Annotated in this window: 49 protein-coding genes (1 of these 49 running past the window's edge); 44 read left to right on the top strand and 5 right to left on the bottom strand. The window is 39.3% G+C overall.

Annotated features, from left to right (window positions below; genetic code table 11):
- The 7 genes from metG to rsmA all read left to right on the top strand — a co-directional run.
- Positions 1-706 carry the final stretch of a methionine--tRNA ligase gene (gene metG, locus EO118_RS05595; RefSeq protein WP_127069022.1) on the top strand. 1,244 nt of this gene lie to the left of the window's left edge, so the window shows 706 of its 1,950 coding nt (coding positions 1,245-1,950); its start codon lies off the left edge, out of view; it ends in the stop codon at positions 704-706.
- On the top strand, positions 706-1,473 hold the full coding sequence (locus tag EO118_RS05590) for a TatD family hydrolase (protein ID WP_127069021.1): 768 nt from the start codon (positions 706-708) through the stop codon (positions 1,471-1,473). Before metG ends, EO118_RS05590 begins: the two co-directional genes overlap by 1 nt.
- Positions 1,474-1,542: 69 nt before the next feature.
- The gene (locus EO118_RS05585; protein WP_127069020.1) at positions 1,543-3,105 is read left to right on the top strand and encodes a Ppx/GppA phosphatase family protein; all 1,563 of its coding nucleotides are present in this window, start codon (positions 1,543-1,545) and stop codon (positions 3,103-3,105) included.
- 10 nt (positions 3,106-3,115) lie between these two features.
- A complete protein-coding gene (gene ppk1, locus EO118_RS05580) occupies positions 3,116-5,236 on the top strand; it encodes a polyphosphate kinase 1 (protein WP_127069019.1) in 2,121 nt (706 codons plus the stop codon).
- Positions 5,237-5,864: 628 nt separating this feature from the next.
- On the top strand, positions 5,865-6,515 hold the full coding sequence (locus EO118_RS08635) for a 3D domain-containing protein (protein ID WP_164723859.1): 651 nt from the start codon (positions 5,865-5,867) through the stop codon (positions 6,513-6,515).
- 585 nt (positions 6,516-7,100) lie between these two features.
- Complete coding sequence (gene rnmV / locus EO118_RS05570; RefSeq protein WP_127069018.1) at positions 7,101-7,640, top strand: ribonuclease M5; 540 nt, start codon at positions 7,101-7,103, stop codon at positions 7,638-7,640.
- A gap of 11 nt (positions 7,641-7,651) precedes the next feature.
- A complete protein-coding gene (gene rsmA / locus EO118_RS05565; protein ID WP_127069017.1) occupies positions 7,652-8,515 on the top strand; it encodes a 16S rRNA (adenine(1518)-N(6)/adenine(1519)-N(6))-dimethyltransferase RsmA in 864 nt (287 codons plus the stop codon).
- Positions 8,516-8,708: 193 nt separating this feature from the next.
- Here the strand turns inward: rsmA and EO118_RS05560 are convergent, their stop codons facing one another.
- Positions 8,709-9,953: a sodium/glutamate symporter gene (locus tag EO118_RS05560; protein WP_127069016.1), complete on the bottom strand. Its 1,245-nt coding sequence runs from the start codon at positions 9,951-9,953 to the stop codon at positions 8,709-8,711.
- A 449-nt stretch (positions 9,954-10,402) separates the two neighbouring features.
- Between EO118_RS05560 and EO118_RS05555 the strand changes: the two genes are divergently transcribed.
- On the top strand, positions 10,403-11,239 hold the full coding sequence (locus EO118_RS05555; RefSeq protein ID WP_127069015.1) for a polysaccharide deacetylase family protein: 837 nt from the start codon (positions 10,403-10,405) through the stop codon (positions 11,237-11,239).
- Between the two features lie 238 nt (positions 11,240-11,477).
- On the opposite strand, the gene EO118_RS05550 is transcribed toward EO118_RS05555, so the two are convergent.
- Positions 11,478-13,067: a peptide chain release factor 3 gene (locus EO118_RS05550; RefSeq protein ID WP_127069014.1), complete on the bottom strand. Its 1,590-nt coding sequence runs from the start codon at positions 13,065-13,067 to the stop codon at positions 11,478-11,480.
- A 504-nt stretch (positions 13,068-13,571) separates the two neighbouring features.
- Here EO118_RS05550 and EO118_RS05545 point away from each other — a divergent pair.
- Complete coding sequence (locus EO118_RS05545) at positions 13,572-15,917, top strand: DNA topoisomerase 3 (RefSeq protein WP_127069013.1); 2,346 nt, start codon at positions 13,572-13,574, stop codon at positions 15,915-15,917.
- A gap of 189 nt (positions 15,918-16,106) precedes the next feature.
- Here EO118_RS05545 and EO118_RS05540 read toward each other — a convergent pair whose 3' ends face one another.
- The gene (locus EO118_RS05540) at positions 16,107-17,405 is read right to left on the bottom strand and encodes a DEAD/DEAH box helicase (RefSeq protein ID WP_127069012.1); all 1,299 of its coding nucleotides are present in this window, start codon (positions 17,403-17,405) and stop codon (positions 16,107-16,109) included.
- Between the two features lie 471 nt (positions 17,406-17,876).
- Between EO118_RS05540 and EO118_RS05535 the strand changes: the two genes are divergently transcribed.
- The 14 genes from EO118_RS05535 to EO118_RS05470 all read left to right on the top strand — a co-directional run bounded on the left by EO118_RS05535 (position 17,877) and on the right by EO118_RS05470 (position 34,777).
- Positions 17,877-18,107: a FeoA family protein gene (locus EO118_RS05535; protein WP_127069011.1), complete on the top strand. Its 231-nt coding sequence runs from the start codon at positions 17,877-17,879 to the stop codon at positions 18,105-18,107.
- A 14-nt stretch (positions 18,108-18,121) separates the two neighbouring features.
- Positions 18,122-20,521: a ferrous iron transport protein B gene (gene feoB, locus EO118_RS05530; protein WP_127069010.1), complete on the top strand. Its 2,400-nt coding sequence runs from the start codon at positions 18,122-18,124 to the stop codon at positions 20,519-20,521.
- A gap of 140 nt (positions 20,522-20,661) precedes the next feature.
- Complete coding sequence (locus tag EO118_RS05525) at positions 20,662-20,850, top strand: FeoB-associated Cys-rich membrane protein (protein ID WP_127010884.1); 189 nt, start codon at positions 20,662-20,664, stop codon at positions 20,848-20,850.
- A gap of 126 nt (positions 20,851-20,976) precedes the next feature.
- Positions 20,977-21,237, top strand: a complete 261-nt coding sequence (locus EO118_RS05520) for a DUF6110 family protein (RefSeq protein ID WP_127010883.1) — start codon at positions 20,977-20,979, stop codon at positions 21,235-21,237.
- A gap of 3 nt (positions 21,238-21,240) precedes the next feature.
- A complete protein-coding gene (locus EO118_RS05515) occupies positions 21,241-23,370 on the top strand; it encodes a heavy metal translocating P-type ATPase (protein WP_127069009.1) in 2,130 nt (709 codons plus the stop codon).
- Positions 23,371-23,799: 429 nt separating this feature from the next.
- Complete coding sequence (locus EO118_RS05510; protein WP_126940966.1) at positions 23,800-24,195, top strand: hypothetical protein; 396 nt, start codon at positions 23,800-23,802, stop codon at positions 24,193-24,195.
- A 1-nt stretch (position 24,196) separates the two neighbouring features.
- Positions 24,197-25,042, top strand: coding sequence for a hypothetical protein (locus tag EO118_RS05505; RefSeq protein ID WP_164726252.1), 846 nt, complete (start codon positions 24,197-24,199; stop codon positions 25,040-25,042).
- Between the two features lie 145 nt (positions 25,043-25,187).
- The gene (locus EO118_RS05500) at positions 25,188-25,757 is read left to right on the top strand and encodes a restriction endonuclease subunit S (protein WP_127069007.1); all 570 of its coding nucleotides are present in this window, start codon (positions 25,188-25,190) and stop codon (positions 25,755-25,757) included.
- Positions 25,758-29,009: a type I restriction endonuclease subunit R gene (locus tag EO118_RS05495; RefSeq protein WP_240633522.1), complete on the top strand. Its 3,252-nt coding sequence runs from the start codon at positions 25,758-25,760 to the stop codon at positions 29,007-29,009.
- Positions 29,010-29,023: 14 nt separating this feature from the next.
- A complete protein-coding gene (locus EO118_RS05490) occupies positions 29,024-30,190 on the top strand; it encodes a restriction endonuclease subunit S (RefSeq protein ID WP_127069006.1) in 1,167 nt (388 codons plus the stop codon).
- Positions 30,191-30,347: 157 nt separating this feature from the next.
- Complete coding sequence (locus EO118_RS05485) at positions 30,348-31,949, top strand: type I restriction-modification system subunit M (RefSeq protein ID WP_127069005.1); 1,602 nt, start codon at positions 30,348-30,350, stop codon at positions 31,947-31,949.
- Between the two features lie 278 nt (positions 31,950-32,227).
- Positions 32,228-33,055 carry an Rpn family recombination-promoting nuclease/putative transposase gene (locus EO118_RS05480; protein ID WP_127069004.1) on the top strand — a complete coding sequence of 276 codons (828 nt, stop codon included), beginning with the start codon at positions 32,228-32,230 and terminating at the stop codon, positions 33,053-33,055.
- Between the two features lie 134 nt (positions 33,056-33,189).
- Entirely contained in the window at positions 33,190-33,753 is a 564-nt protein-coding gene (locus EO118_RS05475; protein ID WP_255416587.1) for a restriction endonuclease subunit S, read from the top strand.
- Positions 33,754-33,850: 97 nt separating this feature from the next.
- The gene (locus tag EO118_RS05470) at positions 33,851-34,777 is read left to right on the top strand and encodes a site-specific integrase (RefSeq protein ID WP_127069002.1); all 927 of its coding nucleotides are present in this window, start codon (positions 33,851-33,853) and stop codon (positions 34,775-34,777) included.
- 111 nt (positions 34,778-34,888) lie between these two features.
- Here the strand turns inward: EO118_RS05470 and EO118_RS05465 are convergent, their stop codons facing one another.
- On the bottom strand, positions 34,889-36,061 hold the full coding sequence (locus tag EO118_RS05465; RefSeq protein ID WP_127069001.1) for a class I SAM-dependent methyltransferase: 1,173 nt from the start codon (positions 36,059-36,061) through the stop codon (positions 34,889-34,891).
- Between the two features lie 560 nt (positions 36,062-36,621).
- Here EO118_RS05465 and EO118_RS05460 point away from each other — a divergent pair.
- The 18 genes from EO118_RS05460 (at position 36,622) to EO118_RS05375 (ending at position 53,536) form a co-directional block, all read left to right on the top strand.
- On the top strand, positions 36,622-37,641 hold the full coding sequence (locus EO118_RS05460) for a glycosyltransferase family 9 protein (protein ID WP_127069000.1): 1,020 nt from the start codon (positions 36,622-36,624) through the stop codon (positions 37,639-37,641).
- Positions 37,641-38,684 carry a glycosyltransferase family 9 protein gene (locus tag EO118_RS05455; RefSeq protein ID WP_127069042.1) on the top strand — a complete coding sequence of 348 codons (1,044 nt, stop codon included), beginning with the start codon at positions 37,641-37,643 and terminating at the stop codon, positions 38,682-38,684. The genes EO118_RS05460 and EO118_RS05455 overlap by 1 nt, the downstream gene beginning before the upstream one ends.
- Before the next feature lie 2 nt (positions 38,685-38,686).
- Positions 38,687-39,598 (top strand): 3'-5' exonuclease, encoded by a 912-nt coding sequence (locus EO118_RS05450; protein ID WP_127068999.1) that lies wholly within the window; start codon positions 38,687-38,689, stop codon positions 39,596-39,598.
- A gap of 31 nt (positions 39,599-39,629) precedes the next feature.
- Positions 39,630-41,015 (top strand): aminopeptidase, encoded by a 1,386-nt coding sequence (locus tag EO118_RS05445; RefSeq protein WP_127068998.1) that lies wholly within the window; start codon positions 39,630-39,632, stop codon positions 41,013-41,015.
- A gap of 4 nt (positions 41,016-41,019) precedes the next feature.
- A complete protein-coding gene (locus EO118_RS05440; protein ID WP_127068997.1) occupies positions 41,020-41,400 on the top strand; it encodes a hypothetical protein in 381 nt (126 codons plus the stop codon).
- A 13-nt stretch (positions 41,401-41,413) separates the two neighbouring features.
- Positions 41,414-41,782, top strand: a complete 369-nt coding sequence (locus tag EO118_RS05435; protein WP_126938202.1) for an arsenate reductase family protein — start codon at positions 41,414-41,416, stop codon at positions 41,780-41,782.
- 107 nt (positions 41,783-41,889) lie between these two features.
- Positions 41,890-42,348 carry a ribosome maturation factor RimP gene (rimP, locus tag EO118_RS05430; RefSeq protein WP_127068996.1) on the top strand — a complete coding sequence of 153 codons (459 nt, stop codon included), beginning with the start codon at positions 41,890-41,892 and terminating at the stop codon, positions 42,346-42,348.
- Positions 42,349-42,360: 12 nt separating this feature from the next.
- The gene (nusA, locus tag EO118_RS05425) at positions 42,361-43,458 is read left to right on the top strand and encodes a transcription termination factor NusA (RefSeq protein WP_127068995.1); all 1,098 of its coding nucleotides are present in this window, start codon (positions 42,361-42,363) and stop codon (positions 43,456-43,458) included.
- Position 43,459: 1 nt separating this feature from the next.
- Positions 43,460-43,726, top strand: coding sequence for an RNase P modulator RnpM (gene rnpM, locus EO118_RS05420; RefSeq protein WP_038145077.1), 267 nt, complete (start codon positions 43,460-43,462; stop codon positions 43,724-43,726).
- Positions 43,719-44,030: a ribosomal L7Ae/L30e/S12e/Gadd45 family protein gene (locus tag EO118_RS05415; protein ID WP_127068994.1), complete on the top strand. Its 312-nt coding sequence runs from the start codon at positions 43,719-43,721 to the stop codon at positions 44,028-44,030. Before rnpM ends, EO118_RS05415 begins: the two co-directional genes overlap by 8 nt.
- A gap of 13 nt (positions 44,031-44,043) precedes the next feature.
- On the top strand, positions 44,044-46,674 hold the full coding sequence (infB, locus tag EO118_RS05410) for a translation initiation factor IF-2 (RefSeq protein WP_127068993.1): 2,631 nt from the start codon (positions 44,044-44,046) through the stop codon (positions 46,672-46,674).
- Positions 46,675-46,683: 9 nt separating this feature from the next.
- Positions 46,684-47,034, top strand: coding sequence for a 30S ribosome-binding factor RbfA (gene rbfA, locus EO118_RS05405; protein WP_127068992.1), 351 nt, complete (start codon positions 46,684-46,686; stop codon positions 47,032-47,034).
- Positions 47,034-47,975, top strand: a complete 942-nt coding sequence (locus tag EO118_RS05400) for a bifunctional oligoribonuclease/PAP phosphatase NrnA (protein WP_127068991.1) — start codon at positions 47,034-47,036, stop codon at positions 47,973-47,975. The genes rbfA and EO118_RS05400 overlap by 1 nt, the downstream gene beginning before the upstream one ends.
- On the top strand, positions 47,975-48,874 hold the full coding sequence (gene truB, locus EO118_RS05395; protein ID WP_127068990.1) for a tRNA pseudouridine(55) synthase TruB: 900 nt from the start codon (positions 47,975-47,977) through the stop codon (positions 48,872-48,874). Before EO118_RS05400 ends, truB begins: the two co-directional genes overlap by 1 nt.
- 144 nt (positions 48,875-49,018) lie before the next feature.
- Positions 49,019-49,960, top strand: a complete 942-nt coding sequence (locus EO118_RS05390) for a bifunctional riboflavin kinase/FAD synthetase (RefSeq protein ID WP_127068989.1) — start codon at positions 49,019-49,021, stop codon at positions 49,958-49,960.
- Positions 49,961-49,971: 11 nt separating this feature from the next.
- A complete protein-coding gene (locus EO118_RS05385; RefSeq protein ID WP_127068988.1) occupies positions 49,972-50,739 on the top strand; it encodes a shikimate kinase in 768 nt (255 codons plus the stop codon).
- Complete coding sequence (locus EO118_RS05380; protein WP_127068987.1) at positions 50,736-52,883, top strand: ATP-dependent RecD-like DNA helicase; 2,148 nt, start codon at positions 50,736-50,738, stop codon at positions 52,881-52,883. Before EO118_RS05385 ends, EO118_RS05380 begins: the two co-directional genes overlap by 4 nt.
- A gap of 176 nt (positions 52,884-53,059) precedes the next feature.
- Positions 53,060-53,536, top strand: coding sequence for a ComF family protein (locus EO118_RS05375; protein WP_127068986.1), 477 nt, complete (start codon positions 53,060-53,062; stop codon positions 53,534-53,536).
- A 3-nt stretch (positions 53,537-53,539) separates the two neighbouring features.
- Here EO118_RS05375 and EO118_RS05370 read toward each other — a convergent pair whose 3' ends face one another.
- Positions 53,540-54,142, bottom strand: a complete 603-nt coding sequence (locus tag EO118_RS05370; RefSeq protein ID WP_127068985.1) for an HD-GYP domain-containing protein — start codon at positions 54,140-54,142, stop codon at positions 53,540-53,542.
- Positions 54,143-54,882: 740 nt separating this feature from the next.
- Here EO118_RS05370 and EO118_RS05365 point away from each other — a divergent pair.
- From EO118_RS05365 to EO118_RS05355, 3 genes are all read left to right on the top strand, one after another.
- A complete protein-coding gene (locus EO118_RS05365) occupies positions 54,883-55,698 on the top strand; it encodes a basic amino acid ABC transporter substrate-binding protein (protein ID WP_370447250.1) in 816 nt (271 codons plus the stop codon).
- A 64-nt stretch (positions 55,699-55,762) separates the two neighbouring features.
- Positions 55,763-56,446, top strand: a complete 684-nt coding sequence (locus EO118_RS05360; RefSeq protein WP_009372151.1) for an amino acid ABC transporter permease — start codon at positions 55,763-55,765, stop codon at positions 56,444-56,446.
- Positions 56,443-57,165 (top strand): amino acid ABC transporter ATP-binding protein, encoded by a 723-nt coding sequence (locus EO118_RS05355; protein WP_127068983.1) that lies wholly within the window; start codon positions 56,443-56,445, stop codon positions 57,163-57,165. The genes EO118_RS05360 and EO118_RS05355 overlap by 4 nt, the downstream gene beginning before the upstream one ends.
- The last annotated feature ends 506 nt before the right edge of the window (positions 57,166-57,671 follow it).

The raw sequence follows: 57,671 nt of genomic DNA, 5'->3' as shown, positions 1-57,671 counted from the left end.
TTTCATCGGTCGTACGAACAAATACATTGATGAAACTATGCCTTGGGTACTGGCAAAAGGTGCTAATGAAGGCGACAAAGAGCGCTTGGAAGCTGTTATGTATCATTTGGCAGAATCTTTGCGTATCATCGCTGTCTTAGTGGACCCAGTGATTCCAACAGGAGCTCCTAAAATTTGGGAACAACTTGGCTTACAAGGGTTTGCACAAGCTATGCTAGATGATGTACGCACATTTGGTGCTCTTCCTACAGGTACAAAAGTGGTGAAAGGAGATCCAATCTACCCACGCTTTGAAATTCCTGAAATGGTAGAGGTAGCACCAGAAGCTATTGAAGAAACCACTGAGGAAACTGTCGATACTAGCAATATTCCTCCAATCAAAGATGCCATCGAATACGACGATTTTGCGAAATTAGATTTACGGGTAGCGAAAGTGTTAACTTGTGAAGCGGTGAAAAAATCTAAAAAATTGTTGCTATTCACCTTAGATTTAGGTATTGAAACACGTACGGTAGTGAGCGGTATCTCCCAATTTTACAAACCAGAAGAATTAATTGGCAAAAAAGTGATTTATTTGGCGAACTTAGCACCGAAGAAAATCATGGGCCATATGTCAGAAGGTATGATTTTGTCAGCATCTAATGAAGAGGATCAATTAGAAGTAACGAATATTGAATCCTTAACTCCAGGAAGTGTGGTGAGATAATGCGATTGTTCGATACACATGCGCATATCAATGATGAACGATTTGATAATGATCGGGAACAGATGATACAAGACTGTTTTGATCAAGGTGTAGAGTATATTATGTGCCCTGCCGTTGACCGCAAAACGGCAGAATCTGCCATTGCCTTGGCTGAACAGTATGACCGTGTCTATGCCGCTGTAGGGGTACATCCACACGAATCTAAAGATGCCACAGAAGAAGATTATGAATGGTTCAAACAAATGGCATCCCATCCTAAAGTTAAAGCCATTGGTGAAATCGGTTTAGATTATTACTATGATTTTTCTGATCGAGATGTGCAGGCAGAGTCTTTCAAACGTCAACTAGCCATTGCAAGAGAAGTGGATTTACCAATTATTATCCACGATCGCGATGCACATGGAGCCATTCGAGATATGTTAGTAGAACATGGAAAAGGCAATTATGGGGTCTTCCATTGTTTCTCTACAAGCTTAGACATGGCAAAAGAATTTATTAAAATGGGCTATTACATATCTTTCGCAGGACCGGTAGTATTCCCCAAATCTACGAATCTAAAAGAAGTAGCAAAGCACATTCCCTTGGATCGTTTGCTTATCGAAACAGATTCTCCCTATTTGACTCCCCCTCCATTTAGAGGTCGTCGTAATGACCCATCCAAAACTCAATTTGTGGCACAGGAAATTGCCCAATTGCGCGGTATGGATGTAGAAGAACTAGCTGCCATTGCTTTAGAGAATGGCAAACGTTGTTTTGGTATTGAGTAATATAGAACTAGAAAGGCACTTTCACAGTAGCATATACGGAAAGTGCCTTTCTGTGCACACAGGAGACCTATGAAACGAGTAGCATTAATAGATTTAGGATCAAACTCAGTACGGTTTGTTATTTCAGAGATTACCGAATCCGGCAGTTATCGTTTGATATATCAACAGAAGGAGTCGATTCGCCTTAGCGAGGGGATGTGGACCCACCAAATGTTGACGAAACCCGCTATGGAACGAGCCATTAAAACATTAAAAGCCCTATCTCATATGGCGAAAGCTATGGGTGTCACAGAGATTCAAGGTATTGCTACAGCAGCCGTACGATTGGCTAGTAATGGTAATAGTTTTATTCGTCGTGTCTATGCTGAGACGGGGATTCCTTTACGTCCTATTAGTGGTGAGGAAGAGGCGTACTTAGGATTTTTAGGGGTTGTGAATACCATAGGACTCGATAATTTTATCGTCTTTGACCTTGGTGGGGCGAGCATTGAGATTAGCTTAATTGAAAATAGACAATTAAAAAAATCTGTCAGCCTTCCTATGGGGGCGCTTGTCATGACAGGACAATTTCAGTCGAAGCACGAGTTTACGAAAGCAGAGTATACTAGTATGATTTCTCATATTCAGGATGTCTTACATCGTGAAGCATGGCTTAGAAATGTGAAACTACCACTTATAGGAATTGGAGGGACCGCACGGAATATTGCCAAGATGGACCAACGTGAGAAAAACTATCCCATCCCTAAATTACACAATTATAAGGTAAAAAAAGCGACCATGGAGGCTTTGTTTCAACGGGTGAAAGAAACGCCATGGGAAGAACGGAAAAAGATTTCTGGATTATCTTCTGAGCGAGCTGATATTATCGTGGCAGGTATGGCTATCATTATGGAACTGATGGAGTATACAAAGGCATCGTCCATGATTGTCAGTGGTTGTGGCTTGCGAGAAGGATTGTTCTTTCAATACTATGGGTCCCACTATTCGGGAGAGATGTATAGCCTACCATGTCTTCAAAAAAATGGTGTTGTAGATGATATTGTGACCCACTCCACTTTGAATGTATTGCGTTCTTTCACTCCGCACGATGTGGACCATTCCCTATACATTGCGAAGCTGTCGAAACTAATTTATAAACAATGGAAAGAATTAATGCCAGAAGGGGAACGTCTGAAACTACTATTGAAAGTAGCCTCATTGCTGCATGATTTAGGAAAACAAATTAACTATTATAGCCATGCAAGGCATAGTGCGTATATGATTATTAATAGTAATCTATATGGATTATCCCATAGAGAGCAGTTGTTAAGCGCGTTTATTGCATCCTATTCCCATGGAGCAAACAGCAAATTTATCAAGCAGTCTCCCTATCTGTCCCTACTAAAAGAAGGAGATCGGGAATTGATACAAAAATTGTCATTTCCTTTAGCTTTAGCAGAAGCCTTGGAAGAAACCCATGAACGGACGGTCCGTTCTATCCAAAGTTATATTACAGATAAACAAATCGATATGCGTGTAGAAGTGCAAGAGTTGAGTCACATTCCTATGATGGAGATAGCCATCGAAAAATTAAAGAAACAGTGTAAAAAAGAATTTAAACGTGAACTAGTGATACATTGGAATGTCCGTTAGGAGTGATACTATGAAAGACTTTGACAATCCTAAGTATTATTTTAATCGTGAATTATCATGGCTGAAATTTAATCAGCGAGTCCTACAAGAGTCTATCGACAGAAGCAATCCACTTATGGAAAAATTACGATTTTTAACCATAGGAAGCTCTAATTTAGATGAATTTTTTATGATTCGCGTATCTGGATTACGCCATCAAGAGCAGAGTGGAATCATTAAATACGATGCAGCTCATATGGATGCAAAAGCGCAACTAAAAGCGATAAGTGAGGCTACAAGAAAATTAGTGTCTTTGCAATATATGTACTTTCATGATATTTTAAAACGATTACAAAAAGAAGGATTACATTTCGTCAAAGTAAAAGATTTAAAAGAAAGTGAACTGCGTTGGTTATACCAATATTTTCGCACTCATATATTTCCCGTCGTTACGCCACTAGCAGTGGATGCGAGCCATCCCTTCCCATTTTTGGTGAATAAAACATTAAACTCGGTGGTGAAAATACATCCCATCCATGATAAAGAACAAGAAAAAATGGCTATATTACCGATTCCTTCTGTATTGAATCGGATTATTGAAGTACCGAATGATGTACATCGTCACTTTGTTATGTTAGAAGATGTTATCAACTATTATTGTGAAGACTTTTTTGTAGGTCATCATATCGATTCCTTTACTACCTTCCGTGTCACACGGGATGCCGATTTAGATATTGAAGAAGAAGCGACGGATTTACTTCGGGAGATTGAAAAATCTCTTCGACGACGTCGTCGTGGTGAAGTGGTACGTGTGGAAGTATGTGAACAGTATGACCCACAGTTATTAGAATTTGTTTTGCAAGGCTTACAAGCAAAAAAAGAGGCTGTTTATATAGCGGAAGGAATTTTGGATATCGCCTCCTTTGGGGAGTTCTGTAATTTACCTGGCTACGATTATTTGCGATATCCTACTTTTACACGGAGAGAACTTCCTTGCGTAACGGAACGAGGGACTTCAGCTATCTTTGATTATATCCGTGAAAAAGATAGGCTCTTACATCATCCATTTGATTCTTTTTCAATAGTGGAAGAGTTTATAGCTAGAGCAGCTGTAGACCCTGATGTGCTAGCTATCAAGCAAACTTTGTATCGTGTTAGCGGGGATTCTCCTATCGTAGCAGCTCTAGTGAAAGCGGCAGAATTGGGTAAACAAGTTACAGTATTAATGGAAGTGAAAGCCCGTTTTGATGAAGAAAATAACATTATTATGGCACGGAGATTAGAAAAAGCCGGCTGTCATGTGATTTATGGTTTGAGAGGGCTTAAGACGCACTCTAAAATTACTATGGTAGTGCGTAAAGAGGGAGAAGTACTGCGAAGATATATGCACTTTGCCACAGGTAATTACAATGGTAAGACTGCAAAATATTATACAGACTGCGGTTTATTAACCTGTCGCGAGTCTTATGCAGATGATAGTTCTCTATTCTTTAATACCATTTCAGGATATACAGAATCACAGCAGTGGCAACATCTTATTGTGGCCCCATTGACGTTGCGCTCGTCTTTGATGGAGTTAATTGATGGAGAAATCCGAGCTGTAGAGCATGGAAAAGAAGGGCATATCATTGGGAAGATGAATTCTTTGTTAGATAAAGAAATCATTGCCAAGCTATATGAGGCATCCTGTAAGGGGGTCAAGATTGATCTCATTGTTCGTGGTATTTGTACCCTTAGACCAGGTATTGAAGGGGTCAGTGAGAATATTACAGTGCGATCCATTGTTGGACGTTTCTTAGAACATCATCGTGTTTTATACTTTAAAAATCACAGTGAAAGTCCCTACTATATTTCTAGTGCTGATTGGATGCCACGAAACTTAAATGATCGAGTGGAACTAATGGTACCAGTGGAAGATAAGAATTTACAACAAGAATTACAACATATCTTAGAGGTATATTTAGCAGATAATCAAAAAGCTCATATTATGCGTGCGGACGGATCCTATCGCAAGGTCATTGCAAAAGAAGATAAGGTATGTGCCCAACTTTCATTTATGAATCCTAATGAGATAGATACTACTGAAAGTATATCTGAGTTAGGTTCATGGGATCCTATTTTAGAATTTACCGCTACCGATGAGATTAAGTAATGGTATGACTTGTATGGTCAAAATCTAGTGGGTAATACATATAGGTGATAAAAAGTTTTGGATATATTACAATGTAAAAACGCATCTATATGATTGAACATGTATGCCTAAATCTATCTATATTGTTACAGAAACAATATATAATACATAAAATTAGCTGCAAAACACACAATTCGTGTAATTTGTAGCTAATTTTTTTGAAAATGATGTGGACAAGTTATGAGTTTTAAGAATGGGGTATTACTAAAATGCGTATCATATCAATTTTGCATTATCAATAAGAAAGTATTATTTTGAAAATGTAGTAGACTTATTTAGAGCTGGATTGTACACTAGATGAACCCTGTGGATATAGTTATACACATGGTTTAGGCTGTGCATAAGTTTAGAGTATGTTATACATGCAAACTATGGATAATTAAAAAAATATCATAATGAGAATTCTTGAGCATAATATTTAAAAGTATTAATCAAATTAAAATGTCTTTATATGGTGGACTAAAAATATTATTGAATAAAAAATACAAAACTATAATTGCTTAAAGAATGGCTTTGCAATGCGATTTAGGACCATATATTTGACCTTATCTATCCGTCTATGGTAGAATACCACCCATGGAGGTACTAGATGACAAACCGATTACTACAGCAAAAGCAAAAAGCAGTGCTTATGCTCACACTGTTACTAATAGTCTTTGTTACAGTCTCAGGCTTTATGTGGAATCATGGATTCCAAACTAAAAAGATAGAAACACATCAAGTGGAAGTACCGGTAGCGGTACAATATGAAAGAGTGGATACGTTACCAAAAGGAATGGAAGAAGTGTTACAAGAAGGCACGCCAGGACTTGATGAAGTACAAGAAGAAGTCCACTATAACCATGGTGAAGTAGTAGATACGAAAGAGCTACAGCGTACAACGATTACACCGATGAAACCTAAAATCATTCGAGCAGGTACACGAGATATAGAAGTATCACGTTCCTATAATCGTGTGAAAGAAGTGATTACTATGGAAGCGACTGCCTATTTACCAACAGATGGTGGTGGAGATGGTATTACAGCAACGGGTATACCAGCACGTCATGGCGTAGTGGCTGTGGATCCAAATGTGATACCATTAGGAACACGAGTATATATACCTGGATATGGTGAGGCCATTGCTGCCGATACAGGAGGAGACATCGTGGGGAATCGTATCGATGTAGTGTTGGAAGATTATGGATCTGCTATGCAATTTGGACGGAGAACGGTAGACGTATATATCCTCTCTTCTTAGTCTATGTATCTATGGCGTTTTATTGTAAAAGTTCCTAAGGTCAGACCGCAATATACTTTATCGATAATGTCACGTTTAGATGTTTCTGTATAGTGCAATAAAAGAACACGGCACATTCCTTCGCAAACGGTATTTCATAATGAATTGTCACTTGCAACGATATTCTGTCTTGTGGCAGTTTGTGGATAAATGAATAAAGATCAGACCGCAATACACCCCCTCAGAAACGGTATTTCATAATGTTTCTTCGGAGGTATATTGCGGTCTTTTGCATGTGCATGTATGAGGATAAAGTGCCACAAGACGTTCTACTCATAACTGCGTTCCTCAAGGAAATAGTTAATAGCTACGTTGCAAATTTTTATTTGTAGTATAGTATGCCGTGCTCTTCTGCATGATTAGAATTTAAAAAGTAAAACGCCATAGACTACTACGCCTAATTGCGTTCGTCTCGAGGAGGGATGGATGTTATTTGGCAATTTTTGCTACGTGTGGTTCGCTGTTAGTATGTGTTATATTTGTTAGGGCATGCTATAGGTTTCGATATATGGTATAATAATAAAATACTATATTGTGGAGGAGCTTATGTTAAAACAGGTCTTGGTGGTTGAGGGAAAATCAGATATTCAACGGGTGCAACAAGCTTTAGAGGTGGAGTGTATTGCTACGGAGGGGTTTAATTTGCGTAAGCCCGTGCTGAGTCGGATTAAGGATGCCTATGAAAAGAGGGGGATCATTATTCTGACGGATCCAGATTATGCAGGTGAACGGATTCGTCGGTTTTTAACAAAACGATTTCCTTTGGCTCAGCATGCCTTTGTACCACGTGAAGAAGCCTATGCCAATGATGATATTGGGATTGAGCAGGCAAATCCTGAATCCATCCGTAAGGCCTTAGAAGTGCTGCATATAGAATCTATGGAATCATCTGAGCTATTTAGCATGCAAGATTTAGTACAACATGATTTGAGTGGCGGGCCAAGCAGTGCTGCTATGAGGGCGCGCGTTGGTGCTAAGCTAGGAATAGGCTATGGGAATGGAAAGCAGTTTTTGTACCGTTTGAACCATTATGGAATTAGTCGAGATGCATTTTTCCAAGCACTTTCAGAAGATGAAGATAAGTAATAGGAGTGTTCATGATAGAATCAGTCATAGCAAGTCCAGAGGTTGTACATTATATATGTAAACGTTTTGGCATTCAAATGAGTAAAAAATTAGGGCAAAACTTTTTGATTAAGCGCACTGTGGTGGATAAGATTGTGCAAGCTGCGGAATTAGAAGCAGGGGATGCTGTATTAGAGGTAGGGCCTGGTATTGGGACCTTAACGCAAGGTTTGGCACAAAGCGGAGCTAATGTGACCTCTGTGGAGCTAGATAGACGCTTGTTAGAGGTGTTAGACACAACCCTAGAGTCATACGATAATGTGCGTATCATTCACGGGGACGTATTGAAAGTTAATATTCCAGAATTGATGGACCACAAACCATTCAAAGTGGTAGCCAATTTGCCATACTATATTACTACACCAATTATCATGTCTTTGTTGGAATCTAAATTACCTATTGAACGGTTAGTGGTAATGGTGCAAAAAGAAGTGGCAGAGCGTATGATTGCTAAACCAGGTACAAAGATGTATGGTGCTTTATCGGTGGCGGTGCAATATTACACAGATCCATATATTGTCATGGATGTGCCACCTAAGGCATTTTTACCAGCTCCTGAGGTGACTAGTGCCGTGATTTGCTGTCTATTACGCAGTGAACCACCTGTGAAAGTCCACAGTGAATCGTATTTCTTCCGTGCTGTGAAAGCAGGCTTTGCACAACGCCGTAAAACATTCAGCAACACTATGAAGACCACTGGATTGAGTAAAGAAGCCATAGAAACTATTTTGGCAAAAGCTAATATTGATGGATCACGTCGTGGTGAGACATTTACATTAGATGAATTTGCTCTTATTGGTAATGCTTGGTATGAATTGGACCAAGAAACTAAATAAAAATATAGGTCTTATATAACTAGTAAAGCCGTATGATAGAAATTAGGGGATAGCGTTAGCTATCCCCATTTGCTATGTAGTAGTAGTCATAATATGATTAGAGTTAAAGTACAATACATCTATTGCATAGAAAAAGGACTCTACAACAGATGTTATAGAATCCTTTTTTTAGGATGGCATGTGGAAGAATTAATTAAATCAATTTTGCCATAAATGTGATTAAGAATGCGTTTGTAAAGTCGATGAGGAAGGCCCCTACTAAAGATACGACTAACCATGCTTTTGGAGATGGACCGTATTTAGAAGCCAAGGACAACATGTTTACCAACGCATTTGGTGTAGCACCTAAGCCGAAACCAATAGCACCAGCACCTAACATAACAGAATCGTAGTTGCGTTTGAACAACCAATAGATTAAGTATGCGAAGATTGTAATCAACACCATTTGTGCAGCTAAGATTGCCATTAAAGGTAATGCTAAGTCAACTAATTGTGCTAATTTCAAGCTGTTAATAGCCATAGTAACGAAAATACTCAAAGATACATTGGAAACCGCATCAAGAGCAGCACTATTAATAGTAATGTGACCAGTGAAGTCAGCATAGTTACGAATGCAAGCGCCGACAATCATAGCACCAATATAAGCAGGTAATGGACCGAATACGGAAGATAGTAGAGCACTGACTAATGTGCCAAGTCCTAAGGAAATGCCTACGAAGGCAATGACATGCATTAACGACTGTAAATCGAATAATTTACTTTCAGAGTCGGATTCATTAATATCGATACCGTCAGCTTCTAATAATTCAGGATGATCGACAGGAGTAGGGACGTTGTGCATTTTGATAATACGATCACCTACAGGAGCACCTAGCAATGTACCAGCTACCATACCGAATGTAGCGGCTGCGATAGCGGCAGAAGCCACGCCTGGAATACCAGTTAACTCTTCAAAATGAGGACCGAAAGCACCTGCTGTACCAAGGCCACCCATCATAGAAACAGAACCTGCCATGATACCAAAGATTGGTTCAATGCCCATAGCTTTAGCAATCATGATGCCTGCGCCATTTTGGAAGACAATCCAGATGGTACATACAATCCAGAAGAAGATAATAGCGACGCCACCTTTTTTAAGAACATTTAAACTTGCCATAAGACCGATAGTAGTAAAGAAGGCTAACATTAAGAATGATTGCAAGGCACTATCGAAAGTGATATTTACAATTTTATAATAGGATAAGAAAGCACATAAAAATGCAAATGGTAAACCACCTACGGCTGGTGCAGGCATACTCACACGTTGTAGGAATGGAGAATGCTTTTTGATGAATTCTCCTAAATATAATGTAACAATAGCTAAGGCTACTGTTTGAATCATAGACAGTTTTAATGTCCAGATTCCATTGACTAGACTCAAGTCGATAAGACCTTTCATAGTAGAACCCCCTTTGGAACAAGATGCATATTAGATAAAACTTATGCTCTTATCATAGCATGAAATAGGGGCATTCGTCATAGTGATTTTTTCCACTATAGCGCTATGTATGAGCTCTTTTCATAGATAAGGAAGATAGGATATGTCATATTAATTGTAAACAATTATAACAGGAATTCTATAGAATGTAGAAATATAAACGTATGAAAGGCGGTACATGATGATGCATGATGTATACATTACATACTACCAATGATTTTTGGTAATATAATAGTTGCAAAAATAATATAACTAAAAAGTAGAAAATAGGGTGTTTTATATAAAAGATGGATAAATTTATGAAAAACAACTGATAAATTTAGCGAAGTGTGGTACTATAGTACAGTCAGATTTACATGGTTTTGTAAATATAGAATCATTAGGTAAAGTTACTAACATGTGAGGTTAATATGAAACGGATTATTATAGGTATACTAGGGCTTATTGTAGCCGTAGGTGTATATTTGGGAATACAATACCAACGTTCTTGGGATTATAAGGCAGTAGGTGTTCCCGTTTTAAATTATCATCGTATTGATACAGGGATTCGACATTCTTTAGTGGTACCACCAGAAGAGTTTAAAAAGCAAATGCAATATCTTCATGATGAGGGATATCATACCATTACGTTGGATGAGTTATACGAGTACGTGACAAAGGGAACTGATTTGCCCGACAAGCCAGTACTAATTACTTTTGATGATGGATATATTGATAATTATCAACATGCTATGCCAATTCTGAAAGAATATAATATGAAAGCAACCTTGTTTATGATTACTAGTTCCATTGGAGAAAATCGATTTGTCAATGTAGAACAATTGAAAGAAATGCAAGCGAATGGTATCGATATCCAAAGTCATACAGTGAATCATAAAGATTTGCGCAATATGTCCTTAGACCAAGCACGGGATGAACTCATTAGCTCAAAAGCAGTCTTAGAAGATCGCATGAAGCATCCTGTTCGGTACATTGCATATCCAGGTGGATTTGCTAACAAAGAGGTAGATAAGATTTCTGAAGAAAGTGGCTATCGGATGGCCTTTACCGTGCAAGCAGGGAATGTAGAGCCAGGCCAAGATCTATTTAATTTGCCAAGACAAGCCGTGTTTTTCAATGATACACCTTTTGAAAATTTCTGGGTTCGATTACATTATCCATGGGAAAATGCATTTATGTGGCGCATCCATGATAAATTGTTAGAATGGAATTTGAAAGGATTAGCAGATTTGGAACCGTTGTTTTAGTCTATTATACGGTATCTTTGACATACTAGAAGAGATGATAATACAGAGGTCATGTACCCCTTTTGGTGTGTAAACTAAAAAAAGAGGGAAGTTGATACTTTTTGATCAACTTTCCTCTTTTTTTATTTGAATCTCTTTTGTTCAGCCTCTATTTTATTTAGAAATGATATATACTATCTTTTATTGTGCTACAAGTAGTATGATTCTTAGTGATTTGTATATCTAAGTATAGAATATGTTATGCCTCTAACTTAGGAGCATGCAAGAATGTTACATCAGGATTGCGTTCTACAACCCACCCCATTTGCCATTCGTTGGAGATAAGAACTACGAGACGACCACGGTTATCTTTTACAATCATCGCATTGTCCATACCTTTTAGACTGTTCACATCGACCTCACCATCGATCCAACGAGCTACGCCATATGGCAAGGAATTGTTCACAAGGTCAACGCCGTATTCGTGTTTCAAACGGTATTGCAATACTTCAAATTGTAGCATACCTACAGCACCGACTACAAAGGAATCCATAGAGTAGAGAGGTTCAAAGATTTGTACAGCCCCTTCTTGTGCTAATTGAGTCATGCCTTTCAAGAATTGTTTACGCTTCATGGAATCTTTTGGCGTTACACGAGCGAAGAACTCTGGTGGGAATACAGGGAAGTCGCTGAATGTCACTTTGTGATTGGATGCACATAAGCTATCGCCTACCCCCATAGTGCCTGCATCGAAGACACCGATGATGTCCCCTGGATAGGCTTCATCGATAATAGTACGTTCTGTGGCTAAGAATTGTTGTGGTTGAGACAAACGCAATGTTTTACCAGATTGTTGGTGAAGTACGTTCATGCCTTTTTCAAACTTACCGGAGCAAATACGCATGAATACAATACGGTCATGATGGTTTGGATTCATGTTCGCTTGGATTTTGAATACGAAGGCAGAGAAGTCCTCAGATGTAGGCTCTACCGTTTCTTCACGGGCTACACGAGGCGCTGGCATAGGAGCTAGTTCCAAGAATTTTTCAAGGAATGGTTTGACCCCAAAGTTTGTCATAGCAGAGCCAAAGAACATAGGCGTTAATTCACCAGCTTTGACTTTTTCTAAGTCGAACGCATCACCAGCCACATCGAGAAGTTCAATGTCATCAATTAAGGATTGATGTACTTCTTCGCCTAGCAGTTCACGGAACGCTGAATCATGCACATCGCCCTTTGTGGAGGCTAGTTTCTTTTGACCGTGAGACTCATCTTTTTCAAATAACTCTACAGTATTCGTTTCCCGGTCGTATACACCTTGGTATTCACCGTTAATACCTACAGGCCAGTTCATAGGGACGGCACGAATGCCGAGAGAATTTTCAATTTCTTCCATTAAATCAAATGGATTGCGACCGAAGTGGTCAATCTTGTTAACGAAGGTAAAAATAGGAATACCACGTTCTTTACAAACGGCGAATAGTTTTTTCGTTTGTGCCTCCACGCCTTTCGCCACGTCAATCAACATGACAGCACTATCTGCCGCCATCAAGGTACGGTATGTATCTTCAGAGAAGTCTTGGTGACCAGGGGTATCTAGGATGTTCACGCGATGACCATCATAATCAAATTGTAATACGGAGCTGGTAACAGAGATACCACGTTGCTTTTCAATTTCCATCCAGTCAGACACAGCATATTTTTGCGTTTTTCTAGACTTAACAGAACCTGCCAAATGGATCGCACCACCGTATAATAATAGTTTTTCCGTCAATGTTGTTTTACCCGCATCTGGGTGAGAAATGATGGCGAACGTACGGCGCCGAGTTACTTCTTCTAAAAATGTCATAATTCACCTCTATTAATCCATGTGTATGGTATATACTTTCATATCTTTAAAATTATATACTATTTGAGCCCTCCCTGTATAGGATAGGATGGTGAAAGTTAGGAAAAGTGTTGTATAGTTGCAATGCATCAGTACAGTGCATTTGCTATATTTATGTAAAAGTAGTACTGGTAGGAAATTTTAAAGGACTATGACAGATAGTTAAAGAAGTATTTTGTAGAATGTACGGCATACTGAAAAGTATATTCCTAGAATATCTAGAGGGGGCTTACTGTGGAATGTGTTGTATATTGAAAAAATATGTGAGTATCATGTTTATGACATAGAAGTTGAAAATACACAGAAATCGATTGTTTTACAGATCAATGAGAAAGTAGGTATCTGTTTAATTTTTGGGAGCAATCGTAGTATAATAAAAGCTAGTATAAAGAAGATGTATAGTAAAAAAGTAATACATAATTATAAAGATAATAATAGATAGTGATACATAGGAAGAGGGAGCATATGCGTTTATTTATTGCAGAAAAACCCAGTGTAGGGCGAGAATTAAGCCAAGTGTTACCGAACCCACAGAGTGCTAAGCGACATGATGGGTATATCGTGCAAGGCGACGATGTCATTACTTGGGCTTTTGGTCATATGCTAGAACAAGTAGAGCCAGGTGACTATGATGAAAAATATAAATTTTGGAGATTTGATTCATTACCGATTTTGCCGACCTCTTGGAAGTTGAAAGTTAAATCATCGAGTGCTAAACAGTTCAAAGTGATTAGTGGTTTAATTAAGAAGGCCAGCACCATTGTCAATGCAGGTGACCCGGACAGGGAAGGGCAATTGTTGATCGATGAAATGCTAGATTATTTGGGCAATACTAAACCGGTAGAGCGTATCTTGCTCAATGCCCTAGATGAAAAATCGATGCGTTATGCCCTAGAACATATGCAGGATAATAAGAAATACCAACCTTTAAAAGATTCGGCCTTAGCACGCTCCCGTGCGGATTGGTTGATGGGGATGAATTTATCCCGTGCTTATACTTTAGAGCAACAGCATATGGGAAAGAAAGTAACTTTTCCGATTGGTCGTGTAAAAACGCCAACCTTAGCACTAGTGGTGCGGAGAGAACGGGAGCTACAAAACTTTGTGCCTGTAGAATATTATGTGTTGCAAGTACAATATGGTCATGAAAAGGGAGAGTTTTGGGCCACTTGGAAACCGAAAGATACGCAACAAGGATTAGACCCTGATGGGCATATGTTGGATCAGGCTATCCTCAATGACTTGCGTGAACGATTAATGCAGGCCCCAGAAGGTACGATTTCTCTAGTAGAAAAGAAAAAGAAAAAGGAAGGGCAGCGGTTGCCGTTTTCCTTATCATCACTACAAATTGTGGCTGGTAAATTATACAATTATACGCCACAAGAAGTATTAGATATTGCACAGAAATTGTATGAGAAAAAGTATACATCTTATCCACGGTCAGATTGTGAATATTTGCCAGTGAACCAACTTTCAGATGGGAAAGCCATTCTATCAAACTTGGTGAATATGGGACATAAGGAATTAGCTGGGTGGGCAAAAGATAGTAATCCTACTATCAAAAGTCGTGCTTGGAATGATAGTAAGGTCACAGCCCATCATGCGATTATACCAACCACAGTGCGTTGTCCCTTGCATACCTTATCCAAGGGGGAGCAAAATATTTACTTCCTTATTGCTCAAGCCTATATTGCGCAATTCTATCCAGAGCATGTGTATGAGCATACTCGCATTGAAGTGACACACCAAGAGGAACTATTTACCACAACGGGGCGTGTCGTTATCGATTTGGGATGGAAGGCATTATATAAAAAGGTAAAATCTACAGAAGAATCAGAAGAGAGTCAAGAGGACGAAGAAAAATCTTTACCAGCTGTACGAAAAGGTGATTCTGTAACAGCGAAGGATAGCAAGGTGGACCAACGAAAGACGAAACCACCAAGTCGTTTTACGTCTGCCACCTTGGTGCAAGCGATGAAGGAAATTCATAAATATGTGAAAGATGAAGAACTAAAGAAGCAGTTAAAAGATGTGTCTGGTATAGGTACAGAGGCGACACGGGCTACGATTATTGAAGATTTAATTCATAACAAGAAGAACCCTTTCTTGAAAGAAGAGGGAAAAAAGAAAACCTTACTTCCTACAGAGTCTGCCTATGCTTTGGTAGACGCATTGCCAGATTCCCTGCTATACCCTGATGCGACGGCGCAGTGGGAAGAGCGGTTGGCAAAGATGAGTGAAGGAAACGAAGCGATTGATGTATTTTTAGAGGATCAAACAAAATTCGTTGTACAGCTCATTGAGGATGTCAAACAACGAGTAGGAAGCACACCTAAGGTGGCTATGCCTAAAACAGAGATAGCTAGGAATGGAAAAGGTACAAATCGGAATCCTTCTACAGCGCAGACAACTGGACGGTCTTGCCCTAAGTGTAAAACGGGAGAGTTACTCTTACGGAAAGGAAAGTTTGGTGAATTTTATGGATGTTCTGGGTTCCCGACCTGTAAATACACGGAAAATGTGTCAGGTGTTAGGGATTCAAGAGTTACTAAAGATGAGCAGCCCTTCGTGGCTAAAGCGGTTATGCCACAGAGACCTAGGGAAGAGATGATGCCACCGATGCCAATGGCAAGCGGCAAAATCTTGGATGATACGCATAAGGAATATACGTGCCCACGATGTAAAAAAGGATACCTTGTACAGTATGAGGCACAACCAGAGCCCGTGTGGAAATGTAGCGAAGGAGAAGGATGTCGAACAAGCTGTGCCGATGTAGAGGGGAAGCCTGCTATCTATGTGAATCGGAAATAAACATACTGGCTCGTCCTAGTAGGATATAAATAAAAGATTTTTTCTACCAAAATATAAAAAATAGAGGAAAGTTGATATGTGTTGATCAACTTTCCTCTATTTTATTAGCGGTTAGTTTGCTATAGTGCTCTTTATGTATAGGAAATGATAGAATGCTAACCTTTTGGAAAAATAGGGCACATTAGAAATCTATCGTTTCCCTCTACCACGACCGCTAGTGCCACTGGATTTCGCGCGGCGCACTCTTGTATTGGCACCTTTGTGGCCACGAGCTTTATGGGCTTTCGCTTTTGTCGCTTGGTAGGTGCTTTTAATTTTAGGTTTTTTGCTAGCTGTTTCCTTCTTAGGTGCTAAGCCAGATCCCTTTGTTTTTACTTGACCATCTTTTGTATATTTCGTTAATGTTGCTTGGATGGATCGTTCGATGCGGCGCACCCAAATTTCTTCGGCTGGCGTAGCGAAAGTTACAGCAACACCAGTAGAACCGGCACGACCTGTACGGCCGATGCGGTGGATGTAGTAATCCATGTCATGAGGCACATCGAAATTGTACACGTGGCTCACTCCTTCGATATCGATACCACGCGCTGCAATATCGGTAGCCACTAAGATTGGTGGATTGCCTTTGGCGAACTCTTTCAATACCTGCGTGCGGCGACCTTGCGTCATATCGCCATGGATTTCACCTAGTTCGACACCTTTACGGGCTAAATCATAAGCCAATTTAATAGCGCCTTCTTTTGTATTACAGAATACGATAGCAAGATACGGATTGTCTGTCTCTAACATTGCCACAAGACGGTTTACTTTATCTTGTTCTTCCATCATGTATACTTTTTGTTCAATAGTGTCGAGGGTAATGTTTTCCCCTTGTACAGTCACAGAGGTAGGTTTTTGCATATAAGCTTTTGCTAAGTTGCGGATTTTATCTGGTATGGTAGCGGAGAACATTAATAGTTGACGTTTACCGTCGGTACCACTAATAAGTTTTTCGATATCTGGTAAGAATCCCATATGAAGCATTTGGTCTGCTTCATCCAACACAACACGGCGGATGGAGTTCAAGTGTAAAGTGCCACGATTGACGTGATCTAGCAAACGACCAGGTGTACCGATGATAACATGAGGACGGCGACCTAGCTTTTGCAATTGTCCTTCTATTGTTCTGCCCCCTATGAGAGGTAGTACATCTACCCCTAATATAGCACCTAAATGGCGTGCTTCCTCTGCAATTTGTTGGATTAGCTCACGAGTTGGGGCGATGATAAGGGCTTGCTCCTGTTGCACATCTACGTGGATGCGTTGTAATAGTGGTAACAAGAATGCCAGCGTTTTGCCTGTCCCTGTTTGGGCTTTGGCGATTACATCTTGTCCTTTGAAGATGAGGGGAATCGATTTTTCTTGGATCGGCGTTGGTTCTTTCACGCCCACCTTTTGTAATGCTTGTATTAGTTCGGGCACGATGCCTAAGGATTGAAAAGATTTCATAATGTATCTCCGTTTCTAAATGACTTAATAGTATTATTATATCATACTTCTAGCTAGGTAGACCTGTGAAAGTTCTTTCACATAGGAAAGGAACAATAGGAAATAGATAGTCTAGTTATAAATAAAGGGGACCTGACAAGAGGGGCAAGGCACAGAATAAGCTAGAAAAACAGAATAAGTTAGAAAATTAGGTTTAAATAATAGATAATGAGAAACATGTTGCTCTTATATCATTATTAATTAAGGAGTAATATTGATAATAATAAAATAGCATAGTTGATATAACCTTTATAAATAGCTGTATAATGTACATACTACTTGATAAAAATAGATTTATAATTTCACAAAACGATAAAAATAAAACGAGATTCATTATTGATAATATTTTATAATGTGCTATAATATAAATATTACTCATATAATTATATATGATAGGTTTGGTTGTTATGTTTTATATGTAGGAGGTGTACTATGGTTAAGAAATTATCCGAGATGAAGCCCGGTGAAGTTGGTACTGTTGTAGCTATCAATGGATCTGGCAACATCAAGCATCGCTTGGTGGACATGGGTGTAGTACCGGGAACGGCTGTGCGTGTTATGAAGTATGCGCCATTAGCAGACCCAGTGGAAATCAAAGTGAAAAACTTCGAATTATCACTACGCGTAAGTGAAGCACAAATGATCGAAATTGAAGTCCAATAAGGAGAATTGCTAAGATGGCAGACAACACACATACCAAGATTGAGGTTGCTTTAGCGGGTAACCCTAACTGTGGTAAAACAAGTATTTTTAACAATATGACGGGATCCCGTCAACACGTAGGTAACTACGCAGGTGTTACAGTAGAGAAAAAAGTTGGGGATGCAAAAATTGATGGTCATGATATTGAAATCATCGACTTACCAGGTACGTACTCCTTAACAGCACGTTCTCTCGATGAATTGGCAGCACGTAACGTTATCATCAATGAAAATCCAGAATTGATTGCCAATGTAGTGGATGCGTCCAATCTAGAACGTAACCTATACTTAACAGCCCAATTAATTGAATTAGAACAACCATTGCTACTTGTTTTGAACATGGTAGACGTGGCAAAAGAAATGGGTTTAAAGTTCAATAATAAAAAATTAGAAGAATTAACAGGTTCCACAGTAGTAGAAACTATCGGTCGCTCCAATAAAGGTACAGAAGGTGCACTACGTGGTATCGTGAAAGTATCTAAAGAACGAAAAATCCCTAACGTTCGCGTTAACTATGGCGACGTATTGGAGCCAGCTATCGCGGAATTGGAAGCAGAAGTAGCGAAACTTGACACTGGTCGTTATCCACATCGCTGGGTAGCTATCAAATTGTTAGAACAAGATACAGATATCTTAGAAAAAGTGCAAGAATTAGACAAATCTGGTGCTGTGTTGAGCAAAGCAGAAGCATTGCGCACAGAATTGAATAAATCTGTTGATATGGATATCGTGTTCCAAGAATATCGTCACCGTTTTGCAGTAGACGTATTCAATGCCGTGCTAGAAGTAGTACCTGAACATAAAGATTCTAAATCCGATAACATCGATAAAATCTTAACGAACCGTTGGTTAGGGATTCCTATCTTCTTATGTATCATGTGGGTAATGTTCTACTTGGTTATCAACGTAGCGGAATATCCAAAAGGATGGTTAGAAGATGCGTTCAAACTATTAACAGAATTTATCGGAGCTAACATGGATGACGGCTTATTAAAATCCTTGATTAACGATGGTATCATCGGTGGTGTAGGGGCCGTTATTAGCTTTATCCCTCATATCGTTCTATTATTCGTATGTATTTCCTTCTTAGAAGATACTGGTTACATGGCTCGTGCGGCATTCGTTATCGACCGCGTGATGCGTGGTGTAGGTTTACATGGTAAATCTTTCATCCCTATGTTATTGGGCTTTGGTTGTAACGTTCCATCCATCATGGGTGCTCGTATTCTTGACAATCCAAGAGACCGCATGATTACGATCTTAGTATCTCCGTTCATGAGTTGTAGTGCTCGTTTGCCAGTATATACGTTGCTAGCAGCTGCATTCTTTGCACCAGAAGATGCACCAACTATCTTATTGGGTATCTATGTATTGGGTATCATAGTAGCCGTTGTGACTGCAAAAGTACTTCGTACATACGTATTTAAAGGGGCAGCAGAACCGTTTGTAATGGAAATGCCTCCATACCACATGCCAACACTTCGTTCTGTAGGTATTCATATGTGGGAACGTTCTGTGATGTACCTTAAAAAAGCAGGTACATTTATCTTGGCAGCATCCATCTTGATTTGGTTCTTAACATCCTTCCCACAAGATGTAGAATATTCTCAAGATTATGATGCAGCAAAAGCAGAAGTAACTGCTATGCATGAGCAAACAGCTGCCACAATTCTAGATGAAGCGCAATTAGCAAATGATGAAGACAAAGATAAAGTCGCTGCTATTTATGATCAAATGCTTGCTTTAGACGAAGAGCATAAAGATGACCCGCCAGCTGAAGAGGAAGAAGTTACTGTAGAAGAAGTAACTCAAGATGGTGCAGAAACAATTGAAGAAGAAACTGTAGAAGAACCTGCATACTTCGAAGAATTAAAAGCTGACGAATTATATCCAGTAGCTTGGACTTTATATGTAAACCATAAAGTTGAAGAAGGTGAAATCAAAGAATTAGATCTTCAACAAGGTAAAGAAAAAATTGAACAATCCTATGCAGCTGAATTAGGACGTTTTATTCAACCTATAATGGAACCACTTGGATTTAACTGGCGTGTGAACATTGCCGTAATAGCCGCAGTAGCAGCGAAAGAAGTAATGGTAAGTACATTAGGTACTATTTACGCGATCGAAGCAAGTGATGCAGATTCTAAATCCTTGGAAGAATTCTTGTCTACTGATCCAGACTTCACACCAGCTATCGGTTTAGGCTTGATGGTGTTCGCCTTGCTATATTTACCATGCTTGGCGACTATGGCGGTATTAAAACGTGAAACTGACTCCTGGAAATGGTTCGGTGCCGTATTTGCTTACACTAGTATCCTAGCTTGGGTAGGTGCATACTTAGCAGTTCATATCGGTCGTGCCTTAGGTTTAGGTTAATCAATATTGATAGTAAACAAACAATATAATTGAGATTGAGAAAAATTTTATTTCAAAATTCATTGATATTATGCGGTTTGTTGCATTCGCAAAATAATTTTCAAAAAGCACTTGAAAATGAGAAGGAGATAGTGTATACTATGGATAGTGTTATTGTATACGCAATTGGTTTACTAGCGGTTCTCTATGTTGCATACCGAGTATATAAAAGCGCAACAAGCGCAGGCGGTTGTGGCGGCGGATGCGGCGGAGGATGTGGTTCCTCTTCTGAATCCGAATCAGGATGCGGCTGTGGCTGTGGTGGTCACGAAGAACAAGATCAAAAGTAACTAATTCGATACCATAAGTATGGTAAGAGGGACTCCGATAACACGGGCCCCTCTTATCTTTATAATTTTTAATTGTAATATATTTTCATGTATTAATGTGACAGAGATCACAGAAAGGAACTAACAATGTTCAACGTAAAAAAAGAAACTTTAAGAGATGCTAATGTATTCGCAGCTGGTTTAGCTTTAGGCACAGTAGGTGTAAAAGTATTAACTTCCAAAGATGCTCGCAAAGTATATGCTAATGTAGTAGCAGCAGGTCTTCGTGCAAAAGACAGCATCTTAAAAACAACTGAAAAATTGCAAGCTTCCACAGACAGCATTTTAGCTGAAGCACAAGAAATCAACGAAACTCGTGATGAAGAAGTGTTAACAGAAGGAAAATAATCCATGATGCAATTTAAAATGTTGCAACGCTTGTCCCGTCGTCTTCATGTACGTATTGAGGGACGTAAGTTTAATGACGCACAGGCTCAATATATCGAAGATACATTGATGGCCTGTGAAGCCATTAACAAAGCGAACTTCTATACGCGTTCTGGTGATATCATCATCAAACATACTGGTGATGAAAGTGCAGTGAAAACTGCTTTATTCGGATTGCAAGATTTGGATTTAGCCAATGCACCAGCATTGCATGAACTTTCACCTCGCCTTGTTAACAAGCGTTACAAAGAAGAAATGATCGATAAAACATTGCTTTATATCGGTAAAAAAATCGTTTTACCAGCACCTATTGCAGCAGCATGGTCTTGGTTCGATGGTATCAAGTTCATTGGTACAGCTATCAAAACATTGTGGAAACGCAAATTGACTGTAGAAGTGTTGGATGGCGTAGCTATCGGTGCGGCATTATTGCAAAAAGATTACTCTACAGCGGGCGCTGTGATGTACTTATTAGGCATCGGCGAAATCTTGGAAGAGTGGACATTACGTAAATCCGTGCTTAACCTTGCTGAAAGCATGTCCTTGAACGTAGACAAAGTTTGGGTTCTTGTAGACGGCGTAGAAGTAAGTAAACCAATCGGTGAAGTTCAAGTTGGCGATATCGTAGTGGTTCGTCAAGGTGAAGTGGTACCATTGGATGGCCAAGTTGTAGACGGTGTTGTACTTGTAAACGAAAGTTCTATGACAGGGGAACCTGAACCGGTTCGTCGTGATGCAGGTACATCTGTGTATGCAGGTACTGTTGTAGAAGAAGGTCAATGCTCCTTTGAAGTACGCACTACATGTAAACACACTCGTTTCGAGCAAATCGTAAACTTGATTGAAGAATCTGAACAAATGAAATCTGGTATGGAACAAAAAGCATACCGCATGGCAGATAAATTAGTACCAGTGAGTTTCTTAGGTGCTTTTGCTACCTTTGCATTAACTCGCAACTTGATGAAAGCCTTATCTTTCGTTATGGTAGACTTCTCCTGCGCATTGAAATTGTCCATTCCATTGGCGGTATTATCCGCTATGCAAGAAGCGTCCAATCGTGGTATCACTGTAAAAGGTGGTAAATTCTTGGAACGCATTGCAGAAGCAGATATGATTGTCTTCGATAAAACAGGTACATTGACAAAAGCAGAACCTGTATTCCAAGAAATCATTCCGTTTGGCGGTAATGATGCAGATGAAATGTTGACATTAGCAGCTTGCTTGGAAGAGCATTTCCCTCATTCCATGGCGAAAGCAGTTGTGTCTGCTGCACAAGATCATCATTTACCACATAAAGAAATGCACTCCAAAGTAGAATATGTTGTGGCACATGGTATTGCATCTAAAGTGGGTAACCGCAAAGTGCGTATTGGTAGCCATCATTTCATCTTTGAAGATGAAAAAACAACAGTTCCAGCAGGAGAAGAAGCTAAATTTGAAAACCTTCCAGAAGGTTGTTCCTATCTATATCTAGCAATTTCTAATGTCTTATCTGCGGTTATTTGTATTAAAGACCCAGTACGTGAAGAAGCAAAAGATGTTATCCGAGAACTTCATGGGTTAGGCGTGAAGAAAATTGTTATGATGACTGGCGATAGCCGTAAAAATGCTGAGCGTGTAGCAGCAGAAATTGGTATTGACGAAGTACATGCTGAAGTAATGCCAACTGATAAAGCTGATTATGTTCGTAAAGCAAAAGAAGAAGGTTACACAGTGATGATGGTAGGGGATGGCATTAACGACTCCTTGGCGTTGTCTGAAGCGCATGTAGGTATTGGTATGAATGAAGGTGCACCAATTGCACAAAAAATTGCCAATGTCACAGTGTCTAGCGATAACTTGACTGCCATCGTTGATTTACGTCGTATTTCCATGAAATTAATGGATCGTATTAAAATTAACTATAACTCCATCGTAGGTGTGAATGGTGGTCTTGTAGGATTGGGCGTATTAGGTGTAATGCCTCCTAGCTCCACTGCATGGATTCACAACTTGTTTACACTAGGTGTGGGTATGTATAGCATGACTCCATTATTGGAAAAACCTAAAACAACAAACGATGACTGCATCGAAGTAGAAGCAGTTGTAGCATAACATATTTATAAAGGCTCTCGTCTTTGACGAGAGCCTAAAATATGGTATACTATAGTTGTAACAACAAGAAGAACCCGATGTGTGTTTGGCGTTAGGTTCATCTTAGAATCAAGCAAAATATGATGACCCTAACGTGTGTAGCGTTAGGGTCGTTATATTACTAACTACTAATTATTTTAGTAACTGTAATACGGCAACTACTAAGGTAAGAAAAGTAATGATTAATTGGATCTTTTCATAATTACGCATAGTATCACCACCTTTCGGTGATGAACCTAACTCACGTCGAGTTCTTATAATCAGTATATCATAATCAGCATCCGTAAGGGTGCTTTTTTGTTTGTAAAATTGAAATGCATATGTATTTATAAGATGGCCGATGTTTGTTATACTATAGGAAGAGATAATTTGTTGTAGAAAGGAAATTATATGTCAACCATACAAGATGTAGTGCAACGCACGATGTATATGAGTATATTTTTTATATTAATTCCTCTAGGGGCCTATACGATTCATACGGGGATGAGCGCCATGGTGGCAGGGGTGAGCTATGCAGTGCTGTCTCTATTCATTCCTATTTTTTACTTGCGTTCTAGTGAAAGTGGCTTTGGTCCTAAGGCTCGCAGAATACCGATTTGTGTATACGTACTAGCTTGGGCATTGGTACAAGGTGGTACCTTCTTGGTGTTTAACAATTTAGATTTATCTTGGTTATGGAATCTATCTACTATCGGTCGTGATGTGGTATTTGCCATTATCATGTATTGCCAAGTGACCTTGTCTTTAGTATTAGCACTAGCAGGTGGAAAGAATACAGAGGTGTAATATGAGAAGTTATATAAAATTTTATAGTTGGTCCATGCTCTGGATTATTCCGCTCAGCTTGGTATTTAGCTTAGGGCAGTTCGACACATCTAGCATTATTATGTTCGTCATTGCCTCTTTGGGGATCCCTTTGGGTCTGAAAGCGGTGCCAAGACTGGCGGGACAATTTGACTTTCACTTAGGTAAAGGCCATTATACATATTCTTGGCTTTGGTGGAATCTATTCTTTTTCTTTGGTAATGGTGTGTTGCCTTTTACCTTGCCAAAAGAACCTATCTATGTGATGCTAGTTTGGGTGTTGACTATGTTAGTTGTGGTGGCACTCATGATCGGTACAGCAAAACTATTAGATTGCTGGATGGCACGAAAAGAACGTCATTACTTTATCGATACAGTATTGAACATTTCTACCTATGCATTGCCATTGCCGATGCTATTTTTAGGGGATGTGATGTACCTCAATCTAGAGGATCCTATCATTCAAGCATCGTTAGATGCACAGGGCTTTGCAGGACTCATTGCTAGCCTATATATCGGGGTAGTGCTCATGATACTTACCACTATTGGTAGTATGGTCCTATACTTATATCCACGTCGCACAGCATTGTGGCCTCGTGTGACTGCCATCGTAGTCATGGCAGTGTGGTGGGTGGCAACCAATGCCCATATCCTATTTGGTGGATACATTCCAGACATTGTGAAAGTCTGGGCAGGAAAAGCATTGCCAGCGTTTACAGGTAGCCCACTAGTATATATTACGCCGTCTATATTTGAGATCTGTGCCATTGCTTTAAGTGTGGCAATTGGATTGGGAATAGAAAAATTATGGCTAAGCAAGCAAGCTTAGAGTGCGTGAAGGGCGCAAAAAAATAATTTTTAAAAATTACAAATACATAGACTTGCTTTTTTTGAAATTACCGTGTATACTTAAACCATAAGTTATACGCGGTAATTTTTTTAAATGCAAAATTAGAGAAAAGGAGATGGTTTCTATGGTATGTATCAAAGATTTATTTCATAGTAATACGGGGGTATCTCAATATCGCTTGGACGAAGATGTAACAGGAGAGGCAAAAACATATACATTGTATGGTCAAAATGAATTGTATGAAGATATACATGGTGTGCCTGGTGAACGACAAGATCGGAAACAAATTAAAACGACTTTCACAGGGGATTTACTAGAAGAAGGTGATTTGCTATTTAGTGCCATCTCTGGGGAAGCTACTATCGTCGGAAAAGACCATGAAGGGTACATTTTCACTCAGAACTATGTGCGTATGGTGCCTACGTCTAAGCAGATTGACTTGAAATACATGATGTTCCTCATCAATGAACATCCAAGTATTAAACGTCAGTTCCAACAAAATTTGCAAGGCAGTCAAGTGATTCGGTACAGTTTAAAACTGTTGAAAGACATAGAACTGCCGAAGTTACCACCGATTGAAATACAACGATTAATCGGCGATGTGTATTACAAGGAATTACGAGTGCGATCTTTGCAACAACGAGTGGCACATAATATGTATACATTGCGAGTGGCACAATTACAGGGGGTGTAAATGATGGGTAAAATGAACGAATTAGAGTTTGAACAACAATTAGTAGAGCAATTATCTACAGGTTCTATTACACTGACTCAAGATATAGGCGAGGAGCTAGTTTCTTACGGAGGACGGTCTGTATATAAAAGTAAATTATGGAAGTATGAACCTCATATTAAGACTACAGAAGCATTGTGGGATAACTTTCGTCGTATTTTATATCAACTAAACCAAGATAAATTGGATAAGCCTTTGAGCGATACAGAGTTTAAACAAGTCCAAAAAGTGATCAACGAGTTATATACACCGTATCTAGCGGGGCAGTTTTTGTATGGTGTGAATGGAGTATCCCAAGTAGAAGTGGATTTAGATGATGGACGCCATGTATATCTTACTGTATTTGACCAAAAACAAATTGGCGCAGGCAATACAGTGTACCAAGTGGTAACACAAATACAACGAGCTCCTAAGATTGCAGGACGGCCAGAACGTCGCTTTGATACAACACTCTTAATTAACGGATTACCTGTCATCCAAATCGAGGAAAAAGCATCGGGACATGCTGCCAATGAGGCATTAAACCAAATGCATCAATACATTGAAGAACGGCAATACAGCGATATTTTCTCTACTGTTCAAATCTTGGTGGGCATGACTCCTACGCAAATTAAATACATGGCGAATACGACGGCGGAGATGTTCAACAAGGACTTTTCCTTTCAGTGGCAAAATCCAGAAACTAACAAGGTCGTAACAGATTGGAAAGTATTCTCCGATTTGTTCCTCAGCATTCCCATGGCGCACCAAATGTCTACGCAATTTACCATCTTAGATGGTACGAAGAATAAGCAAATGTTAAAAGTCATGCGACCTTACCAAGTGTATGCTACCAAAGCAGTGTTGAGCCAATTGAAACAAGCAGACTTTACATTGCCTATCAATAAATTGGGCTACATTTGGCACACTACTGGATCTGGTAAAACCATTACTAGTTTTAAAACAGCGTGGCTCGCGAGCCGTATGCCTCATGTAGATAAAGTAGTGTTCGTGGTGGACCGCATTGCATTGACGAAACAAACAGAAGAAAATTACAAAGCCTATGACCCAGAGGGCACTATCGACGTAGACGGTAGACAGTTTGATGCGGTAGGTGGCACAGAAAATACAAATGTATTAAAACGTAAATTGAATGAAAAAGGCAATGGTATTATCGTCACATCTGTACAAAAATTGACGAAGTTAATCCAACGAAAAGACTTTACCTTACCGAAGAAAAATTTTGTGTTCATCGTCGATGAAGCTCATCGTTCTACAGGTGGTGAAAGTTTTGAAGAATTGCAAAAAGTATTTAAAGGTGCAGCTTGGGTTGGATATACAGGGACACCCATGTTTGACGAAGTAGCAGGGAAAAACACCACTAAAACAAGAGAAGTGTTTGGCGAATTACTTCATTGGTATACGATACGAGAAGCCATTGCAGACAAAAATGTACTAGGCTTTAAAGTAGACTTTGAGACCACCATTGACGAAGTGAATATGAAAGAACATTATTTGCCTATGTTCTATCGCCATACTCACCCGAAATGGTCAGAGGCAGATATACAGCATCGTATCAACAATCTCACTCCCGATGATATGGACGATATGATCGAACCTAGTTTCTACGACAACAACAAGGACCACGTCCGTTTGGTGGTGGAAGATATCTTTAAATATTGGAAAAATCGTTCTGTGGAGGGCAAGTATAATGCGATGCTCACCACCCATGTAGGTGGTACCCGCCCTAGTACGCCCATGGCGATGATGTACTTTGACGAATTTGAAAGAGTGAACCAAGAGCGAGCAGCACGGGGCGAGTTTACCTTGAAAGTAGGGGTTACTTTCAGTGCGAGCACGAATAACAACGATACCCAACTAGATACGAACAATGGGTTACTACGGGCAATGAATCACTATAACAAGCTGTTTGGAACGAATTTTGGCCTCGATGATGTGTCGGGGTATACCCAAGATTTGACGACACGCTTGAATCGTACTGCTAGAGATGGCCAATATTTGGACATTGTCATCGTAGTGGATCAATTGCTCACCGGTTTCGATGCGCCACAGATGAATACCTTGTATGTGGACCGTACACTGAAAGGGGCTTTGCTCATTCAGGCATACTCGAGAACGAACCGTATCGCCGATACCCATAGCAAACCGTGGGGACGGATTGTGAACTATCGCTGGCCTGTACAGAACGAAAAGTTGATGAATGAGGCTTTACGTATCTATGCGAACAGTGCATCGGCGAATGAACAGGGCACATTGGGACCAGATAGTAATGGTGGTGATGACGGTGATTTGGAAGGTATCGGCGTATTGGCAAAACAATTCAAAGACCAATTAGCGGAAGTGCAACATGTGGTGAGCCGCTTAGCGGATTTGACAGATACTTTCACAGAAGTGCCACCTAGCGAAGGGAAGCAAGAGGAAATGTTTGAACTGATGCGTAAGTATAGTTCTGGCATGTCCAAGTTAAAACAATATGACGCGGAGCAGCTGGATGGGGAAACTATCGGTTTCGATTACGATAAACCAGAAGATTTGGTAGCTATGGTAGGTATGACGGTGGAACAGGAAGAAGTGTTGACCACGTCCTTGTATAACGATTTGAAAGAGCGATTGGCGAAAGCGCATGATTTACCAGTGGCACAAATCGAACTGCGTATGACCCATGTGAAAGATGTGAAAGTCAACTACGATTATTTGACAGAACTAGTGGAAGAATTGATGAATGCCGTTCACGAAGAGCGTATGGATGATGCAGATGCGTACCGCACACGGATTCAAGATTTTGCCATGGCACTGGAAGATCGTCAATATGCGAAACAAATCAACAAAGCCGCAGAGGCTATCTATATAGGTGAATATCCGCCACAAGGTAGCGATGTTGCGTATCCTGTAAAATTAGATGACAGCAAGGATATCATCCAAGAGGCGAACACCATGATTGTGAAAGATGAAATCTTTGAGTTCCGCCAAAAGTGGGGCATCGTCGATTGCATTCGTAGCGAAGAATTGCTAGAGTTGTTTGTGAACCATGTGTATGGTAAAAAGGACTTTGACGACACAGGTCGCATGACAGAATTAAAAAAAGCAGCAAGGAAAGAGTATGTGGTAAAAGCTCAAGACCCAGCGGTGAAAGAGATGAAAACCATTGCGTACGGGAACAAATTAATTGAGGCTATCTATGACTTTGCCGATGCCTACGTAAGTGAAGGATAAAGAGAGGTGTCACAATGAGTGAAACAAAACGAAACGTACCGAAACTCAGATTTCCTGGGTTTACGGAAGATTGGGAACAGCGTAAGTTGGGGGAGATATTAAAAGTTAATTCTGGAAAAGATTATAAACATTTAGAAAATGGAGATATTCCAGTTTATGGGACTGGCGGATATATGCTTAGTGTGAATGAAGCGCTGTCTGATATTGATGCGATAGGGATTGGAAGAAAAGGTACAATAGATAAGCCTCAATATTTAAAGGCACCTTTTTGGACAGTTGATACACTGTTTTATTTGGTGCCATTAGAGAAATATTCGTGTCCACTTTTATATCACTTATCTAATCTTATACCATGGAAAAAATTTGATGAGTCTACAGGTGTACCTAGTTTATCGAAATCAACTATTGATGGTATTCAAGTAAATATACCGAAAGATAAAAAGGAACAAGATAGGATCTCTATGTTATTTGACCGAATAAACAACCTCATCACCCTTCATCAGCGTAAGTTAGAAAACTTAAAATTAAAGAAAAAAGCATTACTTCAAAAATTGTTTCCGAAAAATGGCGAGCAATTTCCAGAACTTCGTTTTCCAGGATTTACTGATGCTTGGGAACAGCGTAAGTTGGGGGAAGTAGCATCCTTGAGAGGAGGGTATGCATTTAAAAGCGGTAAGTTTTTAAAAAAAGGTATACCAGTAATAAGAATTTCAAATATTTTATCGGATGGAATCGTTGGGGGAGAATTTGCGCATTATTATGAAGAAGAAATGGAAGAAAATTTTATAGTAAAAGATAAATCTATACTTATTGCTATGTCTGGCGCAACAACAGGTAAAGTAGGTATATTACACTGTGAAGAGAATCAAAAGTTCTACCAAAATCAGCGAGTAGGATATTTTGAACCAAATGATCAATGGAGTTATAAATTTATAGGTACATTTGTTAAATCTAAGTTATTTGAAAAGCAACTAGATTCTGTTTTAGTTGCTGGAGCACAACCTAATATATCGTCACGAGATATAAATGATTTTGATATTTGGATCCCTAACAATATAAATGAGCAAAATCAAATAGGAGTGCTTTTCGAAAGCTTCGATAACCTCATCACCCTTCATCAGCGTAAGCTAGAACACCTACAACTTCAGAAGAAGGCTCTTCTTCAACAGATGTTTGTCTAGGGGTGTCACCAGTAATATACAGATAGTTTCGGATAGTAAGGCATTTAAACTAACTTTCAGCGAGTAAACTAGTATGCCTACGTTCAAATACTTTCACAAAACATAAAATACAATATACAAAAACAGATACAAGAGAGATATGACAAAGGAGATTTTTATGGCAAATGTAAAAGCGCAAACGATTTCTAGCCAATTATGGGCGATTGCTAACGATTTACGTGGCACAATGGACGCAAGTTCTTTCAAAGATTATATTCTTCCCTTCTTATTCTATAAATACTTGTCCACACATCAAGAAGAATACTTGGTGGACAGCGGTTTGGTAGATCCTTCTGAGGGGAAATCTGTCAACGAACTGTATAAGGAGATTGTGGAGCAAGAGGGCTTGGAAGATTGCCTGATGGATATTGCAGGTTCTTTGGGATATGCCATCAATCCGGAAGATACTTGGGTATCGTTAACGGAAAGTATTCATAATGGTACGGTTGTTCCTGGGGATTACCAACGCATTTTTGAAAACTTTAATACAAATGCGGAAATCAACAAAGAAGCATCTGCAGATTTCAGAGGCATTTTTAACTACATCAACTTAGGAGATTCTGGTTTGGGTGCTACTACAGCTGGCCGTACGAAAACGTTGAATGCGGTGGTATCCAAAATCGATGAAATCGAGTATAAGGATGAAAGTGGCAAAGATATTCTAGGTGAAATTTATGAATATTTAATCGGCAAGTTCGCAGCGAATGCGGGTAAAAAAGGTGGGGAGTTCTACACGCCTCATGAGGTAAGTATCATTTTGGCGAAATTGGTGACAGCAAATTTGGAGAACCGAGAAGATACTTTCACAGTCTATGACCCGACCATGGGGTCAGGTTCATTGCTACTCACGGTGCGCAACGAGATTCCTGATGGTTCCCGTCAAGGGGCGGTGAGCTTTTACGGGCAAGAGCTGAACACGGTGACCTACAATTTGGCGCGCATGAACCTCATGATGCACGGCGTGACCTACAACAACATGAACTTGCACAATGCGGATACCCTTGAAAGTGATTGGCCAGATGGGGTGGACCACGATGGTATCGACCGTCCGCGATCCTTTGATGCGGTGGTAGCGAACCCTCCGTACTCTGCAAAATGGGACAATAATGAAAGTAAATTGAAAGACCCTCGTTTCAGCGATTATGGCAAGCTGGCACCAGCGTCCAAAGCAGATTATGCTTTCATCTTGCACAGCTTGTACCATTTGAATACGGAAGGCACGATGGCCATTGTATTGCCGCATGGGGTGCTATTCCGTGGCGCAGCGGAAGGTAAAATTCGAGAAACTATCATTGAGAAAAATTACTTGGATACGGTCATTGGATTGCCAGCGAACTTGTTCTATGGCACAAGCATTCCGACCACGATTTTAGTGTTCAAAAAGAATCGTACGAACCGTGATGTATTGTTTATCGATGCGAGCAACGAGTTTGAAAAAGGGAAAAATCAAAATAATTTAAGCGAAGAACATATCGCTAAGATTATTGACACCTACCGCAACCGTGTGGACGTGGAGAAATATGCGCATGTGGCGAGCCTAGAGGAAATCAAGGAGAACGATTATAACCTGAACATCCCTCGTTATGTGGACACCTTTGAAGAAGAGGAAGAACTGGATCTTGATGAAATCAATCGCATGATTGAGCAAGATAACCGTGATATTGCAGCGCTGGAAAAAGAAATTGCAGAACAGTTGGCACTGTTGGGGGTGAAACTGTAGTTTTCAAAGAGAATAGTTTAAAGCAGGAATGTTTGTTGGACATCATTAATGGATGCGAATCTGTTGATAGTAAAATAGGTGGATAATAGGGAAACGATGCGGCTAGTGGGGGCTGGTCGCATCGTTTTTATTTGTGAAATGTTCACTGTTAGTAGTATGTAGCACTGTTAAGAAATTTTCTAGGGAAAATGATAAAGATATGGAATACCCTTACTAGAAATATTATGCTATCTCTAGTTTTAATAGGTATGATATAATTTAAGAAAGGAAGGTATTCCATGTACATTAAGTCATTTGATGAACTGACGTTCCAAGACAATTTTATCTTTCAGAAGGTGATGTTAAAGAAACACATTTGCAAGGCGGTATTAGAACGGTTGTTAGACATTTCGATTGAGGACATCGTATATATTCATGAAGAAAAAAATCTTGATGTACGGTGGGATACTAAAAGTGTACGTCTTGATGTGTTTGTGAATGATGATAAAGGAACGGTATTCAACATTGAAATGCAAACTAGCAAGGACATGGAAGAACTTGTAAAACGGACACGGTTTTATCAAAGTATTTTAGATATGTATCACATTCAAAAAGGTCAAAAATATACTACCTTAAATGATTCCTATGTCATTTTTATTTGCACATTCCCAGTGTTTACAGACAATTGTCATAAGTATACGTTTAAAAACATTTGTGTCGAAGATCATGATATTGCCTTGAATGATGGAGCCACAAAGTTGTTTTTAAGTACAAAGGGAACGCAAGATGATGTGTCAAAATCGTTGCAAGCGTTTTTAAATTATATTGATGGACAGGAAGCAACGGATGAGTTGTTGCGAGATATTGACGATGCTGTGTATGAGGTCAAGCATTGTGAAGCGTGGAAGGAGGAATACTCGATGTTATCTATGGATCATTATAAATATTGGAAAGAAGGAATGGCTGAGGGGATTGCAGAAGGACTTGCTCAAGGTGAAGCTAAGGGTAAGGCTGAAGTTGTGATTCAGATGTTGCAAGAAAAGCTATCCTTAGAAATGATTGCTCGTCTTACGAAATTAACAGTAGAGCAAATAAAAGAAATCGGACAGGCTAATGCGTTGCTATAAACTTTAAGATTAGTTCTCTGTAGCGCTTTGATGGATTTTGATGCTTTAAGATAATTTTAACTTTGTAGTAGATGAAGTGATGAGTATTATTAAAAGAAAGCTGATGATGGTGTATCAGCTTTCTTTTTTGTTGTGTGCATACCAATACTTGGGAACAGCGTAAGTTGGGAGAGATAGGGAAAACCTATACGGGATTAACTGGTAAAACCAAAGAAGATTTTGGACATGGAGAAGCACGATATATAACGTACTTGAATGTTTTCCAAAATACAATGTCTGATTTATCTATGGTCGATAGTATAGAAATCGATAAAACACAAAATGAAGTTTGTTATGGTGATATTCTATTTACAACTTCATCTGAAACACCAGAGGAAGTAGGGATGACATCGGTATGGCTTGGTACTGAGAGTTATACATATCTTAATAGTTTCTGTTTTGGCTATAGATTATCTATTGAGGCGGACCTCTATTTTATGGGATATTTATTGAGATCACCTAGTGTACGAGAACAAATGAAAATTCTTGCTCAAGGTATATCACGATACAACATATCAAAAAATAAGGTAATGGAAATTGAAGTTTATATACCTACAAAAGTAGAACAAACTATTATAGGTCAATTCTTACACCAGTTGGATAACCTCATCACCCTTCATCAGCGTAAGTATTTCCTAATCTTTCACAATACGAGATAGTTATCACATAACTTCATATATGCTTTTTTTGAAATATACGGGTAAGATATGTATAAGAGCCATTTCTATGTCGTCACGTAAATGAAGAGGTATAAATATGGTAAACGCTGAGGAAGGAACGGAATTATTTTGCAAGTATTATGAACGGTGGATTCGGATGTATAAGGAAGGTGCTATTCGAGAAGTGACTATGAAGAAGTACGAGATTACTTTGGTATGGTTGCAAAGGTTAGTGCCTAACTTGCGACTTTCAGAGTTAAATCGCATTAGCTATCAACAATTATTGAATGACTATGCAGTGTATCATGAGCGACAAACAACGATGGACTTTCACCATCAATTGAAAGCAGCTGTATTAGATGCGGTAGATGAAGGATTTATTGATCGAGATCCGACACGAAAAGCAATCATTAAAGGAAAGGCGCCACGAGAGAAGAAGATTAAGTATTTAAATCAATTTGAGTTGCACACGTTGCTAGTGCATCTACATCTTACGCCAGAAATTAATTGGGACTGGTTTATTTTTATTATCGCCAAAACAGGCATGCGTTTTTCAGAGGCCTTAGCATTGACGCCAAAAGACTTTGATTTTCCACACCAATCGCTCATTGTTAATAAAACTTGGGACTATAAAGGAAGTGGTGGATTTTTACCTACGAAGAACAAGTCTTCTGTGCGAAAGATTCAATTGGATTGGCAAACGATTATTAAATTTTCTGAATTAATCAGAGATTTGCCGGAGGATGAACCAATTTTTGTGAAAGGCCCTGTGTACAACTCAACGGTAAATGATAGGTTAGAGCGATATTGTAAAGGCCTAGGGATTCCTGTTATTTCTATTCATGGATTACGCCATACTCATGCGTCTCTATTGCTCTTTGCAGGGGTATCTATTGCTAGTGTTGCTAGACGGTTAGGGCATGCCAGTATGACCACAACGCAGAAGACATATATCCATATCATTCAAGAATTGGAAAATAGGGACATCGATTTGGTCATGCGATCGATGGCAGGACTGGCATAAATTATTTCCATAGAATGGCTCTTTTGCACAATAAAGGGCTGTCACTCACATGTAGTAAATCCTACACATACAGTGACAGCCCCTATAGTATTAAATGCTACAATATATGATTTAGTACCAGCGTGTTAACGGTAGTTCATTGTTAATGCATTTTGTCATCAGAATTTGATGTAAATCCATGTTGCCAATATAAAAGCCAGCGGCACAGCCACAAAGGTATAAATCCCACATACGTACAAATTCGGTGCCTCGTACTTTTTCTACTTGGTCACGAACACCTTGGAAATTATTGTACCAATGCATCAATGTTTTATAGTAATGAAAGCGTAAATTTTCTACATCTATAACATTCATATCATTTTCGTAGGCAAGGCCAACGATTTCTCTTAGGGAAGGCAAGGAGCCACCTGGAAAGATATATTTACGAATCCATGCACTGGTTTCTTTTTCCGCTGGATCACTGATGTAATGAAGTAAAAATAAGCCTCCTTCTTTTAGCATGGAAGATGCATCTTCCATGTATATAGGTAAATTAGGACGACCTACATGTTCTAACATGCCTACACTTACCATGCGATCGAACTGACGACCAGAGGCAGCTACATCGCGATAATCTATTAGATCAATTTCCACTTGACCTTCAAGACCAAATTGTTTAATTCGTTCTTGACCTTTTTTCCATTGCTCTTCTGATAATGTACAGCCATAGCCTTTGACTCCATATTTTAGGGCCGCTTCAATGAGTAGGAAGCCCCAACCGCAACCAATATCAAGGAGTGTCATTCCTTCTTGTAAATGTAATTTATCGAGAATATGATGTACTTTTTGATATTGTGCATCTTTAAGGCTGTCATCTTCCTCTTTGAAATAGGCGCAAGAATAACTCATAGTTTCGTCAAGCCATAAACTATAGAAATCATTACCTAAATCATAATGAGATGAAACTTGTTGTTTTTGGTCTTTCTTTCTAAGCCCCATATTAAAGAGGGAACTGAGTACTTTTTTGTTAATAGAGTCTTTGTTAACATGACCTAATACGACGCAAAGTGCTTTGAATAAATCTCCTTCAATTTCTATATCTTTACGCATGTAGGCTTCACCCAGTGCTAATTCTGCGGATACTAATATATCTTTTTTAGGGATATCTTTATTGACAATAATTGTAAACTCCGGATCTCCTTCGCCGATGGTATATTCTTTATCGCCAACTTTTACAACAAAGCAATGATCATTGAATCGTTCCAAATAGTGTACTAAAAAAGTATCAAAAAGTTTAGAAAACATAAGTAAGTCCTTTCTTGTCTTTATACATAATATACAGTATATGCATCATTTAGATATGCATTTAAATCGTTTATCTAATCACACATGGCACAGTTTGTAAAGCTGCATAGCAAATATATATAAGCGTGAAATAAGTAATCCTTGAAGTATGGGGATTTCTTATATGCCATATATATTTGATATGAATAGGTAAACCTAATGAAGATATTATATACCCTTTATACAGAAAATACATTATATACATAAATAAATCAATTTAGATAATCTATGCATGTATTGTATTATAAAGTTTTCTTCACATGTGATATAATAATAAATTACTAAATTTTAATAACATTTTACTAAAATTTTATTAAATCTTGATTGTAGAAAAGATATCTAATGAATGACAGTTGTTATACGTAGATATTTTAAGTTTGCTATGTGAGGTTCTCATTCTTGAAGTATTGAAATAGGTACTAAAAGGATCTAAAGAAAAATATAAAATACTTTGTCATCTTTGTTTCTATCTTATGGTATACTAATAGAGTATAGTTATAGGTAAATGAAAGGGATGGAGTATGAAAGAAGATGTACGAATTTTAATCATTAAAATGAGTTCTCTAGGTGATATTATTCATGCCTTACCAACGCTGTATGCGTTGCGCCAGCAATATCCAAAAGCACATATTGCATGGGCCGTTCATGAACAGTTTAAAGATGTTATTCCTCCAAAACCTTGGGTGGATGAAATCATTATCATAGATAAAAAACAATTAAAATGTCTTTCCTATTGGAAAGAATTATGGAAGTTATTGCATGACAAGCACTTTGATATTTCTTTAGATTTGCAATCCATTGCAAAAAGTGCCATCGTGGCTGCTCTTAGTGGAGCGAAGAAACGTTATGCATACTGGGAACTTCGTGAGGGTAGTTGGCTGGTGAACATAGCACTAGTAGGTGACCATAAAATGGATCACGTTATCGAGCGTTATTTAGATACGTCTCGTGCCTTGGGCTGTAACGTAGATGACATCGTGTTCCCTTTGCCGACTTTCACAGAGGCAGAAGCTACGGTAACACAGAAATTAAATGATAGAGGCGCTTTCATCGAAAATCCTTATATTGTTATTGCTCCAGGTGCGCGTTGGGCAGTGAAAGAATGGCCTATTTCTCATTTTATCGACCTCGGTAAACGCTTGGTGGCAGCCAGTGAGACGGTGGTGCTCATTGGAGCTAAAGAAGATGAGGAAAAAGGGCGTGCCATTGTGGACGGAGTCGGTAGTGACAATGTGGTGAATCTCATTGGGGATACGAATCTAAAAGAACTCATTGAGGTCATTCGTCATAGCGCTTTGTACATCAGTGCTGATACTGGTCCTCTGCATATTGCGAATGCTTTAAAAGTACCATTGATTGCTCTATTTGGGACGACTTGCCCAGAACGGACAGGTCCGTATGGGGGCGATCATATTCATATTATTGTGTCACCTACATCACGGGCGACTCTAGAACAACCGTTGGTAGAAGATTTGGAGTGTATGGCACAAATTACAGTGGACACTGTATTTGATACAGTGAAAGAAATGAGGAATCTATGATAGAGTTAGATGGAAAGCGGATTGTGGTAACCTTCTTGATGCATTTAGGCGATGTGGTGCTTACCACACCGTTTATCCATGCTCTTAGAAAGTTGGCGCCTCACAGTCATATTACTTATGTGATAGACAAGAAGCTAGCGGATGTATATCGTCATAATCCTTACATTGATGAGTTAGTGGAAGTGGATAAAAAAGGCATCCATAATAGCATTGGTGGATTGAATCAAATTGCTAAAGACATTCGGAGACAAGGACCAGTAGATGTAGTCATTAATTTGCACCCTAATGAACGGACTTCCTATTTAGCTTGGAAATTGAAAGCCAAGGTGACCACAGGGATGAGTCATTTTCTGTTCCGTCCATTTATGACGAAGGTGACGCGGTTGAACCGAAAAACGTTGCATGCCGCTCAGATGTATATGAATGTGTTAGAACAGTTAGAATATGCGGTAGAACATGAAGGATTAGAAATCTTTACTAGTTCTGAGTGGAACCAAAAGGTACAGGAATTTTATGCCTCCCAAGGAGTGGCGGAAACGGATCACCTCATCGGATTTAATATTGGTAGTGCGGTGCCGGAAAAACGTTGGCCTAAGGAACGGTTTGCCCACATTGCAGATACCTTAGCTAAAGAAGGATATAAAATTGTATTTTTCGGTGGTCCCATGGATGAAGATATGGTGCAGGACGTGCTAGATACGATGACAGAACCAGCCATTAAGGGAACGGGACAATTCAGCATTGGAGAATTGGCAGAAGCCATGAAACGATGTGATTGTTTGGTGACTAATGACTCGGGTCCTATGCATGTAGGGGTAAGCCAGGGGGTGCCTATCGTGGCGCTCTATGGTCCGTCGAATCCAGCCTTGTATGGTCCTTTCACAGAGAATGCGGTGGTCTTAGAGTCTATGGACCATTACGACGTGAATAAAAATATGAAACAGGTTTTGAAGGAAGGTAATTATAAAGGATTGTCTGTCATTTCTGAGGAATCTGTATTAGCAGGCATACGGATAATGTTAGAGAGAAAGGGTATGAACTAAGGATGCACTATATTGTATTTGACTTGGAATGGAACCAGCCCTATACATTAGAACCGAATATGATACGACGATCGGGCTTTCCCTTCATCGGTGAAATTATACAAATAGGCGCCGTAAAATTGGATGAAAGTTTGCAAATTGTAGACCAATTTGAAGTGTTTATTACTCCTAAATTTTTACCTGTTATGCATCATTCCGTGGAGAAGTTAACTCATATTACTATGGATAAACTGCGTAAAGAAGGGGTGTCTTTCCGCCGTGGATGTGAGAAGTTTTTACGCTTTATTGGTTCTGATGGTATTTTGATATCTTGGGGACCCGATGATATTGAAATGTTGATGGATAATGCCCTTTGTCACAAGGTACATGTACATCAGGAAGTGCCTTGGTTTGATGCACAATCTTTATATGCAAAAACGATGCACAATTGTAGCCAACAATATGCATTGCAAAAAGCGATGGATGAGATGCATGTGAAAGCGCCTAATTTACAAGCTCATAATGGATTGCATGATGCCATCTGTACAGCCATGGTATGCCAACGATTTCCGTTTTTAGAAGCATTACAAAAGAAGCGAGAAAAACAAGGGAAACAACGATGTTTTTACGGACTTTCACGGCATGAACATAAAATATTTGAGTCCATTGTGACCATGCCTCGTATATTCCGACAAAGCAATCGAGCGAAAACCACATGTCCTGTTTGTAAGGAACCCCTGCACTTAGACCCTATTGTGGGGGTGGTAAAACATCGCTTTTTATCAATGGGAGCTTGCAAGGAACATGGTACATTTGGGGTTCATTGGTATGTGGGAAAATCGATTAGCAAGCATTTAGGGAAACGATATTATGTTTCCAAAATGGTTACGAATGCACCTAAAGGATTGCGTGAATTGTATGCGCGTAAAAAATAACAATTAGCATTAAGAAAGAAAGGAGCTAAGTATGGAACGTAGAAATGCTTGGCATGAATATACAGAACAACAATTACAAGAAATTGATACTTTGGCAACGAAGTATCGCCATTTTCTAGATCATGGTAAAACTGAACGTGAATGTGTGGACCAAATTGTAGCGGCCGCGGAAGCAGCTGGATACCGTAATATGGATAGTATTATCAAAGAAGGTACTACCCTAAAAGCAGGGGATAAGGTGTATTATGTGCATATGAAAAAAGCGGTAGCTATGGTGAACATTGGTACAGAACCGATTGAACAGGGGATGAATATTCTTGGTGCACATATCGATTCTCCGCGTTTAGATGTGAAGCAAAATCCGTTTTATGTGGATAGCGATTTGGCTCTATTAGATACGCATTATTATGGGGGCATCAAAAAATACCAATGGGTGACTATGCCTTTAGCAATCCATGGGGTAGTGGTAAAACGTGATGGCACTGTCATCAATCTTGCCATCGGTGAAAGCTCAACGGATCCAGTATTTTGCGTAACCGACTTATTGCCACATTTGGGACAGGAACAAATGGAGAAAAAGGCTGCTAAAGTGGTAGAAGGGGAACAACTAGACCTTCTTATTGGTAGCCGCCCTGTGAAAGGGGAATTAAAGGATGGTGTTAAATCCTATGTATTACAAGTGCTACAAGAGCAATATGGTTTTGATGAAGAAGATTTTTTATCTGCAGAACTCGAAATCGTGCCAGCTGGTGCTGCTAGAGAATTAGGGTTTGATCGTTCTATGATCATCGGTTATGGTCAAGATGACCGTGTATGTGCGTATACATCTTTAGTTGCGATGTTAGAAACAGAGAATGTGAGCCGAACTACATGTACTTTATTGGTGGATAAAGAAGAAATTGGCTCTGTTGGCGCAACAGGTATGCAATCTCGTTTCTTTGAAAACTTCATGGCAGAATTATTGGAAGCTATGGGCCATACCTCTCCATTAGCAGTACGTCGTACTTTATCTAACAGTCACATGTTATCTTCTGATGTTAGCGCCGGTTTTGATCCACTCTATGCGAGTGCCTTTGAAAAGAAAAATGCTGCTTTCTTAGGTCGTGGTGTAGTATTTAATAAATTTACTGGTTCCCGTGGTAAAAGTGGCTCTAATGATGCTAACGCAGAATACATGGCTCGTATTCGCCACTTGATGGACCGAGATAATATTTCTTATCAAACAGCTGAATTAGGTCGAGTAGACCTTGGCGGTGGCGGTACGATTGCGTATATCATGGCTCTGTATGGTATGAATGTTATCGACTGTGGCGTGGCGGTTCTCAGTATGCACTCTCCTTGGGAGGTGACGAGCAAAGCTGATATTTATGAAGCAAAACGTTGTTATTTAGCCTTCTTAGCGGCGAAAGGGGAATAATCCTATGACAACACATGGTGAAGCGGAACGTGTGAAAGTAGATATTTTTAGCATGACCAAAGAGGATGCAGCACAGTTTGTGAAAGATAAAGCCTACTTTATGATGGTTCTTCGCAAATTGATGTATGAATATTGTCCCATAGTAAAGGTAGAACGATTTGAGCCTACAGAGGGAGAAAGTATTTCGGCGTACTTGACGAAAAGTATGGAACAAGATCAAACCCCCGTGTTATCTGTGGTACTAGATCCTTTTGAAGTATCCGCCATGAAAGTCGCAGAGGAGCGAGGCAAACTAAAGGAATACGTCTTTGCTGCTAGCGAAATGACAGAAGTGTTATTACAGGTGTTAAAAGAAAAATTTTGTGAATCTAAAACAGAAAAATAGAAAGGACAGACATATGTTATATATTGAATATCCAAAATGTACGACTTGTAAACGAGCAAAAAAATATTTAGATGATCATGGTATTAGCTATACGCACCGTGACATCAAAGAAGAGAATCCAACAGCGGAAGAATTAGGCGTATGGTATCCTAAGAGTAAAAAAGCAGATATTAAAGCCTTCTTTAATACATCTGGTCAAATTTATCGTGGGGAAGGCATTAAAGATAAATTGCCAACTATGACAGAAGATGAAAAATTAGCCTTATTGGCAACTAATGGTATGTTGGTGAAACGTCCTATTTTAGTTTTAGAAGATACAGTGCTTGTGGGATTCAAAGAAGCAGAGTGGGAAGAAGCGTTAAAACGCAATGGTTTACTGTAGCTATTTTTAGAGAGTTGTGGTATACTAAAGATAACTTTTATAGAATCTATTAAAAGAGTGAGCTGCGGCTCACTCTTTCTCTTATACTGTGGCAAGGAGGGGATAAGATGAAACGTGACGCCGTAGAGGAATTTGTGTCCGGTGTAGTAGAAACGATTATAGAGTCTACGGAGTTAGAGCTTGTGGACGTGGAATACGTGCATGAGCGAGAATGGTACTTGCGCGTATTTTTAGACAAAGAGGGTGGCATCGATTTAGATGACTGCCAAATGGTGAGTGAAAAATTAAGCGAAGTATTGGATGCAAAGGACCCAATCAAAGAGAATTACTTGTTAGAAGTATCGTCTCCAGGACTGGATCGTGTGTTGAAGAAAGAAAAAGATTTCATTCGTTACCATGGACGTGATGTGGACATTCAATTGTTTAAACCCATAGATGGAAAAAAACAATATACAGGATCCTTACAAGGATATTCTGATGAAGTCATTACGATTCAGGTGCAAGAGGAAAGTATTGAACTAGAACGCGCAGCAATTGCACAAATTCGTTTGCATTTAGATTTTTAAGGGAGGAAACCAGTGAGTCAAGAATTAGTACAAGCGGTATTAGCAGTTACTAAACAAAAAGGTGTGGCACCAGAGATTATTTTTGATTCTCTTGAAGTGGCATTATTACAAGCCTATCGCAAAGAAGTAGGAGCAAATCAAGAGGCATATATTTATTTCAATCGTGAAACAGGAGATTACAAGGTGTTGGCTAAGAAAACCGTAGTGGACACTCCTGAAAACGAAGAAACAGAGATTGCCTTAGCAGATGCTCGTCAATTAGATAAGCGTATGGAAATCGGCGATATTATCGAAGTGGATGTAACGCCTAAAAACTTCGGTCGCAGTGCGGCTCATACGGCAAAACAATTATTGATTCAACGTTTGAAAGAAGCAGAACGCAATATTGTCTATGATGAATACTCCAGCCGTGAAGGCGATATTTTGACTGGTTTGGTGGAACGTATTGAAGGCCGAAATGTATTTATTAATCTAGGAAAAACTGAGGCGATTTTACCTGTGTCCGAACAAATTCCTAGTGAAAGCTATGCTGTGGGAGACCGCATTAAATGCTATATTGTGGAAGTGAAAAAGACCACAAAAGGTCCTCAAATCATGATTTCCCGCACACATCCTGGTTTATTAAAACGCTTATTTGAATTAGAAGTACCAGAAATTGCAGAAGGCACAGTGGAGTTGAAATCTGTAGCTCGTGAACCAGGTATGCGTTCTAAAATTGCTGTTGTATCTCGCGAGGAAGAAGTGGATGCAGTAGGCGCTTGTGTAGGTCCTAAAGGACAACGTGTACAAAATATCGTCGATGAACTAAATGGCGAAAAAATCGATATTGTGAAATGGGATGAAGATCCAGCGGTATACATTGCTAATTCCTTGAGCCCAGCGAAGGTAGTAAGTGTAGTGGCTCGCGATGAAGAAAAAACATCTTCTGTGGTGGTGCCTGATTACCAACTTTCATTAGCTATCGGTAAAGCAGGTCAAAATGCCCGTTTAGCAGCGAAACTAACTAATTGGAAAATCGATATTAAAAGTGAAACACAAGCCGCTGAAGCTGGTGAATATGTGGAATCTGATGATATGATTTCCTTAGATGCTTTTGGAGATGAAGACTAATATGAAACAGAAGTCTCAGCCTATGCGAGTCTGTGTGGGATGTGGAGAACTTCTTCCCAAGAAAGAATTGACACGTGTTGTGTTGAGCCCAACGGGAGAGATTTCTATTGACCCTACAGGTAAAGCCCCTGGACGGGGAGCGTATATGGAAATGAAAGTAGAATGCTTAGATATGGCGTATAAAGCTAAACGATTAGAGCGTTCGTTGAAACATAAAGTTTCACAAGAAATTTATGAATCTTTAAAGGAACAAATATCCCATGAATAAAGAAAAAGTGTTGAATATATTAGGATTAGCACAGCGAGCAGGTCGCTTATTATCTGGCGATTTTGTAGTGGAACGATCCATGAAACGACAAGCCTATCCACTGTTGATTATGGCGGAAGATTGTGCGCAAAATAATGCTAACAAATATAGGCACTTAGCCGAGTCTCATCAGGTACCTCTTCGTTTGGTAGGGACCAAAGAGGAATTAGGCAGAGCATTGGGAAAAGAAATGCGAGCAGTTATATTAGTAAATGATGCTGGATTTGCTAAATCCTTGCTAGCTGAAATAGATAAGAATCAGTAGAGGGGGAATGTAGATGTCCAAAAAAAGAGTATATGAAGTAGCAAAAGATCTAGGTGTAGAAAATAAAGTCGTTATTGATGCTTTAAAAAAACACAATGTAGAAGTGAAAAGCCATATGAGTACAGTGGAGGATTCACAAGTATCTATGATTAAACAATCGTTAGCAGGTGGCACTAAACAAGCACACAGTGAGGCACCAAAAGCAACGCAACAAGCACCGCAAAAGAAAGTTCACGAATACCATAGCAATGAGCAAGGTGAAAAACGTGGACCAAAACAAGATAGAAATCATCGTAATGATCGCAACGAGCGTGGAGATCGCAATGACCGTGGTGAAAAGCGTGACCGCTCATTTAATCGTGATGGTAAAAATAATGGTCAACGAGATCATCGCAATGACAGAAATGACCGCGGCGATAATCGCTCTAATCAACGAAATGGTCAAAACCGTGATGGCCGTCGTCCAGAAGGTCGCAATGATCAACGTCAAGATAATCGCAATGGTGGTAATCGCCCTAACAATGGTGGCAGATTCGACCGCAACAATGATCGTAATAACGACCGTAACCATGATCGTCGTAATGATGGACAACGTCGTGAACGTCGCTTAGAGATTCCACAAGTGGATCCAGCGATGACAGCAAAACCAGAAGGTCGTGATCGTCAAGCTAGCCGTGAAGCAGATCGTCAAAAAGAAAATCGCCGTTATGAATCTGAACATCGCAATGAAAATCGTAACGAGCGTCGCAATAAAAAAGATAAAAAAGGCAAAAAAGGCGAACGTACACAATCCTTAGTATCTTCTGCATTGCAAAAAAATAAAAATAAAGTTAAACAACGTAATGAACAACATATCAAACAAAAAGAAGAAGAGCGCCGTAAAGCAGAAGCTGCGATTGCTACTTCTATTGAATTGTCCGGTCCGTTAACAGTAAAAGAATTGGCTGAAAAAATGGGCCGTGAAGTATCTGAAATTATCAAAAAATTGATGATGCTAGGTGTTATGGCTACGATCAACCAAGAAATTGATGTAGAAACAGCTATGGTACTGGCAGAAGACTTCGGCGTAGAAGTGGTAGAAGTAGAGCCTGAACAAGACCCTACAGAAATCATCGAAATCGAAGATAGCCCAGAAAGCTTAGTAGCTCGTCCACCAGTTGTTACTATCATGGGTCACGTTGACCATGGTAAAACCTCTTTATTGGATGTAATCCGTTCTACGAATGTAACAGCTTCTGAAGCGGGTGGTATTACGCAACATATCGGTGCATACCAAGTTCGCTATGAAGGCAATAAAATTACATTCCTAGATACACCAGGCCATGAAGCTTTCACAGCGATGCGTTTACGTGGTGCTCAATCTACAGATATTGCCGTTCTTGTGGTAGCTGCAGATGACGGTGTTATGCCACAAACAATCGAAGCCATCAACCATGCGAAATCTGCAGAAGTGCCAATCATCGTGGCTATTAATAAAATGGATAAACCAGGTGCTAACCCTGATTATGTAAAACAACAGTTGTCTGAGCATGGCTTATTACCAGAAGAGTGGGGCGGCGATACCATCATGGTTCCTGTATCTGCGAAACAGCGTCAAGGTATTGAAGACTTATTGGAAACAATCTTGCTTGTAGCAGAAGTACAAGAATTGAAAGCGAACCCTAACCGTAAGGCACAAGGTATCGTTATCGAGGCCCAATTGGATAAAGGTCGTGGCCCTGTATGTACTGTATTGGTACAAAAAGGTTCCTTGCGCGTAGGAGAAACCATCCTTGCTGGTGTAGCATATGGTAAAGTACGTGCTATGACGAATGAACGTGGTGAAAAAGTGAAAGTAGCTCGTCCATCTATGCCGGTGGAAATCTTGGGCTTGTCCGACGTTCCATTAGCAGGGGAAGTGATGTTCGCTGTAGATGACAACGAAGCACGTTCCATTGCAGAAAAACGTATCGAAAAACAACGCATTACTGAAATGAATGCGAAAACAAAAGTCACTCTTGATGATTTGTTCAACCAAATGCAACAAGGGGAATTGAAAGACTTAAATATTATTATCAAAGGTGACGTACAAGGCTCTGTAGAAGCATTACGTCAATCCTTAGAGGGCATTAAAAATCCAGAAGTACGCATCAATATTATCCACAGTGCAGTAGGTGCTATCAACGAATCTGACGTGATGTTAGCCTCTGCATCAGGTGCGATTATTATCGGCTTTAACGTACGTCCAGATGCAAATGTACGTAAAGAAGCAGAAAAAGAAAGTGTTGACCTTCGTACATACCGTGTCATCTATGATGCTATCAATGAAATCGAGGCCGCTATGCGTGGTATGTTAACTCCTGAATTTAAAGAAGTTATCTTAGGCCGTGCAGAAGTTCGCCAAGTGATTTCCACACCGAAAGCTATCGTAGCTGGTTCCTACGTAACAGAAGGTAAAATCACTAATAACTCTGAAATTCGCTTAATCCGTGATGGTATCGTTATCCATGAAGGTCATATCGACTCCTTGCGCCGTTTCAAAGATGAAGTGAAAGAAGTAGCTACAAGCTTTGAATGTGGTATTTCCTTGGAACGTTACCGTGACGTGAAAGAAGGCGACGTAATCGAAGCGTACAAAATGGAAGAAATTGCCCCAGAATTATAGGAGGTATCCATGAGCGAAGTTCGTGTACGAAAATTACAAGAGTTTATTAAACAAGAAGCAAGTCAAATCTTATTGCGTGGGTTGAAAGACCCTCGCATCGGATTTGTCACTGTTACCGATGTGCGTGTGACAGGTGATTTGCGAGAAGCGACTATCTATGTGAGCTTATTCGGCAGTGAAGCGGAGAAAAAGCAGTCTTTAGACACTTTGCGTAGAAGTGCGGGCTATTTCCGTTCTGAACTAGGAAAGGTGCTTCAATTGCGCCACATTCCTAGCATTGCCTTTGATGCAGATACATCCTTAGATTATAGCATGCACATTGAAGGATTATTAAATTCTATTAAACAAGAGGAACAATAATGGCGAAAATTAGTATTGATCAACTGAAAGCATCGATTGATACAGCCCATTCCATTCTTCTTACCGTTCATGTCAGTCCCGATGGGGATGCCATAGGCTCTATGCTTGCTATGTATGAAGCTTTGGTAACTCAAGGGAAAATGGTCCGCATGGTAGTAGATGATGTAGTTCCTGAAAAGTTTTCTTTTCTTTCCTTGTGCTCTAAGATTGAGCCTGTAGAAAGTTTAGAAGAGGGCTATACATCAGATATGCTACTCATTTTGGACGCGAGCACATTTGAACGAATTGGAGAAGTAGGTGTACGAGTGAGTGCACCTACTTTTAATATAGACCACCATATTTCTAATACAGAATTTGCAGACGGTTTATATTTGCGCTCTGATTTCTCCTCCACTGGGGAAACTGTGGCATACCTATGTAAGATGTGGAATTGGGAGATGACTCAATCGATGGGGCAAGCCTTGTATATGGCTATGGCTACTGATACAGGGTTCTTTAAATTCTCCAACACCACAGCCCATACGATGGAAATGGCGGGACTATGTTTACAAGCAGGAGCAGAGCCCCATGTGATTTCTGAAGCCATAGAAATGGTAGAACCAGGTCGTATTGAAGTGATGAAAGAAGTCTTAGATAATGTGTCCTTTCACCATGAAGGGCAAGTGGTATCTATGTGTTTGACCTTACCTTTGATGGAGCGCATTGGGGATGATACAGATGGATTTGTGGACATGATCCGAAATATCAAGGGAGTGGACTTGGCTATCGTGTTGAAGTCTAAAACAGAGACCTTAACTCGTGCTAGCATTCGCTCTAAAGTGCGTGATGCGAACCAAATTGCTAGCCATTTTGGTGGCGGTGGACATATTCGTGCAGCCGGTTGCTCTATTGATCGTCCTATTCATGAAGCATTGGAACAAATCTTAGCGGTGATTGAGTAATGGATGGAGTTATTTCTTTAATCAAGCCACCAGGCATTACCAGTCACGATGCGATCGGTATTTGTCGACGCATTCTGAAAGAACGGCGTATTGGTCATAGTGGGACTTTAGATCCCTTAGCATACGGTGTGTTGCCTATCTTTGTGGGCAAAGCTACTCGTGCCATTGAATATACGGAGTCCATTGGTAAAACCTATGTGGCGGAATGTAAATTAGGTATAGAAACAGATACAGAAGATAGTACAGGGAATGTACTGCGGGCAATGGATATCTCTAAGGCTCCTAGCTGGGATGTTCTAGAGCAGGCAGTTAAGTCCTTTCAAGGGTCTATTGAGCAACGACCATCCAAGTATTCAGCCATTAAAATTAATGGGCAAAGAGCTTATGATTTAGCCCGTGCAGGAGTGGAGTTTACACTACCATCTCGTTTGATTCATATTTATGATATCGAGCTATTGGCGTATGCGTATCCATTCTTTACCATTCGTGTACGATGCTCTGCCGGCACCTACGTGCGTGCTTTGTTACGAGATATATGCCAGCAATTATACTTGTGTGGTATGATGACACAATTATGCCGTACTGATGTAGGACAATGTGATATTGAACAGTCTGTGACTATCGAAGAATTAGAGACATTAGGAGAACAGGCTGTACAACCAGTAGATACTTTGCTGACCCACTTGCCAGCAGTGTATATCAATGATATCAATCGAACCCGACTCGTACAGGGTAAGCAAGTGCCAGTACAAACAGTGAAGCCGAATGGAACGTTCTGTGTGTCACCAGATGAAATCCCTGTAGATACATTAGTCAGAGCCTATGATGCAAATGGATTTATGAGTATCTTGCGACGGTTGGATAGCACTTTGAAAGTGGAAAAAAATATATACATATAATATACGTATAAGAAATGGTCAGGAACCTTATGGGATCCTGGCCATTTTCTTATGTATACACTTTCTATAGTCTACGGTTGTGTTATAATAAAGAGTACACTGAAATAAAAGTTCTATTTCATAGTTCAAAAGATAAGGATTAGTATGAATATTTTATATACGATATCAGAGTTAGATACGATACAGGAACCCATTGTGTATGGTATGGGAACTTTTGATGGGTTGCATTTAGGTCATCAATCGATTATTAAAGAAGTCTGTGACAGTGCGAAGGCATGTGATGGAGTTTCTGTGATTGTTACCTTCGATGCGCATCCATTTACTATATTACAACCGAAACAAATTCCACCTCGTCTGCTACAACGAGAAGAACGATATGCCATGCTAGAGGCCATGGGTGTTGATTATGTGCTAGAACTACCTATGACAGAAGAATTAGTCACAAAGTCAGGGGAAGAGTTTATTCATGGTTTATGTGCCCATCGTAAGGTACGGAAAATAGTAGTCGGTACAAATTTTAATTTCGGATATAAAGGCTTAGGAAGTTCAAAGCTAATTCGAGAATTATATCCGTCTATTGAAGTCCATGATCAAGAATTGGTTCGCTATGACTGGATTGATGCACCTATATCTAGTACGGCTATACGCAGTAGCATTGTACGGGGTGATATTGAGCTAGCTAATACAATGTTAGGCAGACCGTACCGTTTTACGGGGACCGTAGTGAAAGGGGATCAACGGGGACGTACCCTGGGATTTCCTACATTAAACTTTCATTTCCCCGATACAATGGCAGCGCCAGCGGATGGTGTGTATGTAAATCAAGTATACATCGGTGGCAAATGGTATGGTGCAGTGGGGAATATGGGAGATAATCCAACGTTTACCAACCAATACCATCGCTTTGAAACGCATTTGTTTGACTTTTCCGATGATGTGTATGGAGAAGTGGCTACGGTAGAATTTCTTGCTTTCATCCGTGGAGAAGTAAAGTTTGATTCCCTCCAAGCCCTCATTGATCAAATGGAAGATGATAAGGCCTTTGCATTAGACCATTTACATAGTACGATCTATAAAAAATTCTAAGGAGTATGTTCATGAAATTACAAGAAAGTCGCAAAAAAATTGATGCTATTAATAAAGAGTTAATTCACTTGTTTGAAGAGCGTTTACGTATCGTGGTAGATATTGCGAAGTATAAAGAAGAGCATCAGATGAAAATTCATGATGTACAGAGAGAACAGGAAATTCTTGCATCCGCTGTACAAGCATTGGAAAATCCTGAATTAGCAGATTACGCAAAAGAATTTATGAATGAGATAATCCGTATTTCTAAAGATTATGAAAAGAACCACATTCATCAACATATTTTCCTGATTGGTATGCCAGGGGCGGGTAAAACAACCATTGGTAAGGCCTTAGCGCAAGCATTGGGATTAGAGTTTTTTGATGTGGATACAGAAATTCAAGAGCGTACTGGAAAATCTATTCAAAATATTATCATTCATGATGGAGAAGATGAATTCCATCAATTAGAACTCAATGTAATTCAAGATTTAGTGAGTAAAAATAATGCCAGTGTTATTGCTACAGGCGGTGGTACGGTATTGTGTGATGCTACGGCTGAATTGATGCGTGAATCTGGTTATGTGGTATTGATTCAACGTGATGTAAAACAAATTCTCGATGATTTAGATATGGAAATTCGTCCATTATTGAAAGAAAGTATTGAATATATTTTCCGCTTATACGAAGAGCGACAACCGATTTACGAACGTGTGAGTCATATTAAAATTGAAAACATCAGCAATGTAGCAGATGTGGTGCAAGCTGTCATTTCTGCATTGCCTAATGCATCCTTATGATAACGCTACTAGGAACGGTATACCGTGTGATCTATAAGTCTCCGCAAGAGAATTTTTGCGTATTTGTACTACGGGATTACCAAGAAGATACCCATATTTGTACCGGTAATATTACTCCTCCAAAGGTAGGAGAAGAGGTAGAAATCAAAGGTAACTATATTATCCATAAAAAATATGGCAAACAGATTTCAGTCCAAAGCATACAACGTGTAATGCCGGATACCTTGGCTGGTGCAAGACGATATTTAGAAAGTCTTGGTGTAAAAGGATTAGGCCCGAAGTCATTAGAGAAACTGTTGGATTATTTTGGAGTTTCTATACTAGAGATTCTAAAAAAAGAAAATCCTATGGAAATACTCGAGGCACCGATTTCTTCTCGTAAAACTAAGCAAGAACTGTATAAAGTACTGCTGGGCGAAGGTGTTCTACAGGAAATTAATGACTTCTTTGCTAAGTACAATATGAGTAATCGTTGGAGTCGCCAACTCTATGAAATATATGGGGCCAAAGCGATTGAAATGTTACAGGATAATCCGTATTATTTGTTGACCGTAGATACCAATTTACCTTTTCATGTAGTGGACCATTTTGCAGAGGAATTAGGATTTCCCTTTGATAACCCTAAGCGCATCGATGCAGGTATTCGCTTTACCATGGAACAGATAGGTTCTTCTGGACATTCTTGTATGCCCATAGAGGAATTGATGGTGCAGTTGTCGAATCTATTAGGTGATGATTATATCGATGTAACCGTAGATCGTTTAGAAACCTTAATTGAAACAAAGCGCTATGTACAGGTGGATCACGATGATGTTTTGTATATCTATCATCCTACTGTATATCGAGCAGAAGTTGATAGCGTAGAGTTCACAGAAGCCTTTTTAGATGAGGGTGTGCTACCTTTGTTGGATGGTGATGATTTCTGTAAAAGTTACGAAATTAAGCATTCCATGGAGTTAGGCAAAGAACAAAAGAAAGCGATAAATATGGCGCTTAGTCATCGATTCTCTATTATCACTGGTGGCCCAGGTACGGGAAAGACTACTATTATTAAAGCCTTAGTAGAAGGATTCCAGCAAGGAAACTTAAAGCGTATTGTCCTCTGTGCACCTACGGGGCGTGCTACGAAACGATTGTCGGAAGCGACAGGAATGGAGGCTTTCACCATTCATCGTTTGTTAGAACCGGAGTTAGAGAATAATATCTATACCTTTGCCCGTAATCAGGATGAACCATTAGAGGTGGATGTAGTTATCGTCGATGAATCATCTATGCTTAATTTGGAGCTCTATTATGCCCTGATACAGGCGATTCCACCTAGTGCATATGTGGTGCTTGTGGGAGATGTGGATCAATTGCCACCGATTGGTGCAGGCTTTATCCTACGGGATATGTTGACTAGTTCCGTAGTTCCGTACCAAGGATTGACACAAATTTATCGTCAACAAGAAGGAAATCGTATCATCGATAATGCGTATGCTATCAACCATGGTGAGATACCCGATTTGTCCAGTTGTGATGAATTTCAATTTGAAAGTGCTCATGATGTGGAAAGTGTTCTTTCAGTAATTACTAAGCACTATAAAGAAGAGTTGCAACACGTAGAGTCTGATTTGGATATTCAAATTGTTTGTCCTATGCGTAAAGGTTCTATAGGAAGTGCAGCAATTTCTAAATATTTGCAAGAGGAATTAAATCCGAAACGAAGTGGCAAAGAAGAGTTGAAAGTAGATGGGACTGTGTATCGTGTTGGTGACAAAGTCATTCAAATGGAGAATAATTACGACCAAGATGTGTATAATGGAGAAATTGGTGTTATTACAGATATCCTTGGAAAACAAGTACATGTGAAATTTCCAGATAAATCCATGACACTTGATGAAGAAGATATGATGACGATGGCACTTGCCTATGCCATTACGGTTCATAAAGCACAGGGGAGTGAATATGAACGGATTATTTTGCCATTTATTTCTGCCTATAATGTGATGTTACAAAGGAATCTACTTTATACGGCAATTACTCGTGCTAAAGATAAGGTACTCCTCATCGGTAGCGAAACAGCTATAGATACAGCGGTAAATCGAGTAGATACAAATTATCGATATACATTATTTAAGGAACGCTTAGAGGGGGCGATCTAATGAGGTTATGGGACTTATTGTGTCCACCTACTTGTATTCATTGTGGTAAAGATGTATATACCCAAGGTGAGTGGTGTGATACATGCTTGCGAGCAGTTATGCATGAACGTTGTATAATGGGTCCAAAATACTCGTCTTTAGAATGTATATATATTCTAACGGATTATGTAGGTGGTATGAAAACCATGCTACACGATATAAAATTTAATGGAAAAAAGGAGCGAGCTCTAGGAGCCGCTCCTTTTTTGCAACGTTTTACAGTTACTTGTTTGGATATGAATTACATACCAACCATTGTTGTACCCATTCCCATTAGCGACAGCAAACGGAAACAACGAGGATATAATCAAGTAGATATGCTGTTTAAAGATTGGGTTAACCAACAAAATTGGAAGTGGATAGATTTATTGGTGAAATTAGATGGCTCCAAACCGATGTGGACTTTGACGAAAGAAGAACGACGGAAAAATATGAAGGGTCATTTCTTAGTTCGATCTGATATGGTGAATGCCTATGCAGATAAGGACATTAGTATATTATTAGTAGATGACATCTATACAACAGGGGCTACCTTGCTAGAAGCGGCGGACACAATCCACACCGTCTTGCCCAGGGCAAAGATAAAGGCTCTCACTTTAGCAAGTGGAGCCTAATGATTATCCTAATATTTCTATAAATGCTTTTACCACATCTGGATCAAATTGTGTACCAGAGTGTCTAAATAGCTCTTGTTTGATTTCACTACGAGGTTGTAATGTTGTATCTGAAGCAGGGTCGATCGCTGTTACATAATAATCAGCAATACCGATGATACGAGCCCCTAATGGAATATTGGCACCTCTTAGATGTTTCGGAAACCCTGTACCATCCCAACGCTCATGATGGTATTTAATGTAAGGAATGATAGGTTGGCAACATGGATAGTTTTCAATCATGCTAGCCCCAAATACAGGATGCTGCTTGTATTTGGACAATTCCTGACGGTTGAAGTAAGGAAACTTCATTAACACAGTGGAAGGTAGGCAAATTAAGCCTAAATCGTGTAAACATGCTGCGTGACGAATCAATTCGATTTCACCTTTTGGCAATCCCATTTTAGCAGCAATAGCTACGGCATAATTGGCAACCTGCACCGAATGCACATATAAAGTTTGGCTTTTCATTTGAATCATCTGTAAGAGCTGTAAAGTGATCAACTCTAAGGTGCTCTTATCTTGCTCGTAAGCTCCTGATTCCTGAATTAGTGATAACATAAACATGCGCAAACCCTTCCTAACAAATAGAAACGGTGTACTCTCTTCTGGAAAATCACCGTTTTTATATTCTTCGTTTACTTAAGTACACACATTATACAATAAAATTTTATCCTTGAATATACCCTATGGAGTGGACAAAAATGTACTGAAAAGTTCTCATCATTCATTGAAAAAGTGAGAATGTGATAAGCATGGGGTATACTAAAGTTGATGTATATTTGGTGAAAAAAAGCAAGTCTTTTTTCTGAATGTACTATACAAAAATGATATAAGTAGAATGAAAAAAATCATGATGGTTCCTAAGTGACAAAAGTAAGAAATATAGATATAATAAGAGTACATAACGGGTCTGTGGTTGAAAGTCGAGGCCAGTCGCAGGCAAAACGATCCACATAAGCAATGAAAAATTGTGAGCATGGTGCGGCTTAGATGTAAGACCTGCCGACAAACTATGTCGAGAGGGGTAGTAGTGGGGAGCACGGCTTATGAGCGAACCTTCCAGCAGGCGAGTGTGGGGGCAAAGACCAGGTCAGCCGTATGAAACACAGCAGAAATTGTTCTGCTGTGTATTTTTTTATGCTTTTTCGGTATAACAGTTTTTGGAACTAGTTTATGCAATTTAGTACATGTAACAATGATTAATAAAAATACACAAAATTTGCAAAAATATGTTGACTAAATATTCATATAGATGTATAATTAGTGCATAAGATACAACATGAGTGATTTAGTAAAGGAGAAACATCATGAAAACAAATGTAAAAAAACTAATATGTACTGGATTATTAGCCTTAGGTGTAGTAGCACTACTAGGGGGATGTGGTTCTCAAGGAGGAGAACAAGCACAAAAAGGTAATATATTAAAAATAGGTACTAATGCAACCTTTGTACCATTCGAGTTTAAGCAAGAAGGTTCAGAAGAATTACAAGGCTTTGACATCGAGGTAGCTAAAGAAATTGCAAAACGGACTGGGAAAACTATTGAATTTAAAAATGTTCCCTTTGATGGACTAGTACCAGCCTTAGATAATGGTGAGATTGATTTAGCGGCATCAGGTATGACTATCACAAAAGCTCGGATGGAAAAAGTTGGTTTCAGTATGCCGTATTATGAATCTGGTATGGCTGTAGTGGTAAAAGAAAATTCTGCGATTAAAGGGTTAGATGATTTGACAGGCAAAACGATTGCTGTACAAATGGGGACTACAGGAGCAGATTTAGCGAGCAAAATCAATGGGGCCATGGTAAAAAACTTTGACCATACTAGCGATGCCTTATTAGAGTTACAAAATGGTGGTGTAGAAGGGGCATTGATTGATTTGCCGGTAGCACAGTATTACGTAGCTAAACATGGGGATCAACACTTAACGGTAATCGAATATCCAAATACGAAAGAATACTTTGGATTGGCTATGAATAAAAAGAATAAAGAGCTTATAGATAGTGTAAATAAAGCGTTAACAGAGATGAAACAAGATGGTACACTAAACAAAATATATCAAAAATGGTTTAAAACAGATATGCCGAAGGATATTCCCGTGACATATGAAGGAAAATAATGTACTATATAAGGAGGCTTTGTGCCTCCTTATCTGTGTTAAATGAAAGGATGGATAGGTAACGATGGATTTTAATTGGCAGTTAATTGTCGACTCTTTACCCCTGTTAATTGGAGGGGCTGGAATTACGATTCAAATCACCCTCATGAGTGTGGGGTTTGGTTTTTTTATTGGCCTTGTAGTGGCATTGATGAACTTATCACGATTTAAAGTGATTCGGTTAATCGCAAAATGTTATGTAGAATTATTCCGTGGTACACCATTATTAGTTCAAATCTTTATGATTTATTTCGGTGGTCCTAAATTGTTGGGGGCTATCGTTAATGCCAATGGTGCGCCAGAACCAATTGGACCGTATTTAGCAGCTGTATTGGCATGTTCTATTAACTCTGGGGCCTATGTATCTGAAATTTTCCGTGCCGGCATCCAATCCATTAATAAAGGGCAGATGGAAGCAGGTCGTTCTTTAGGCTTAACTTGGTTCCAAACGATGCGCTATGTAATTATGCCACAAGCTTTCAAAGCGATCATCCCACCATTGGGCAATGAATTTATTGCCATGTTGAAAGATACGTCTTTAGTGGCAGTTATCGGTTTTGAAGAATTGACACGTCGAGGACAATTAATCATCGCTCGTACCTATGGTTCCTTTGAAATATGGACAGCCGTAGCGGTGATTTACTTGATTATGACATTAACCATTTCCCGACTCGTAGCGTACTTAGAAAGGAAATATAATATCAAATGATTCAATTACAGAATGTACATAAATACTTTGGACAATTGCATGTCTTAAAAGGCGTTTCTACAGAAATCGATGCTGGTGAGGTAGTAGTTATCATTGGACCATCTGGTTCTGGTAAAAGTACAGTATTGCGTTGCATGAACTATTTAGAAGAGCCCACACAAGGCGACGTAATTGTGGATGGTAAAAACTTAAATGTGAAAGAAAATATTAACAATGTACGTGCCGAAGTGGGCATGGTATTCCAACGATTTAATCTATTCCCTCATATGACCGTGCTAGATAACATTACCCTAGCACCGCAAAAAATTAGAGGACTTTCAAAATCTGAAGCGGAAAGCATTGCTCATGATTTATTGGGCAAAGTAGGTTTATCCGACAAAGCAGCGGCGTACCCAGAACAATTATCCGGAGGCCAGCAACAACGTGTAGCCATTGCACGTGCCTTAGCAATGAAACCGAAAGTAATGCTCTTTGACGAACCTACATCTGCTCTAGATCCAGAGATGGTTAGCGAAGTATTAGACGTTATGAAAGACTTGGCAAAAGAAGGCATGACAATGGTCATCGTTACTCATGAAATGAGCTTTGCTAAAGAAGTAGCTACTCGCGTACTATTTGTAGATGGTGGCGAAATTTTGGAAGAAGGAACACCAACAGAGGTGTTTGATACACCAAAACATGAGCGGACAAAATCATTTTTATCAAAAGTGATTCGGTAAGGACTGGTTCTTTGTTACGCTTTAGATAGCAAATTTAGTTTTTTTCTATAAGAATTGTTACTACGAATATGTATATAAAAAACAACTACCCTATAAACGGAGTTTCCTATGTAGGGTAGTTTTTGCTTTGCCGTTATTATATTTCTAAATGATTTTCAATGTATTCCAGTGCATTGACGTATATGGCTATATATATGCTTGTATGTATTACCGTGATATATAGCCATATAATCGTAGTACATTATAGGCGATATAAAGGATAAAAATTTTGAGTTCTATTGTATGTACATTTATATAATTTGTTCTGAATAAAATAGGCAAAAAGAATAAATATTATGGTATTTCATAGTAGATAGTAAAGAAAAATAATTATTAAAATGATATACACACAGAATAAACACAACGATATGAATAAAATTTATCAATACAATCTTGATAATTGATAGATTGTATAAATTTATAAAAATAAAAAATATTATGAATATAAATTGAATTAGATATTAAAT

Origin of the sequence: Veillonella sp. 3891, from assembly GCF_003992315.1 — a bacterium.
GTDB lineage: Bacteria > Bacillota > Negativicutes > Veillonellales > Veillonellaceae > F0422.
This window is presented reverse-complemented; position numbering and strand designations above follow the sequence as displayed.

Coding starts and splice junctions, on each gene's coding strand:
- truB (WP_127068990.1), top strand. CDS start 47,975: ATGGATGGAGTTATTTCTTTAATCAAGCCACCAGGCATTACCAGTCAC.
- EO118_RS05460 (WP_127069000.1), top strand. CDS start 36,622: ATGAAAGAAGATGTACGAATTTTAATCATTAAAATGAGTTCTCTAGGT.
- EO118_RS05560 (WP_127069016.1), bottom strand. CDS start 9,953: ATGAAAGGTCTTATCGACTTGAGTCTAGTCAATGGAATCTGGACATTA.
- EO118_RS05525 (WP_127010884.1), top strand. CDS start 20,662: ATGGATAGTGTTATTGTATACGCAATTGGTTTACTAGCGGTTCTCTAT.
- EO118_RS05590 (WP_127069021.1), top strand. CDS start 706: ATGCGATTGTTCGATACACATGCGCATATCAATGATGAACGATTTGAT.
- EO118_RS05360 (WP_009372151.1), top strand. CDS start 55,763: ATGGATTTTAATTGGCAGTTAATTGTCGACTCTTTACCCCTGTTAATT.
- EO118_RS08635 (WP_164723859.1), top strand. CDS start 5,865: ATGACAAACCGATTACTACAGCAAAAGCAAAAAGCAGTGCTTATGCTC.
- EO118_RS05415 (WP_127068994.1), top strand. CDS start 43,719: ATGAATAAAGAAAAAGTGTTGAATATATTAGGATTAGCACAGCGAGCA.
- EO118_RS05555 (WP_127069015.1), top strand. CDS start 10,403: ATGAAACGGATTATTATAGGTATACTAGGGCTTATTGTAGCCGTAGGT.
- ppk1 (WP_127069019.1), top strand. CDS start 3,116: ATGAAAGACTTTGACAATCCTAAGTATTATTTTAATCGTGAATTATCA.
- EO118_RS05500 (WP_127069007.1), top strand. CDS start 25,188: ATGGTATGTATCAAAGATTTATTTCATAGTAATACGGGGGTATCTCAA.
- EO118_RS05480 (WP_127069004.1), top strand. CDS start 32,228: ATGTACATTAAGTCATTTGATGAACTGACGTTCCAAGACAATTTTATC.
- EO118_RS05445 (WP_127068998.1), top strand. CDS start 39,630: ATGGAACGTAGAAATGCTTGGCATGAATATACAGAACAACAATTACAA.
- EO118_RS05485 (WP_127069005.1), top strand. CDS start 30,348: ATGGCAAATGTAAAAGCGCAAACGATTTCTAGCCAATTATGGGCGATT.
- EO118_RS05465 (WP_127069001.1), bottom strand. CDS start 36,061: ATGTTTTCTAAACTTTTTGATACTTTTTTAGTACACTATTTGGAACGA.
- EO118_RS05355 (WP_127068983.1), top strand. CDS start 56,443: ATGATTCAATTACAGAATGTACATAAATACTTTGGACAATTGCATGTC.
- infB (WP_127068993.1), top strand. CDS start 44,044: ATGTCCAAAAAAAGAGTATATGAAGTAGCAAAAGATCTAGGTGTAGAA.
- EO118_RS05450 (WP_127068999.1), top strand. CDS start 38,687: ATGCACTATATTGTATTTGACTTGGAATGGAACCAGCCCTATACATTA.
- rbfA (WP_127068992.1), top strand. CDS start 46,684: ATGAGCGAAGTTCGTGTACGAAAATTACAAGAGTTTATTAAACAAGAA.
- EO118_RS05385 (WP_127068988.1), top strand. CDS start 49,972: ATGAAATTACAAGAAAGTCGCAAAAAAATTGATGCTATTAATAAAGAG.
- rnpM (WP_038145077.1), top strand. CDS start 43,460: ATGAAACAGAAGTCTCAGCCTATGCGAGTCTGTGTGGGATGTGGAGAA.
- EO118_RS05490 (WP_127069006.1), top strand. CDS start 29,024: ATGAGTGAAACAAAACGAAACGTACCGAAACTCAGATTTCCTGGGTTT.
- rsmA (WP_127069017.1), top strand. CDS start 7,652: ATGATAGAATCAGTCATAGCAAGTCCAGAGGTTGTACATTATATATGT.
- EO118_RS05380 (WP_127068987.1), top strand. CDS start 50,736: ATGATAACGCTACTAGGAACGGTATACCGTGTGATCTATAAGTCTCCG.
- EO118_RS05510 (WP_126940966.1), top strand. CDS start 23,800: ATGTCAACCATACAAGATGTAGTGCAACGCACGATGTATATGAGTATA.
- EO118_RS05400 (WP_127068991.1), top strand. CDS start 47,034: ATGGCGAAAATTAGTATTGATCAACTGAAAGCATCGATTGATACAGCC.
- EO118_RS05545 (WP_127069013.1), top strand. CDS start 13,572: ATGCGTTTATTTATTGCAGAAAAACCCAGTGTAGGGCGAGAATTAAGC.
- EO118_RS05435 (WP_126938202.1), top strand. CDS start 41,414: ATGTTATATATTGAATATCCAAAATGTACGACTTGTAAACGAGCAAAA.
- EO118_RS05515 (WP_127069009.1), top strand. CDS start 21,241: ATGATGCAATTTAAAATGTTGCAACGCTTGTCCCGTCGTCTTCATGTA.
- rimP (WP_127068996.1), top strand. CDS start 41,890: ATGAAACGTGACGCCGTAGAGGAATTTGTGTCCGGTGTAGTAGAAACG.
- EO118_RS05550 (WP_127069014.1), bottom strand. CDS start 13,067: ATGACATTTTTAGAAGAAGTAACTCGGCGCCGTACGTTCGCCATCATT.
- rnmV (WP_127069018.1), top strand. CDS start 7,101: ATGTTAAAACAGGTCTTGGTGGTTGAGGGAAAATCAGATATTCAACGG.
- EO118_RS05470 (WP_127069002.1), top strand. CDS start 33,851: ATGGTAAACGCTGAGGAAGGAACGGAATTATTTTGCAAGTATTATGAA.
- EO118_RS05375 (WP_127068986.1), top strand. CDS start 53,060: ATGAAAACCATGCTACACGATATAAAATTTAATGGAAAAAAGGAGCGA.
- EO118_RS05585 (WP_127069020.1), top strand. CDS start 1,543: ATGAAACGAGTAGCATTAATAGATTTAGGATCAAACTCAGTACGGTTT.
- EO118_RS05390 (WP_127068989.1), top strand. CDS start 49,019: ATGAATATTTTATATACGATATCAGAGTTAGATACGATACAGGAACCC.
- EO118_RS05540 (WP_127069012.1), bottom strand. CDS start 17,405: ATGAAATCTTTTCAATCCTTAGGCATCGTGCCCGAACTAATACAAGCA.
- EO118_RS05440 (WP_127068997.1), top strand. CDS start 41,020: ATGACAACACATGGTGAAGCGGAACGTGTGAAAGTAGATATTTTTAGC.
- EO118_RS05520 (WP_127010883.1), top strand. CDS start 20,977: ATGTTCAACGTAAAAAAAGAAACTTTAAGAGATGCTAATGTATTCGCA.
- feoB (WP_127069010.1), top strand. CDS start 18,122: ATGGCAGACAACACACATACCAAGATTGAGGTTGCTTTAGCGGGTAAC.
- EO118_RS05535 (WP_127069011.1), top strand. CDS start 17,877: ATGGTTAAGAAATTATCCGAGATGAAGCCCGGTGAAGTTGGTACTGTT.
- EO118_RS05370 (WP_127068985.1), bottom strand. CDS start 54,142: ATGTTTATGTTATCACTAATTCAGGAATCAGGAGCTTACGAGCAAGAT.
- EO118_RS05505 (WP_164726252.1), top strand. CDS start 24,197: ATGAGAAGTTATATAAAATTTTATAGTTGGTCCATGCTCTGGATTATT.
- EO118_RS05495 (WP_240633522.1), top strand. CDS start 25,758: ATGATGGGTAAAATGAACGAATTAGAGTTTGAACAACAATTAGTAGAG.